A 52,582-nucleotide genomic window follows, 5' to 3' on the forward strand; every position below is an offset into this window, starting at 1 on the left:
TTTTAAAGTATTTAGCTTACAATGAGATTGGTTCAACATTAGATACACTTCTTTGTGATGAAATACTTAGAAATGTACTCTTGTTGAACTTTTTTTGCAAGTAAAAATTTTAATTAGCACAATACGTTTTATTATAATATAATAAAACAAATAAGTAATAAAAGGTGATTTTTATGGAAACAAAATGGTGGCAAAAATCTGTTGTTTATCAAATTTATCCTCGTAGTTTTTGTGATAGCAATAATGATGGCATTGGTGATATCAATGGTATTCGTTCTAAATTGGATTATTTGGAAAAATTGGGTATAGAAGTGATTTGGTTAAGTCCTGTATATTGTTCACCTAATGATGATAATGGCTATGATATCTCCGATTATTATGATATTTCTCCAGAATTTGGGACATTAGACGAGATGAAAGCTTTATTGAAAGAAGCTAAAGCACATAATATAAAAATAATCATGGATTTAGTGGTAAATCATACTTCAGATGAACATAAATGGTTTATAGAAGGAAAAACAAATAAAAATAGCAAATATCGTGATTATTATATTTGGCGAAAAGGTGAAAAAAATAATCCACCAAATGATTTATTATCTTGTTTTGGTGGCTCAGCATGGGAATATGATGAAGCTTCTCAAGAGTATTATTTGCATTTTTTTAGTAAGAAACAGCCAGATTTAAATTGGGAAAATAAAGATATGCGCAAAGATATTTGGCAGATGATGAATTTTTGGATTGATTTAGGTGTTGGTGGTTTTAGAATGGACGTCATCGATATGATTGGCAAAGTTCCAGATTTAAAAATCAAAGAGAATGGACCTAAATTACATGAATATATTCAAGAAATGCATAGAGAAACTTTGCAAGACAAAGATTTATTGACTGTAGGTGAATGTTGGGGAGCAAATCCGCAGATAGCACAGTTATTTTCCAGTCCAGATAGACATGAATTAAGTATGGTATTTCAATTTGAACATATTATGCTTGACCAAGAAGGCTCGGATAAATGGAATTTGAAAAAGCTTGATTTAATTGAGTTGAAAAAAGTATTTACTAAGTGGCAAAAAGAATTAAATGGCAAAGGTTGGAATAGTTTATTTTGGAATAATCATGATTTACCAAGAATTGTATCTCGTTGGGGTAATGACAAAGAATATCGCGTGCAGTCTGCGAAAATGTTGGCGATATTACTTCATGGTATGCAGGGAACACCATATATTTATCAAGGCGAAGAAATCGGCATGACTAATATTGAGTTTAATGATTTAGCTGATTTTGCCGATATTGAATCTGTGAATGCATATAAAGAAAGAATGACCAATAATATACCTAAAGAAGAAATATTAAAATCTTTGCGTGCCAAAGCTAGAGATAATGCAAGAACTCCTATGCAGTGGAATAGTGATGTATATGCTGGTTTTAGCAAGGCTAAACCATGGTATAGAGTAAATCGTAATTATGTAGATATAAATGTAGAAAAAGCTTTAGCTGATAAGAATTCAATTTTTTATTGTTATCAAAAATTGATTAAGATGCGTAAAGAAAATCCTATTATGATTTATGGTGAATATGATTTATTATTAGCCGAAGATAAAAATATTTTTGCTTATACAAGAAAATATAAAGACGAAACTTGGCTTATAGTATGTAATTTTTATGATAAAGAAGTTGATTTTAACTTAGAAGGCACAGGAAAAATCTTAATTAGTAATTATGAAGATACAATAACAGATTTGACAAAAGGTCATTTAAGACCATATGAAGCTGTAATTTATCAGTGGCAGAAATAATAAAAAAGCATAGTTTAATCGTTTTGATTAGACTATGCTTTCTTTTTGTATATTTTTAAGTTGTTGGTAAGTCAGAGGTACAATGAGCACATTTAGTGGCTTCATGAGGAATTTCAGATTTACAAAATGGGCAGATTTTTGTTTTTGGCGGTTCTTTAGGAATAGGAATTAATTTGTTTAGCTGTCTAATTAAACAAAAGACTACGAAAGCCAAAATTAAAAATTGGAGAAAATCTGTTAAAAAGGCACCATAAGCAAAAACTGCACCAGCTTTTTTAGCTGTTTCAAGGTCAGCACCTTTTTCAGCAAGTATGAAAGTCGCTTTACTGAGTGGCAGATACATATTGTTGAAATCAATACCACCAGTAAAAATACTGATTATAGGCATGATTAAATTTTTTACAATGGAATTTACAAGCCCTGTAAAAGCAGTACCAATAATCATACCAACTGCCAAATCAAGCATATTGCCTTTAAAAGCAAATTTTTTAAATTCAATAAAGAAATTTTTCATAACGACAAGAACCTTTCTGAATATAATGTATATAATTATAACTTATAAAGTATAACTTATAAAGATAAATAATAAGAAGATAAAAAGTCATTTTTTAACAAATATTGTGCATTATTTTATCTATAAAATATAAATACAAATAAGTATAATAAATACATATTTTTAAGAATGGTGATGACTTTTTGTGAAAAATAAAGTAATGGAAAATTTTATAGATAATAATTATAATTGTTGTTAAGCTATTGTTTGTGCTTATTGTGAAGAATTAGGCTTCTCAGAAGATGTAGCATTTAAATTAACAGAAGGATTTGGTTCTGGCATGGGAGGATTAAGAGATACTTGTGGAGCTGTTACAGGCATGTTTTTAGTAATAAGTCTAGCTAATAGTGCAGGTGATAAAAATTCTCCATTGAAAAGTAAACAAGATACATATAATAAATTTCAGGAAGTAGCAAAATTATTTAAAGAAAAATGTGGTTCAATATATTGTAGAGATTTGAAAAATATGGAGAAGAATAAAATTTTATCTTGTGAAGATTGTGTACAAGTAGCAGATGAAATTTTAAAGAAACACTATTTTAAATAAAATAATATTTTATTCAATAAAAAAGCTAAGTCCTCAAATAAGGACTTAGCTATATTTTTTATCTTATTTCCATTCGGCAAAATCTAATCAATTTTGTTTAGAGATTATTATCTGTTGTATTTGTGATGTTTTTGATTATTTGATGCATCCATATTATCCTGCTTGTATTAGCTAATGTTATCAGTTTTTTATTGGTGTTGATAACACTCGCTCTGAAACTGAGGATAATAGTAATATATAATTTTTATGATTCCTTTCCAAATCACACAATGATGTTATTTCTTTTTATTATTAATTTTTTCTAATTCAATATCTCCTATTGTTTGGCGAGATGTCCAGTATGTTCCCACTAAACGATTTTTGTCATTTGTTAGTAGTCGACAAGTCCCATATTGTATTGGATTCTCTTTGCTATACTTACTTTTAGGATTAGTGATATAGGTATAATAAAGAACATATTCTTCATTTTCTTTCACAAGATTACCCACAATAGTATTACTTGTTATTTCATTTGTTGTAATTTGAACTTTTATTGAAAACAAAGTCTGTTTTATTTTTACCAATGTATCCTTTTTTGAGGCTGCACCGTTAAAATTGTACTTTATTATGCCTTTATATACTCCCATCAATTTGGGTGTTTTTTCCAAAGGATTGTATTTCCAAATAAAGGTGCAATATAATCCCATAAGGATTATTGTGATATAAATAACCTTTCCTGCTGCACCAATAAAGTCATAAAGCGAATTAAAACCCCATAACAAATAACGAATTGCAAACAAGATTAACGCAACCCATAAACTCATTGTTAAAAATTTCGATATTTTGTTATCCAATATTGTTACTCCTTGATATCATATTCATAAAAATCATATAAATCATTTATAAATTTTTGATATGCACTCTTTGTGGCAATATCAGGGAAAAGAGGTTTTATTCCATTTGCCTCTGTATAATCATCAAATTTCCAAAAATCATTCTTAAAAAAAGAAATGACCTCGTCAAATGTATATCTTAATATATTTGAATACTTTGTATAAGCAGATACATCCACATTCCAAAGCAATGATTCTAGTCCAAAAGATGATATTTTTGAAGAAACTGCATAACCATTTTCCTCCATATCTTCTCGCATACTCTTAATGATTCGAACGCACTTCTTGAAATTATATTTTGTCACTTTATTCTTTGCTATACCTAATTTGATGTGTTGTTCAGGATAATTGATTATTCTGCCACCACTATCAGGTCTAATTTCAATACCACCAATATAATTATTAGAATCATTTATATAGTCATTGGAGTAATCTCTATACCTATATGCAGGCACAATATCTGCATCAACGCGATATGTATTTCCAATGACTTTAATGCATTTGTCGTGGCGTTTCACACCTTGGTAGCCAAAATGCTGTTTCAACGCTTTTTCAACTTCGTCTTTCAATTCAGAAGCAGAAAATGTTCCATCCGTAAAACCATAGTTGCTATCAGTCGCACCTGCTCTATATTTTGCAATAAATGTTGATTCAAGAATAACTGCTACATCAACATCACTTTCTGTTGGAATATTTGTTTTATTTGCATACGATCCTTGAACAAGTAAGGTGATTTTTTTGCCTGTGTACTGTTGACGCAAATCAAGAGCATATGAATAAGATTCTGTCATATAAGAACGGATATCTTTCCCGTCATCAGTATAGTTAAGTTTTTTCATTGCATCTCGAACCATACGAATCGCATTTTTACATTTTTCATTTTCTGACTGACTAATGGGAGATGCCATTTTACTTATTTGCTTTTCTGTGTATTTCAAATCAAATCCTCCATAATTATTTTGCAAATTCCCTATAATGAAAACAGCAAAGAAGCTCTACTTTCTTGGTCCCAAAAACTTGTCTCCATTCAAATGAATCATATGGTCTGGCATATCCGCAATCCAAACCTCTGTTTCCCAAGCAAGTGTTTCAGAAAACTTTTTAAAAGTTTTAAAGTCAAGAAATGCAGTTACATAAATTCTACCGGCTGTAACGCCTTCTGTCATTTCTTCAATCTCTTTAATTCTCTTAGGTTCCATCGGCCCGACAGAAGTAACAGACTCGATAAAATAAAGCCAATTCTTTTTTTCAGAGTAAAGGACAACATCTGGCATTTTATCGTGAAGTGTAATGGCAAATCCCAATTCTTGAAGCCTTTTTATATTTTTAACTAAATCTTTTTCTGTGGTATCTCCTACATAAAGGCACTCAGTATTAGGTGCAAATCGAGGTGCAAATTCCTCAATAATAGCCTTTTGTAGTTGATTATGCTTCCCAGGCGAAAAAGTAAAATTCTCTCCATTAATCCGCACAGGCATTTTTCTCATTGTACGCTTAGATGCATACAGATCAATCAGTGTTTCGTGAGATTGTAAAAATTTCTGTTTTTTTACTTCCCAATGCTCTGTTTCATAATAGCGAATAAGCGAGAGCATTTCATCGGTCAGACGATAGCGATAATTCGGGCTATTGGTGGCTTTTCCATTATCCTCAATAAATGCAGCATTCCTAAAATGGTGCATAGCTTGCTTTCGAAAAGTCTCTCGGCTATTTTCTGCATAGGCAACGCCATAGTTTTCCTTCGTATATGCTATGACATCGTGAATGCGAATCCAACCATTTACAGCACTTGACCATTCATCATCTTCTTTTATATCTGCCATAGCCAAAAGAACATAACAGCACAAATTCGACTGCTGCTTAACTGGCACTTGCAATTCTTTTAGTATCTCTCTTGCTTCCTCAATTTTGCTCATAAATGAAACTCCTTAAAATTTGATTGCATCCCGCTTCTGTCATATCACAGGATTTAATCAGCGTTTTGCCCATTAGTTCTATGCTTTCCAAAGGCGGTATAGGCATAGAATTAATTTCTGTTGAATTGACTTGAGTTGAACCGTTTAAGACTCTGTAGTAGCAATCATAAAAGGTTGAATTAAACAATACATATAGTCCATAAACAATACATTCCGATAGTTCTTTTATCCCGCCAATAAAATTGATTTTATTTTGGGTGCTGATTTTCGAATAACCAGGATATTTCCTTGCAAGATATACACCACATTGCAATCGCCGATGTTCTTCTTTTGTAGTAAATCTTTTTACAAAAAGATAATTTACATTCGGTTGTAACAGACTTGCTTGATTAGTAACGATATATTCGTGTTCTTTGCCAATAGGAAATATTACTTTTCCGTTTTGTATATGCTGTGAATAGAACAACGGTACTGCCTGATCTTCTGGCGCATTGCGCAAAACTTCTCTGTTTCTAAAATCAACAGTCAAGCCCGTTTTCATTTTTAATCCAATGCTCGGTAATGTATTTGTCCACCTATTCAGCAGTTCGAGTGTCTCTAACTCTTGTTTATTCGTAACCAAATAAACATACTTATTTTCTCCTGAAATAACAGTGTTGTACACTGCTTCAAAAGTTGTTTTATTTGAAAAATCCTTGTTACTCTGTGTTGTTGTGATAACAATATTCTCTGGAATGGTCGTTGTTTTTCTGACTTTTATAATCATAGTTTCCTGCAATACACTTTCGTTTTCGAATACTTTATCACGACTAACAAACAAGTGGATATGTTCTAAAACACCTTCTTTCAAGAATTTCTGGCGAAATTTTTTGAAATATGCTCCTGAAGTCCAAGAGCGAGGAATGATATATACTAATTCGCCATTTAGACATAAATTAAACATTCCCATAGCTGCAAAAAGGAAATACAGATTGGGAGCACCATAACAAACATCAGGCATTGCTTTAGCCTCTGGAGCGTCTTTTGCTATCTTCATATAAGGCGGATTACCGATCACTATATCGTATTTTAAAGGATCGGGTCTAGCACCAAGCATTTCATTATACTCTAACATTTGACTCAAAATATAGTTATCTTCTCGTATTTCATAGTCAACTCTTAATGTAGAATGCTGGCAAACCCACTGAAGATTTGCTCTCAACAACTCAATGATTTGAGGATCATTTTCATAACATACTAAGTGTATATATCGTAGCTGCGGTGTCTTTTGTAATTTTTCAATTATCGCAACAGACAATATTCCAGAGCCAGCTCCGGCGTCAAGAATATGAAGATGCTCTTTATCTACAGGAATTTTAAATAACTCGGCCATAAATACAGCAGTTTCTTTGCTTGTAAAAAACTGTCCGTATTTTTTTCGTTGAGACTTCGGCATCTGTTCAATATATTTCTTCGTAGTTTGAAGAACAAAATCAAGCAGGCTCATTTTCTATAAACTCCATTACATCACCAATATCACAACTTAACACAGAACATATTTTACATAAACTTTCCAGTGACACAAATTCATTGCGGCTCATTTTAGCAAGGACATTAAAGCTAATCCCTGCCGCATTCTTCAAGTCCGTTCGATTCATTTTCTTATCAATAAGCAGTTTCCATAGTTTATCATAGCTAACAGTCATTTCATTACTCCCTTCATAAGGATGAACATATTATAGAATAATTTAAATGAAAATTCAAGTTTTACTCATGTGTTCATGAGTAATTCTCAGGAAAAATTAAATAACACAATAGCGGGATGATAAGTCACCATCCCGCTATTGTGTTATTTATAGATTAGTTTTGCATTTACAATTTCCATCGCTTTGTTGCGGATGTTATTCATCTTGCCAACCCATATTTCATCTGATTTCCTGCCTTTAACTGTTTGGATATGCTCTCACACTTTTTCATCTGTTTTACCAGACGAAGAAACATATTTTTAGATTGCTTATCAATACCCGCAAGATATAACTGTTCAGCTTGCCGCTTGTGAGCAGATTGATGTAAAGCACCTTATGATTATGGTGCTGTTTGAGATAGCGCAGGTGTCTCTGTCCCCATACTTTAATAGGAATGTTTCCTTTCTAGGTTGGTAAGGACAGGTAAGGGAGCTTATAATCTCCTTGTCATAAATAAGTGCTGCCCATTTCTTTAAAAATCATTTTTGTCATTTCATTTTCATACCTTTCGTAATTTTTATTATTAGAGCTAGAATTGGTTCATAATAAATATTTTTTTGCTTTTGAATTTTTCAAAAATATCGCTGATAAACTCCTTGACCTTTTAGAGGCAATCTTTAACGCCTTAAGGTATGGTTTGCACTTTTCAGTCAGTTCTCGCTGAGTAGTTCTTAATTTTGAAACCTTGTTTTGCAGTGATCAGATTTGACGGGGTAGACTTCTATTTTCCTCTCTCAACCGCTGTACTTCAGATTTTGTTGAGTAACTGTGCTTTGTCAGCTTTTCATAGTCCTCAGATAATACCGTGTATTTTCCTATGAAAGACTTTTTGACAGAGATGTCAATTTCTGAAAAGGTCATAAACGCTTTGCGATTATCGTTATATCGGACTTTTGTTCAGCGACAATATTCTGTTCAATATCCACCAGTCTTTTTTTGTCCTGCTGAGTTTTATATACAAGAGAAGTTAGATTTTATGCTGTAATCCTTCTTTTGCCACAGTCAAAGCACTTAATCCTACTTATTCATATATTCGTAAAACTTATTCTGTAAAATATTGTACGAAGCACGATAGACGGGTTTTCCTTTACTATTTAGTACAGGATTTCTGCTTCTATCCAACGCTTTTTCTAATTTCTATTTATTTGAGTGGCTAACTTGATGGATCACTTCTTTCACAGTTTCTACTAGCGTCGGATCTTTACAGTACTTTTCGGTCATAGCGATATTCAGTTTATCAATGTGCATAACTGCGGAAATAATATTGTCTTTCCCATATAACTTTTCTGTAAAATGGAACGGTTCTTCATAGAAACGACAAGCAAAATTATAATCGTCGTTCCTCTTGAAGTAGTCGGTATTCACATCTAATATCATCTCATTAAAGACTATTGCGTCTGGTTTCAATTCTTTTAAGGACACTGTCCTATCCACAGATGTCTAGATGTTCGTTGTAAGTTAGCTTGCCACAGTCTTGAAAATGAATATTCAGTGGTGTTTTCGGGATAGGCTAACATTCATATTTTCATAGCTTTCATTTTTTCGTTGCAGTTACGCACTTTTTCAAAGTGCATGACTCACTATGACATTTTCAACTTAACGGATACACTAGCACAAATGCTTGATGTTGCTAACATTGATAGTCAGATCGGTCTTATGCACACCTTATTCATCCTTGAAGAAGTTTATGGGCTGACCGTCAGAGAAGAAAACGGAGAAGTTTGCCTGAAAATCAACAAAGACAAGGACAAAGAAGCTGTCTGCTAGTGAAATTAGCAAGGACGATTATGACCGCTGGCCGAAATGCGATACTACGCAGCTTTGGGCAAAAGTCTCTTCGCAGGAATTCAGCGATACGCTGGTGAAGACGTTTCAGGATAAGTTCAAAAAAGATGAATAAGAACGACAAAAAGCCTTTAGCTACGAGTTATTACCCATAGCTAAAGGCTTTCTAATATTGATTTCTTTTACCATGCAAGCTACCTTTTGTTATTCTATAACTTATAAACCACAGGATTACAAGAATAATAGCTCTTGTATGGCTGTTATTAAACTGTTGTCAAAAGACTTCTTAAATCGCCGTAAACCCGTATAAAATCTGGGGTTGTTGAGTTAGTTGTATTATTCCCATTCAATTGTAGCTGGTGGTTTAGAAGTTATATCATAAACTATTCTGTTTACACCAGGTACTTCGTTTACAATTCTACGAGAAACTGTATCTAATACTTCATATGGAATTCTTGCCCATTCAGAAGTCATAGCATCGCTACTTGTAACAGCACGAAGTGCTACAGTGTGGCAATAAGTACGGCTATCACCCATAACACCTACAGAACGGATGTTTGGAAGACAAGCGAAATACTGCCAAATTTTTTCGGAAAGACCAGCTTTAGCTACTTCTTCACGGAAGATAGCATCTGCTTCACGAACAACAGCGAGTTTATCTTCAGTTACTTCGCCAAGAACGCGGATAGCAAGACCAGGACCTGGGAATGGTTGACGCCATACGAGGTCATGAGGAATGCCGAGTTCTTCACCTACTGCACGAACTTCATCTTTGAAGAGTTCGCGAAGTGGTTCGATAAGGTCGAATTGAATATCTTCAGGAAGACCGCCAACGTTGTGATGGCTCTTAATTGTTGCAGAAGTTTTTGTACCACTTTCAACAATATCTGGATAGATTGTACCTTGAACAAGGAAATCAATTTTGCCGAGTTTATTAGCTTCAGCTTCAAATACACGAATGAATTCTTCACCAATGATTTTACGTTTTCTTTCAGGATCAGAAACGCCAGCTAATTTACCTAAGAAACGGTCTTTAGCATCAACACGGATAAGGTTCATATCGAATTGTTTACGGAAGATAGTTTCTACTTGATCGCCTTCGTCTTTACGGAGTAAACCGTGGTCAACGAATACGCAAGTTAATTGTTTGCCTACAGCTTTGTGAACTAAAACAGCAGCAACAGAAGAATCAACACCGCCACTTAAAGCGCATAATACTTTTTTGTCGCCAACGATTTGTTTGATTTCTACAATTTTGCTTTGAGCAAAAGAACTCATAGTCCAATCGCCTTTTAAGCCACAGATTTTGAATAAGAAGTTTTTCATCATCTGCTGACCAAATGGAGTATGTTCAACTTCTGGGTGGAATTGTACACCATATAATTTACGACTGTCATCGCACATAGCAGCAACAGGAGTATGCTTAGTATGAGCAATAGCTTTGAAACCTTCTGGAACTTTTTCTACATAGTCGCGATGGCTCATCCAGCAAATTTCATCAGCATTGATACCATCGAATAAAACGCTAGTAGTATCAAGAGTGATGTCCATTTTACCATATTCGCCAGCTTCAGCATGAGCTACGCTACCACCGAGATTATGAGCTGTGAACTGATGACCATAGCAAATACCAAGTACAGGGATACCAAGTTCAAAGATTTTTGGATCAGCCTGTGGTGTATTGTCAGCGTAAACACTGCTAGGACCACCAGTGAAAATAATAGCTTGTGGATTTTTAGCTTTAATTTTTTCTACTGTATAATCATAAGGAACAATTTCACAGTAAACACCGCATTCTCTAACACGACGTGCAATTAATTGGTTATATTGACCGCCAAAGTCAATAACAAGAACCATTTCATGAATTGTGCTCAATTTTTTACCTCCTAATAATAAAAAACGCTCTCTTTACAAAAATAGTTTACTATACAGTAGTTTTTCTGTAAAGAGAGCTTTTATATTTGTTGCTATTTATTAAGCGAAATTTAATTTAAAATTAAGCTTTACCGTCGCAACCAAGAACTTCTTTAATTTTGTGAGAAACGATTGCTTTGATGTTAGTTCTACCGTCAGCAACATATTGACGTGGGTCAAAATGATCAGGATGATCGTTGAAGTGTTTACGAATACCTGCAGTCATTGCAAGACGAAGGTCGGAGTCAATGTTGATTTTGCAAACAGCCATGGAAGCAGCTTTGCGAAGTTGGTCTTCAGGAACACCAACAGCATCTGGCATATGACCGCCATTTTCATTGATAATTTTAACGAAATCTTGAGGAACGGAAGAAGCACCATGTAAAACGATTGGGAAGTTAGGAAGACGTTTAGCAACTTCTTCAAGAATGTCGAAACGAAGTGGAGGTGGTACTAAAATGCCTTGTTCATTTCTTGTGCATTGGTCAGGAGTGAATTTGTAAGCACCATGGCTAGTTCCGATAGCGATAGCTAAGGAGTCAACACCTGTTTCTTTAACGAATTCTTCAACTTCGTTAGGATCAGTGTAATGAGCTTCATGAGCAGCTACTTTAACATCATCTTCGATACCAGCTAACTGACCAAGTTCTGCTTCTACTACTACGCCATGAGCGTGAGCATATTCAACAACTTCTTTTGTTTTTTCAATATTTTCTTTGAAGCTGTAGTGGGAACCGTCGAACATAACGGAAGTGAAACCGCCATCAATACAAGATTTGCAAGTTTCGAAATCTGCACCATGGTCGAGGTGTAAAGCGATTGGAAGACCAGTGTCTTCAATAGCAGCCTGTACAAGATGTACAAGGTATTGATGTTTAGCATATTTTCTAGCACCAGCGGAGCACTGAAGAATTAAAGGAGCGTTTAATTCTTTAGCAGCTTCAGTGATACCCTGAACGATTTCCATATTATTTACGTTGAATGCACCAATAGCATAATGGCCTTCATACGCTTTTTTAAACATTTCTTTTGTTGTTACTAATGGCATTAAAAAAACCTCCATAGACAAAATTTAAATTTCAAGACTATTATAGCATAAAATTTGTTTATTTGTATATCAAAATCTGAAAATTATTTAATTCAGACAATTCTTGCAATCTATAAATATTTTTTATAATAAATTTCGGCATTTATAGTTAAATCCGTTATGATATAATTTTAAAATAAATATAATTTTTATTTGAGTAGGTGAGCATATGAATATTGAAAAATTGTCTATAAAACAGATAAAAGATTTAATGGTTAAAGAGTGTAATGACGAATTATTGACAGCGATAAAAAATGATGCCCGTAAAGGTGTACAAAGTATATATAAAAGTTATCAACGAGAAATGAAAGAACGTCAGCGAGTGGCTAATTTATATACTTTTGAAAATGGATGTAGAGCTAATGGTTATAAATTAATCGCTGGCGTAGATGAAGTGGGTAGAGGACCGCTTGCAGGGCCTGTAGTAGTAGCTAGTGTTATTTTGCCGGAGAATTTTTTTATTGAGAAAATAAATGATTCCAAGAAATTATCCGAGGCAACACGTGAAAAAATTTATGATATCATCATGGAAAATGCGATAGCTGTAAATAGAGCGATTATCGATGAAAAAACTATAGATAGAGTAAATATTTATCAAGCTGCAATGAATGGTATGTATGAAGCTATTTATGGATTAAATCCTAAACCTGATGCGGTGTTGATTGACGCTATGCCTTTAAAAAGTTTGGATATCTATCATCAATCAATAATCAAAGGTGATGCAAAATCTGCTTCGATTGCAGCAGCTTCCATTGTCGCTAAAGTGGAAAGAGATAGAATGATGAATGAATTTGATAAGATTTATCCACAATATGGCTTTGCTAAAAATAAAGGGTATGGAACAAGTGAACATTTAGAAGCTTTAAGAAAGTATGGACCATGTGAAATTCATCGAAAATCATTTGAGCCAATAAAATCAATGGTGATGCAGAAATAAGGTATTTGTATGAAAAATATGGGCTTATGGGGAGAAAATAAGGCTGTAGAGTTTTTAAAGGCAAAAAATTATACAATATTGGCGAGAAATTATCATAGTAGATTTGGTGAAATAGATATTATAGCAAGAAAGCAAAATACAATTATTTTTGTTGAAGTAAAGACTAGAAAAAATACTGCATTTGGATTTCCTGCTGAATTTGTGGATTATCAAAAACAACAAAAAATCATGAAAACGGCTCAATTATATATAAATGATAATTTTAATGCAGAATTTGATTATAGATTTGATATAATAGAGGTATTTCACTATGATGATAATAAGGTGAAATTTAATCATTTGAAAGGAGCATTTGAGCTTTGAAAACAAAGGGTTTTGAGCGAAAAAGACGTATTATTGTTGGTGTATCAGGGGCAAGTGGTGCGATTTATGCCTATAGATTGATACAAGTCCTTGCTGATAGTGGAATTGAAGTACATTTTGTGGCTTCAAAAGCAGGGCTTGAAGTATTAGAGTATGAATGTGGCTTAACTATGGTTCAATTGACACAAATGGTTCATAAGATTTATGATGTAAATCGAATTGATAGTGCAATAGCAAGTGGTTCTTTTCCTTGTGAATCAATGGTTATTGTACCTTGTTCCATGAAGACTTTAGGGTCTTTAGCAAATGGCATTGCTGGAAACTTACTCACTAGAGCAGCTGACGTAACTTTAAAAGAAGGTCGTAAGCTCGTTTTAGTAACAAGAGAAACACCAGTACATGCTATTCATTTAGAAAATATGTTGAAATTATCACATGCAGGAGCAAGAATAGTGCCAGCATGTCCAGGCTTTTATCATCGACCAAAAACTATTGAAGAATTAGTTGATATGTTAGTGGGTAAAATTTGCGATGCTTTAAATGTGGATAATGATTTATTTGAACGTTGGACAGGACCTGATGAGATTTAGAGTTTTATTGGGGATAATTTATTAATAGATTAACTATATAAAAGTAAAACTTAGAAAAGTAAAATTGATAAATCACCCCAAATTTTATGGGGTGATTTTATGTTTGCTAAGACTTATGGAGCGACAACATTAGGCATAGATGGTGTACTTATAGAAGTTGAAGCCGATGTAGCAAATGGTTTACCAAAATTTGAAATAGTTGGTTTGGCTGATGTGGCAGTAAAGGAAGCAAAAGAGAGAGTTCGTCCTGCTATTAGAAATACAAATGTCAATTTAGTGCCGAAAAAGGTGACTATAAACTTAGCTCCTGCTGATTTGCGAAAAAATGGTTCATCTTTGGATTTGCCGATAGCAATAGCTCTTTTAGAAGCATATGGATTTTTACCTAAAGATTGTTGCAGTGATAGTTTATTAGCTGCTGAATTATCGTTAGATGGTCAAGTAAAAACTATAACAGGTATTTTATCTATGGCTATTTTATGTAGAGATTTGCATTTAAAAAGATTTTTGGTAGCAAAAGGAAATGAACAAGAAGCTTTATTGGTAGATGGTATTGAAGTATATGCAATAGAGAATTTATCTGAACTGATAGATTTTTTGCAAGGCAGAAAAAAATTAAAACCGGCAAAAAGAGAAAATAAAATATCACAAAATATAAAATTTAATGAAGATTTTGCTGATGTACAAGGGCAGTTTTTGGCTAAAAAGGCTTTAGAAATAGCGGCAGCAGGTGGACATAACGTTTTGATGGTGGGAGCACCAGGAACAGGGAAGACAATGCTTGCCAAGCGTTTAGCAACAATTTTACCGCAAATGACATATCAAGAGGCTTTAGAAGTAACTAAGATTTATAGTATAGCTGGATTGTTATCAAGAGATAGTGGATTGGTAACGAAAAGACCTTTTCGCAGTCCACATCATACAATTTCTAGTGCTGGTATCATTGGTGGCGGTACTATACCAAAACCAGGAGAAGTAACATTAAGTCATAATGGTGTTTTGTTCTTAGATGAATTACCAGAATTTAGTAAAGCTAGTTTAGAGGCATTAAGACAACCATTAGAAGATGGAGAAGTCATGATAACAAGGGTAAATGCTTCTTTAAAATTTCCGTCACGAATGATATTAGTGGCTTCAATGAACCCCTGCCCTTGTGGTTATAAATATGATAATACACGCAATTGTACTTGTAGTGATTATGAAATAAAACGCTATACAAAGAAAATATCAGGGCCATTGCTCGATAGAATTGATATACAAATTCAAGTGCCACGAGTGGAATATAAAGACTTTGTAACAGATAAAAAAGCAGAATCTTCAGAGCAGATACGTCAACGCGTTGAACAAGCAAGGCAGATACAATTAAAAAGATTTGCTCAAGCTAAAATAGTTTGTAATGCTCAAATGTCACATGCTATGATAAAATCATATTGTAAATTAACAGCTAAGGCACAAGATATGTTAGGTCTTGTTTTTGAACAGATGAGATTGAGTGCTAGAGCTTACGATAGGATTATTAAAGTGGCACAGACTATAGCTGATTTAGATAATAGTGAATATATAGAAGATAAACATATAGCAGAAGCCGTTCAATATCGTAATAACTTTAATTTACAAGAAAAAATTTAAAATTAAAGTAAAGGAAGCGAAATTATGGTATTTACAGGAAAAACAAAAAATTTAGGAGTAATTGGTTATCCTATAAAACATTCATTATCACCAGTTATTCAAAATACAGCTATACAAGAAGCCGGTATTGATTATGCATATATTGCTATGCCGATAGCTCCAGAGGATTTAGAAAAAGCAGTAACAGGGTTAAAAGCATTAAATTTTACTGGATTTAATGTAACTATTCCGCATAAAGTAAATATCATGCAGTATTTAGATAAAATAGATGAGATGGCAAAATTAATAGGAGCTGTAAATACTGTACATATAAAAGATGGTAAATTATATGGATATAATACAGATGCTATTGGTTTTATTAATCCATTACTAAAGGAAAATGTGGAAATAAAAGATAAAACAGCTGTGATTTTAGGAGCTGGTGGAGCTTGTAGAGCAGTTGTTTGTGGCTTGATTAAACAAGAAATAAAAAATATCATCTTAGCAGTTAGAAATCCAGCAAAAGCACAATTATTAGCAAATGATTTTAAAGATTTAGTTGATATAAAAGTGTGCGATTGGCATAGTGAAGAATTTAAACAATATTTAGCTCAAGCTGATTTATTAGTAAATACTACTCCGTTAGGAATGGAGGGAAATATCGATAGTAAACCACCTGTTGATTGGGAAAGTGTAAAAAAATCTGCGTTTGTTTATGATATTGTATATATCCCTGTTGAAACAAAATTTTTACAAGAAGCCAAAGAATATGGGCATAAAATATTAAACGGTGAAAGAATGTTAGCTGAACAAGGAGCAGCAGCACTTCATTTATGGACTGATAAAGATATAAATGTAAATATCATGGTGAAAACGTTACATGATTATTTGAATAAAAATAAATAAAGGTTTGTTTAGACCGCTATGAACATAGATGTATGGGTGAGATTGAGATGAGGCCTGTACATCTATTTTTATTTTAGAAACGAAGATGAAGTAAATGGAAATAGAAAAGGATTTGGAGCAATTATCATTAAAAATAATGAGAAATTTGCAATTACAGGGCAAACATAATATATTGCAAGGTTATCGTAATAAATTACCTGTAGCAGATTTTATAGATTGTTTGCTAGAAAATGCCTATAAACTGCAAGCTAGTGATATTCATTTAGAGCCACAGGAAAAATATTTGCAAATTCGCTTGAGAATAGATGGTAAATTAGTATTGATATATAAAGCTTCAAACCAAATTAGCAATTTTTTGATATCGTATTTGAAATTAATAAGCAATCTAGATATAGCAGAAAAGCGTTTGCCACAAGATGGAAAATTTATTTTTTCTGCTCAAAATATAGATATCAGGATATCTACTATACCTGTACTTTTTGGTGAAAAAGTGGTTTTGCGATTATTGGGGAATAAAGAAAATCTGTTGAATTTAAATCAAATGGGATTTTCTAAAATGAATTTAAAATATTTTAAAGATATGATAAGTGCTTCAAGTGGTCTTATTGTGATAACAGGTCCTGTAAATTCTGGAAAGTCTACTTTACTTTATGCTAGTTTAAATTATTTAAATAGATTAGATACTAATATTATTACAATTGAAGATCCTGTAGAGTTAAATCTAGAAGGTATAAATCAAATGCAGGTAAATCAAAAAGCAGGCATGGATTATGCGGTGGCATTGAGAGCTTCACTTAGACAAGACCCTGATATTGTAATGATAGGAGAAATAAGAGATGAAATGGTAGCTAAGCAAGCGATAACTACGGCATTGACGGGTCATTTAGTATTAACTACTTTGCATACTAAAAATGCTTTGGGTGTACCAGCTAGATTAATAGATTTAGGAGTCAGTCCTGTGATGCTTAGCATTGCTTTATTAGGTATGACCTCACAGCGATTAGTGAGAAAGATTTGCCCTAAATGTAAAATTAGTTATAAACCAAGTGAAAATTCTTTAGAAGCATTGCTTTTAGGAAAAGATTTTTATTTAGGTATGGATTTATATAAGGGAGAGGGGTGTAAATATTGTAATTATACAGGTTTTTTAGGTCAAATAGCTTTGCAAGAGATTTTAAGACCTACAGAAAAAATGAGATATTTAATCAGTAGAGATGATGTTGATGTGAATTTAAAACGAGAGGCGAGGTTAACAGATTTTAAATCTTTATTAGATGATGGAAAGATGAAAGTTTTACAGGGCATAACTACAGCTCAGGAAGTATGGAAAACTTTAAATGGAGTATATCAAATAAATGAAGTTCCTAGAAATTTTACAAAAAGCGATAGTGTGTAAGTGGTCAGATATTCATTTAACTACTGATAAAAATATATATTATCGCCAAAATAATAAGTTAAATATTTGGGAAGATGAATTTTTTACAAGAGAAGATTTTAGGGAAGTGATAGAAAATACATTAAATGAAACACAGAAAATCTTATTTAGGCAAAATAAAGTGATAGATTATGCTTATGAATTTAATAATAGAAGGTTTAGGATAAATATCTATATGATTTATAAAGGCTATGGTATGGCTATTAGATTGATAAATGATAATGTAAAACCTATAGAGAATTTTTATCAGCAAAAAGTCTTGCGAGATATTTTGCATAATGATAATGGTTTAATATTGATTTGTGGTGCTACAGGAACAGGAAAATCAACGACTTTAGCTTCTATGATAGAGTATATAAATCAAAATAAATCTAAGCATATCATAACTTTAGAAGAGCCTATAGAATATGTATTTACTAATAAGAAATCATTAATTCATCAAAGAGAATACCATGTAGATTTTGAAAATTTCAGTGAAGCTATAAAGATGGCAATGCGACAAGATCCAGATGTGATAATGGTGGGAGAAATAAGAGATACAGAAACGATGAAAGCTTGTTTAAATGCTGCTGAAACAGGTCATCTAGTTTTAGGAACATTACATGCTTCTTCGGTGATAGAAGCGATAATACGCATGGAAAGTTTTTTTAATCAAGAACAGATAGAAGCTATTAGTATGCAGATTGCAAGTTCGTTAAATAGTATTATCATTCAAAAATTAATTCCAACAATAGATGAGAATTTAGTTTGTTGTATGGATATTTTATTGGCAACTACAGCAGTAAAAAATTTAATTAGTAAAAATCAGTTATCACAGTTGATTTCGCAAATGCAATTAAATAGACAAAATGGTATGCAGTTTATACAAGATGATATAGAAAAATTAGTTAAAGCTAAATTAATAGATGAAAAAATAGCAAAGAAGTATATAGGTTAAGATGATGACTAAATTTTTTTATATAGCAAGAGATTATCAACAAGGCAATTTAATAAAGGGCTCTTTAGTGGCAAATAATAAATTGGAGGTGATTGATTATTTAAGGCGAGAACAATATTTGATAATAGCTATACACAATAATGATATCTATAGTATAAAAGAATATATAAAAAGCATAGGAAAAGATGAAAAAATTACTAATAAACAAGTGATTTTACTTTGCCAGCAATTGTCAATTATTTTAGAGTCAGGAATAGATATTATAGAGGCTTTAAAAATAGTTAAGAATAATTTACGTGATAAAAATATAAAAAATTTTATAGAAAAAACAATTATAGGTTTGAATGAAGGTGAAAATTTATCTGCTATTTGGCAAAAAAATTTTAATTTACCTGCGTATTTAATAAGTTCAATAAATATAGCAGAACATACAGGTCTATTAGCAGAATCTTTGAAAGACACAGGAGTTTTTTTAGCCAAAGAATATGAATTAAAACAAAAATTAAGGCAAATATGTATTTATCCAGTTTTTTTATTGTGCGTTTTAGCAATAGTAATTATGTTGATGATTTTTTTAGTCATTCCAGCATTTGCAGATATTTTTCAACGTATGCATATTGATTTACCTTATTTAACAGCAACTATTTTATCTATAGGTTTAAATATAAAGGCTCATTTTATAAAATTATGCGTATCGTTATTGATAATTTTTATAGCTATTATTTTGGTAGGGCAAAAAGATAAATTAAGATTAATTTTTTTGCAGTATATATTAAAAGTGCCTGTATTTGGTGATTTCTTGCGAAAGTTTTATTTAGTAAATATAGTTAATCAGCTAATTTTTTTATTGGGAAGTGGTATTAGTATAGATGAAGCTTTAAATATTATGTTAAATAGCAATCACAATATATTAGTACAAGATAATTTAAAAACGGTGCAAAATTTAGTAAAGCAAGGTTTTTCATTAGCTGATGCTTTTGCTAAAGTTTCGTTGAGCGTAAATATTTTACAAGAATTCATAGATATTGGTGAAAAAACAGGTATGTTAAAAGATATATTGTCTTATTTAATTAGTTTTTGGGAAAAAGAATTAGATAATACAATAAAGATATGTTTGCAACTATTAGAGCCGATATTGATGATAAGTGTGGGCTTTATTGTGGGAGTATTTATTATAGCTATTATTATGCCTTTATTTGATTTGGTAAATAATATTGGTTTATAAATTTTTAGTTATTATGAGAAAGAATGATAAAAATGATGAATAAAATTGAACAACTAAAACTAAGTGAAGATGGTTTTACTTTGATTGAAATGATGATTGTTGTAGCAATTATTGCTATTTTGACAGCAATAGCCCTACCGAAATTTAATGAATCTTTAGCAATGGCAAATACATCTAGAGTACAAGCTGATTTACAATCTTTAGATACAGCAATAGCAATGTATAAAGTTCAAAATAATAGAGCACCACAGGATATAAGTGATTTAGATGAATATATTGATGTAGAAAATATAAAGGCACCTACTGGAGATGTATATGTAAATGGCGTTTTGACTTCTAATGAAACAGGAGAAAATTATAGTCTAAATTCAGATAAAACAAATGCTACTTTTATGGGAAAGACTAGAATGGAATTTGGTAAAAATACTAGTGAATAATATTCATAATTAGAGATAAATATAAAAGAGATAAGTAATAAAATGGAAGCAAGTTTTATTTATGATTTGATTGTTTGTATGTATTTAGGCAAAATTGCTTGGGTAGATTTTAAGACTTTGAAGATAAAAAATAAGAGTTTATTATATCTAGGGTTAATATTAGTTGTTCGATTAATGATTTTTAACATAGATTTAGAAAAAATAATCTATGCATTATTAATCAATTTAATTATCTTTTGTGTGATATATTTTTACCCTAAGCAATTAATGGGTGCAGGAGATTTGAAATTAGCTTTAGTTTTAGCCTTATGGTGTAATTATCCTCAATGTATAGTGGCGATATATGTAAGTTTTATTTTTGGCGGAATAGTGGCTATTTATTTTTATTTAAGGAACATAAATAAAGTGAGTAAAAAAGAAAAGATATCTTTTGCACCGATGCTTATTTTAGGAAATATTATAGCTTTTTTTGAAGCTGATGATATTTTAAATTTGTGGCTTAGTTTTATAGGTTAATTGCAAATGTGGTATGTAGAATTAATTATAATGACAGGGATTATAGCATTGTTTACACAGAGTGTGATATTTGTTGATTTTGCCAGTGAAGAACAGAAGGTCAATAATGAAGCAATTAATTTAGTCAGTATATTGATGAATGTGCAGGAGCGTTCAAGAAATTATCATTATATGAAAGATAGTGATTTTAGACCACATTGTTATATTTATAGAGATAAATATATATTGAAATTAAATGAAAATACGGCACAAAGGATTTATTATTTGCCTGATGATATAAAAATAGATTTTGATGATAATGCTAATTTTTATGTTTTTCGCCAAAATAGTTTATACAACAGTTGGCCAAATAAAACGATAAAAATTTATAGTGGAAATACAGCAAAATATATTGTGATAAATCGTGTGGGTAGGATACGTATAATAAATTCTTATGAGGACTCATCATGAATATGTGGCAAAATTTAAATAAAGATGAAAATGGATTTTTGCATATAGAATTATTGATTTTGATGGCTATATTATCTAGTGTAGCAATGATATATATTTGTATGGGAATATTGAGAAATCAACAGTTAAACAATGGTTATAGAATGACAGCGATATATTTAGCACAAGGATATTTAAATCTCATGGAAGAACAAAAAGCAAATATTATTCCCAATCAAATAGAATGCAATGGTATGAAATATATGATAAAACAAAAAGAAAATTTTCAAGGTGATATAGATGAAATCAGTATTGAAATAAGCTGGCATTATCATGATCAAGAAGAGATGGAATATCAAGAAAGAGAAATTAAAAGAGAAGCTATTAAATGAACAACAAGGCTTTATTGTAGGTAATGCATTGATAATTTTACCGTTAATTTTTAGTTTAATAATTGCTATTTTAGTCATAGTGCAAGCCATTAGCAGTAGTATCTTTAACTATATTGACAATTGGATATTGCAAGAACAGACGAAAAATATTTTGGAGAATATGGCAACAGAAATTACTTATGCTGATGAAATCATAGACCAGATAGATTTTGCGCATAAAGAAACTTTAATTATTGCGACAAAAAGAAGGGCTACAGCTAATTCTGATGATATGGAAAAATATATCGGCTTTCGCAAAGAAGGAGCGATTATTTATCGTTGTGAAATATCCAAATTGAATAATGATATATATACTATTCGAGCTAAACAGCCATTAAATAGCGAAAATTATTTTGGTAATGACAATATAAGTTATAGTTGTCGTAAAATTAGCGATGACTTATATCAGTTAGATGTAATTGGTAAAACTTATAGAACTAATCAAGAATTTAAACTCACTACAGTGGTTTTACAGCGAAATGCAAAAACAATGGATAATATAGAGCCTTAATTGAAGAAAAATGAGGTTTTAATCATGGACAAAGAAGATGGTATGATAAGTATTTCTATGCTGATTGTTTTGAGTTTAATGGCTGTTTTTTCTTTGTATATTTATAGATTAAGTCTTACAGAAAATGATAGTTTAGAAATATTAAAAATGAATATGCAGACTAAAAATTATACAATAAGTGAAAGTTTAAATTTAATTGATATATATAAATACGATAAAGAAAAATGGCAAGATGATTGCATGAAGGCACAAGGTAAAGATGAATTTGATAAAGCTATTATAGTAGATGAAAAGACAGTAACAGATAAACAGATGAAAAAATCTGTGCAGATAAAAGCATATTTAATGCAGACATATAATCAAGACATATACAAATTAATTGTAGAAAGTAGTTTAGAAGATATCACAAATCCAAATTGTATTTATTTACAAAAGAAAGATGATGATTGCATTGTACAGCGTTGGGAACGTTAAAAGAGAGTTAAAGAAAATAGGAAGAAAATTATATATAAGAGATTTTGCTAAGTTTATATTTGCTTATATAGAAGAAGATAAACTTTCTTTGCTGACAGTGCAGAAAATAACTGATGATAGATGGCAAATCATTCATTTTTATGCGGAAAAAATTCAGAAAAATAATGAAGATATTAATTTTTATCAAGAGATTTTATATAGATTTTATAAGGAACAAGAACGAGAAAATATAAAATATTTAGTGATAAATTTTGCTGAGCAAAAACATCAGATTTTACATTATAGTTTTCCTCGTATGCCTTTGTCGGAAATAAAAAAAGCCTTGTATTGGGAGTTACAGGAAGATATAAAGTTAGAAGAGTATTATTATACATATACACTAGAAGATGTAAAAGAAAATTATAATTTAAAAGTGAATTTAATCAATAAGAATTTAGTGGATTTATGGCAACAATTGGCAAAAGAACAAAATATTAATTTATATAGTGTGTTTTGTCAAAATGATATAAAAATAGATGTGATAGCAGAAGATGAATATATAAAAAGGTATAGAGTAGAAAAACGAAGCGATATTTTTAATTGTGAGCTACAAATAGATAGAGAATTATTGGCTGAAATAGAAGATTTTGACGTGATAAGTAAAATTTTAGTATGCTTTTTACAGCGACAATATCAAGAATTTTTGCCTAAAAGACAACAGTTGAGTTATTTAAATTGGCAAAATATATATTTATTGTTGATAACTATTTTATTATCTTGTAGTTGTTGTTTAGGTGGTTATATAATTACAAAATATTATCAAGCTGAAAGACAGGAACAAAATATAAAAGAAGAAATAACTTTAGTACAAAATGATATAGATGATATAGAGCAGTTAAAACAACAAGAAGCTTTAATTAAAGATAAACAAAAGTTAGTACAGAATTTAGAAGAAAAATCAGTGAATATATATGCTATTTTAATTAATTTAGGTGCAAATACAGTAGATGATGTGGCTTTAACTGATTTGAAGATAAAAGATGGAGAAATTTTTCTAAAGGGACGAGCGAGAAATTATCAAAGTATAGCTGTATATAAAGAGAAATTATCAGAAATAAGATTTTTCCAAACGAGTGAAATTGGAGAGATAAAGATTAATACGGAAGATAATTTATTGGATTTTACGATGAAGATAGTGATGAGGTAAAATGAAATATAAAGATTATAAACATTTAATTATTTGCATAAGTATCATTAGTCTATGGATAATGATACTATTTTTTTTAGGAAATATAGTGAGTTCTAAAATAGATATATTAAATACTGAAAAAAATCAACAACAAGAAGAATTGGTAAGTTATTATGATTTTATGGCAAAAAATAAAAATATAGATAGTTATAGAGAAAAGATAAATTTTAATTTAAACTTATTGGCAGAAAAAATACCGCAAGAGATAGATGAAGAAAAGTTTTTATTGCAGTTGAATGATATGGCAAAATATTCATCAGTGAATATCATAAAAATGATGCCTAAAAATAAGAGTACGCAAGATAATTTAAAGCAGGAAGAAATAGAACTTGTATTGCAAGGTGATTATTTTGCTATAGTTGATTTTTTACATCAATTGAATTTAAATAGTAGATTGGTAAGTATACAAGATAGCAATATTTTTATACAAAATAATACGATAAATGCGAAATTAACTTTACAAATTTATGCGAATAATTAATAATAGATAAAGATAAATAAAATCTGTTATAATTAAATAGAATATTTTTATATTTAAATTTTATACTTAATATAGATGGGAGTAGTAATCTATATGTTGATACAGCTAGAAGGTCTTATAAAAACTATAGGCATATTAGATGTCTTTGATATTTTAATTGTGGCATTTATTTTATATCGAGTGTATAAAATGTTAGAAAATACACGAGCGATAACCTTGACAAGAGGTTTATTGATATTATTACTTTTAGCGATTATTACTAGTTGGCTTGAATTGCATGTTATAAACTGGTTATTACAAAAGATTGTTACTTTATTATTTGTAGCATTGCCAATTGTATTTCAACCAGAATTGCGACGTGCTTTAGAGCATATAGGTGAAGGTGGATTTTTCAAACGTTCAATGTTGTTGAACTATGAAGAAGCTTGTTCGTTAGTATCAGAATTGGATAAGGCTGTTACAAAATTATCATCTACAAAAACAGGAGCATTGATTGTACTTGAGCGCAATATGGGTTTAAATGATATTTGTGCAAGTGGAATAAAAATCGATGGGATTGTTAGTGCTGAATTTTTATTAAATGTATTTATCCCAAACACTCCATTACACGATGGAGCAGCCATTATACGCGGTAATCGTTTGATTGCGGCAGGTTGTTTATTGCCGCTTACTGATGATAGGTCATTGAGTACAGAGCTTGGAACTCGCCATCGTGCAGCTATAGGTTTATCAGAACAATGTGATGCTGTAGTTGTTATTGTCAGTGAGGAGACAGGAACAATTTCTGTGGCTGAAGCAGGTAGAATATATCGTCATTTAGATTCTGAACAGTTAAAACAATATTTGATGCCAATATTTTCACCAAGAAAGACAACCTTAAAAGAAGCTGTCTTGAAATGGAGGCAAAAAAAATGATAAGTTTTTTTAGAAAAAATCTTCCAGAAAAATGTTTAGCACTTATAGTTGCCATAGGTTGCTGGATTTTTGTAATGAATGACCAAAATCCGCAGATTGAAAATACTTATACAGTGCCAATTGGAATAGTTAATGCACCAGAAGGATATCAAATATCCAAAGATGTTGAAGAAGTAAAATTGAAAGTGCGTGCACCACGTTCGCTATTTTCAAATGTAGAAACATCTAGCTTTAGAGCTTATGTAGATTTAAATGGTGTGGAAAATGGAATTCATGATTTACAGATACAGACAGTTTTACCTAGTGGTTTTGAATTGATTTCAGCAGGTCCAACAAAAGTATCTATAAATGTTGATAAAATTGAGCAAAAAGAAGTACCTGTTCGCTTGAATTTATCTGGTATTCCAGGTGATGACAAAGTGGTAGCAAGTGTAGAACAGTCTTTACAGAATATAACAATTGAAGGTCCTGTTAGCATTTTAAATAAAGTAACAGCGGCAGTAGGTTATATTGGTGTAAATGGAAATAATGAAAACTTTAGTGTAACAGTGCCACTTATTGCAGTTAATGACAAAGATAAAGAAGTGGAAGGCGTTAAGCTATTACCTAAAACAGTAGATGTTTCCATTATTTTGGCTAAAGGTTTAAACAAAAAAATTATCGATATAAAACCGACATTGATGTCTGATTTGCCAATGGGTTATATCTTAAAATCAGTGAAGGTAGAGCCTGAAAAAATAGAAGTTAGTGGTAATCCTGATATTATTGGCAATATGACTTATTTATCCACAGAAAATATATCTTTGGCAAATGTTACAAAATCGACTAAACAAACAGTTAATTTAATTGTGCCAGAAGATATAAATGTTCCTAATCAGGAAGTAACTGTATGGATAGAAATAGAAACAAAAGAAAATAAAACTGATAATAAAACAAATAAATAAAGTTAAAATAAGATAAAGTAGGTTTGTTAAATGATAAGAATTAAAAATTTTAATGTACCATTTAATGACCAATCTCCAATAAATGATTTAGTTGCAAAACGATTAAAGTTACCACCTCAACATATTGATGAGGTGGTAATTGTTCGTAAGGGGATTGATGCTAGAAGGTATAAAGGAGCTCCTATTTATTTTGTGTATATATTAGATGTGAAAGTTAATATTGCAGAAAATAAAGTTTTAGCTAGATTAAAAAAAGACAAGAATATAGAAATTGTAACTACAAAAAAAGCAGATAAAATTAATTGTCAAAAAAGTAAAATATCTAGACCGATAATAATTGGTTTTGGTCCTGCGGGAATGTTTTCGGCGTTAGTTTTGGCTAAAAATGGATATCGACCACTTATTTTTGAACGTGGAAGTGATGTGGATACTAGACATCAAGATATTGAAAAATTTTGGCAAGGTGGACAATTAAAAGAAAATTCGAATGTACAATTTGGCGAAGGTGGAGCAGGAACTTTTTCTGATGGCAAATTAACAACTCGTATCAATGATAATAAGATTACAGATGTGTTAGAAGCTTTTGTAGAAGCTGGAGCACCACCAGAAATAAAATATTTGCATAAACCACATATCGGTACAGATATTTTGCGCATTATTGTAAAAAATATTCGTGAAAAAATAAAAGCTTTAGGCGGAGAAATTTTCTTTAATTCACAAGTTACAGATTTTATAATAAAAGATGATAAAATCTGTGGAGTTGAAATCAACCATAAAGAAAAATTCACAGCAAGTGATGTATTTTTAGGTATTGGTCATAGTGCAAGAGATACGTATGAATTGTTATATTCTAAGGGAATATCCATGGAAGCGAAACCTTTTGCAATTGGTGTCCGTATAGAACATCCGCAAGATTTAATTGATAAAGCTCAATATGGTGAAGATTATAAAAGTGAATTATTGCCAGTAGCAGATTATTCATTGACTTATAATAATCGCCAAAAAGGTAGAAGTGTATATTCTTTTTGTATGTGCCCAGGTGGTCAAGTAGTAGCTGCCGCTTCAGAGTTAGGCAGAGTCGTTGTAAATGGTATGAGTAATTATAAACGTAATTCTGGTATTGCAAATAGTGCTCTGCTCGTCAATGTAACGCCAGATGATTTTGGTCATAATGTCTTAGATGGCATTGCTTTTCAACGTCATTATGAAGAAATGGCATATATTTGTGGCGGTAGAAATTATCATGCACCAGTGCAAACGGTTGGCGATTTCTTAAAAGATAAAGTAAGTGATGATAATTTTTTAGTAGAACCAACGTATAAACCGGGAGTAAAGATTTGCAATTTACGCGAATGTTTACCAGATTTTACAACGCAGATGTTGGCTGAAGCATTACCTAATTTTGATAAGAAAATTCCAGGTTTTGCAGGTGAACATGTGGTGATGACTGGGGTAGAAATGCGTTCTTCTGCACCATGTAGAATTATCCGTAACAGACAAACATATATGTCTGAAAATGTAAAAGGGTTATATCCTATAGGCGAAGGTGCTGGATACGCTGGTGGTATAATGAGTGCTGCTGTTGACGGCGTAAATGCAGCTTATGCTTATATAGAAAATATTATAGAATAATTGAGAGGGGTTTATTTTATGGCTAGAATGTTTGGAACTGATGGTGTTAGAGGTAAGGCAAATGTTGAATTAACACCAGAATTAGCTTATAAGTTAGGACGTGCTGCTGCTATTTATTTTACAAAGAAAGATGGAGAAGCTTGCACAATCTATATTGGTAGAGATACTCGCTTATCTGGTCCAATGTATGAAGCAGCTTTATCTGCAGGGATTTGTTCTGCTGGTGGTAATGTAGTATTAACAGGTATAATGCCAACTCCAGCTGTAGCTTATTTAGCTCGCAAACATAAAGCTGATGCAGGTATTGTAATTTCTGCTTCTCACAATCCATTCCATGATAATGGTATTAAATTCTTTGGTGGCGATGGTTATAAATTACCAGATGCCGTAGAAGATGAAATCGAAGCATTAGTACATGAAATTGAAAATAATGATAATTTATATCGTCCAACAGATGATAAAATTGGTAATGTAGTTTATCGTCATGATTTATTAGATGAATATGTATCTTTTGTAACTAAAACTACTGATATCGAATTAGAAGGTATGAAAATTGTTTTAGACTGCGCAAATGGTGCAGCTTATGAAGCTATGCCAAAAATTTTACGTCGTTTAGGTGCAGATGTAATCGTAATTCACGATAAACCAAACGGTATCAATATCAACGATAATTGCGGTTCAACACATTTAGAATCTTTGATGGAAGCTGTAAAAGAACATAAAGCAGATATTGGTATTGCTCATGATGGTGATGCTGATAGATGTTTATGCATTGATGAAAATGGTGAATTCATCGATGGCGACCATATGATTGCAGCTTGTGCTATTTATATGATGGGCAAAGGCAAATTAAAAGATAATACTGTAGTTACTACAGTTATGGCAAATATCGGTTTCCATAAAGCTATTAAAGAAAATGGTGGCCGTACAGAAATCACAGCTGTAGGTGATAGATATGTATTAGAAAATATGCTTGCTAATGGCTATAACTTAGGTGGAGAACAATCTGGTCATATTATCTTCACAGATTTTTCTACCACTGGTGATGGCCCTGTTACAGCACTTCAAGTATTATCTTATTTAAAACGTACAAGACATAAAGCTTCTGCAATTACAAAAATCATGACAAGTTATCCACAGCTTTTAGTAAATGTAAAAGTAGCTACTAAAGATGGTTGGGAAGATAATGAAGCTATAAAAGCTTCTATCGAAGAAGGCAAACAACAATTAGGTGAAAATGGTCGTATTTTAGTACGTCCATCTGGTACAGAGCCATTAATTCGTGTAATGGCTGAAGGCCCTGACCAAAAAGAATTGGAAGAAATCTGCTATAAAATTGCTGATGTAGTAAAAGTTCAGCAAGGATAAATAGAAAAATATATTTATTTTATTTTTATTGACAAAATCATAAGTTATAATTAAAATATGAGCATGCACAAAGATGAAATAATTTTGTGCATGCTTTTTTGATATAGTTCTGTATATAAAGATAATAAAAGGGTTTATATAAACTTTAGCGCTGGCTCTGTTTTATATTTATGCAATAGAGTACGAGGAAGAAGTCGTCGAAAATATCAGCGGATGCTTCTCGGCTTAATCTAGTCGATAGTAGCTGGCAAACCTTTTAAGTGATTAAAAGGACAATACAGCAAAAGATTTATACAGAAAATATATCTTCAAAAATTTAATAATTTAATTTTAGGAGGCATATTTTTATGTGCGGTATTGTAGGTTATGTTGGTGAAAAACAGGCAGCTAATTTTTTAATTGATGGATTAACAAAATTAGAATATAGAGGATATGACTCTGCTGGTATTGCTGTTTTTGATGGTGAAAAAATTAATGTGGCAAAATCTGTTGGTCGCTTAGCGGCATTAAAAGAAAAAATCAAAAATAATACTCCTGAAGGTGTAATGGGTATTGGTCATACTAGATGGGCAACTCATGGACGTCCATCTGATGTGAATTCTCATCCACATACAGATTGTTCTGGCAAATTCGCTATTGTACACAATGGTATTATCGAAAATTTTATGTCTTTAAAAGAAGAATTAATAGCTAAAGGACATAAATTTGTTTCTGAAACAGATACTGAAGTTGTAGCTCATTTAATCGAAGATGTTTATGAAGGCGATTTTGTAGAGGCTGTAAATAAAGTATTGAATAGAATTGAAGGTTCTTATTCTCTTGCTTTCATGTGCCAAGATTATCCAGATACACTTATTTGTACTAAAAAAGATAATCCACTAGTAATCGGTTTAGGTGAAGGTGAAAACTTTATAGCTTCTGATATCCCTGCTATTATTGCTTATACTCGTCGTACTTATATCATGAATGATGGCGAAATTGCAGTAGTTAAAAAAGATAGCATTTGGGTAACAGATAGAAAAGGTAATCCTATTACTAAAAAAGTATTTGAAGTAAATTGGAATGCTGAAGCTGCTGAAAAAGGCGGATATGAACATTTCATGTTAAAAGAAATTCATGAACAGCCAAAAGCAGTAAGAGATACAATTTCTCCACGTATCAATAAAGAAAATACACAAGTTGTTTTAGATGAATTAAAATGGACTAAAGAATATGTAGAAAACTTTAATAAAATCTATATTGTAGCTTGTGGTACAGCTTATCATGCTGGTCTTGTGGGTAAATATTACATTGAAAAATTAGCTCGTATACCAGTAGAAATTGATATTGCTTCTGAATTTAGATATCGTGATCCAATTATTGATGAACACACACTTACAATTGTTATCAGTCAGTCTGGTGAAACAAGTGATACACTTGCAGCACTTAAAGAATCCAAACGTCTTGGTGCAAAAACTTTAGCTATTACAAACGTAGTAGGTTCTTCTATTGCTCGTGAAGCTGATCAGGTAATGTACACATGGGCTGGCCCAGAAATCGCTGTAGCTTCTACAAAAGCATATACAACTCAGCTTGTAACAATGTTCTTATTTGCTATGTATGTTTCTGGCTTAAAAGGTACTATTACAACTGAAAGAACTCATGAACTTTTAACACAGCTTCGTTTACTTCCAGATGAAATAAATCGTACTTTAGAAGATGTAGAACCAATCAAAACTTTTGCTAAAAATTATGCATTTAACAATGATGTATTCTATATTGGTCGTTCTTTAGACTATAATGTAGCACTTGAAGGTTCTTTAAAATTAAAAGAAATTTCCTATATTCACGCTGAAGCATATGCAGCTGGTGAATTAAAACATGGAACACTTGCATTGATTGAATCTGGTGTGCCTGTTATTGCTCTTGCAACTCAAAAAAGTGTATATGAAAAAACTTTAAGCAATATTAAAGAAGTAAAAGCTCGTGATGCAGTTATGATTGGTATTGCGGCTGAAGATGATAATGAACTTGAAAAATATGTAGACCATGTAATTAAAGTTCCAGCTACAGATGAATTATTAATTCCACTTTTAACTGTAGTACCTTTACAATTACTTGCTTATTATGCAGCAATTACTCGTGGTTGTGATGTAGATAAACCTCGTAATCTTGCTAAATCTGTAACAGTAGAATAAAAAAGTCTAAAACGGCTGTAGAATTTGCAGCCGTTTTTATTAATTTTGTTTAATAGTAGTTGACAAATAAGAAAAATAATACTATTATCTAGAAAATACTTTTATTACATTTTATTTTGCGTTATACTAGTACTATAAAAAATAAGGAAAGAGGTATTGTCGTGGCATATTATTTTAAAGAAGCATCTCATACTTTTGGGGAATATTTATTAGTTCCAGGTTATTCTTCTGAAAAATGCATTCCTGCAAATGTTTCTCTTGAAACTCCACTTGTAAAATTCAGAAAAGGTGAAGAACCAAAAATAAAGCTTAATGTTCCAATGACTTCCGCTATCATGCAGGCTGTATCTAATGATACAATGGCTATTGCACTTGCAAAAGAAGGCGGTATTTCCTTTATTTACGGTTCTCAAAGCATTGAAGACCAAGCCGCAATGGTTAGTCGTGTAAAAAATTATAAATCTGGTTTTGTAAGTAGTGATTCTAATATTATGCCTTCTACTACTTTAGGCGAAGTATTAGCATTAAAAGCTAAAACTGGACATTCTACAATGGCTGTTACTGAAGATGGTACACCAACAGGAAAATTAGTAGGTATTGTTACTAGCCGTGATTATCGTGTTAGTCGTATGAGCATGGATACAAAAGTTGAAACTTTCATGACTCCATTTAACAAATTAATCTATGCTGATGCAGATACTACTACATTGTCTATGGCAAATGACCTCATTTGGCAACATAAATTAAATATGTTACCTCTTGTTGATAAAAATCAACGTTTACGCTACATGGTATTTAGAAAAGACTATACAGATAACAAAGAACATGCATTAGAACTTACAGATAACAATAAACGTTATTTAGTAGGTGCTGGTATCAACACTCGTGATTATGCAGAACGCGTTCCTGCACTTTTAAAAGCTGGTGCTGATGTACTTTGTATCGACTCTTCTGAAGGTTTTTCTGAATGGCAAAGAATAACATTAAAATATATTCATGAAAACTTCGGCGAAGATGTAAAAGTTGGTGCTGGTAACGTAGTAGATAGAGAGGGTTTCCGTTTCTTAGCTGAAGCAGGTGCTGACTTCGTAAAAGTTGGTATCGGTGGTGGTTCTATCTGTATCACTCGTGAAACAAAAGGTATTGGTCGTGGACAGGCTACAGCTTTAATTGATGTAGTTGAAGCTCGTGATGAATATTATAAAGAAACAGGTATTTATATTCCTGTATGTTCTGATGGTGGTATTGTACATGACTATCATATGACTCTTGCATTAGCTATGGGTGCAGATTTCCTCATGCTCGGACGTTATTTCTCCCGCTTTGATGAAAGCCCAACAAATAAAGTTCGTATCAATGGTACTTACTTAAAAGAATATTGGGGTGAAGGTTCTAATCGTGCTCGTAACTGGCAACGTTATGACCTCGGTGGAGATAAAAAATTATCCTTCGAAGAAGGCGTTGATTCCTACGTTCCATATGCAGGACCATTACATGATAACGTTATGTTAACTCTTAGTAAAATGCGTTCTACAATGTGCAACTGTGGTGCATTAAACATCAAAGAATTCCAAGACAAAGCAAAACTTACTTTAGTTTCCGCAACAAGTATTGTTGAAGGCGGTTCTCATGATGTTATTCTTAAAGATAAATTCAGAGGTAATGATTGATTTTAATTAAATTTAAATGATATTATTGCAGTAAATAAAAAAGATTGCATTAGAAAATTTTCTAGTGCAATCTTTTTGTTTTATATAGTTGTTTTAACTACATATATTGATTAATTCTTTTGTATATTCTTCTTGGGGATTTTTTAGAATTTCTGAGGTTAAGCCTCGTTCAATGATTTTTCCTTGATACATAATCAATATTTTATTACATAATTTTTGGACTAAAGCTAAATCATGAGAGATAAAAATAATGCTTAAATCTAGTTCTTGGCGAAGTTTTAATAGTAAATTCAAGATTTCCATTTGCGTTATCGTATCTAATGCAGATGTTATTTCATCACAGATTAGAACTTGAGGTTTAATAGAAATAGCCCTAGCTATAGCACAACGCTGACATTGACCACCACTTATTTGATGAGGATATTTATTTTTTATTTCCAAGGGTAAAGCTACTTTAGTTAATAAATCATCTAAAATTTGTTTTGCTTGAGCTTTGTTTGTACCAATATTGAGGAGTGGCTCAATAATACTATCGCCTAGACGTTGACGCGGATTAAATGATTCTTGAGGTAATTGAAAGACCATTTGTACTTGGAGATAAAATTGTTTCAATTCTTGTCTAGAATATTGATGGATATTTTTATCTTTAAATAATACTTCTCCTGTAGTTGGCGTTTCAAGTCTTATTAAAATATTGGCTAATGTAGATTTGCCACAGCCACTTTCGCCGACAATGGCAAGGCTATCACCTTTTTTCAAGGTGAAGTTTATATTATCTAAAGCTTTAAAGTCATGGTCATTTTTTAGATAGTTTTTAGTCAAATTGATGACTTTTAAAATTTCTTGCATGAAAGCACCTCTTTAGGTGTTTATTTTTTTAGTGTGATAACGGCTTGTAATAATTTTTTAGTGTAATCTTCTTGCGGATTGGCTAAAAGAATTTTTGTGGGATTTTGTTCAATTATTTTGCCTTGGTGCATGATGATGATTTTATCTGCTATTTTAGCTAAAACTTTTAAATTGTGAGATACGAATAAAATGCTCGTATTTAATTTTTGTTTCATCAATAATAATTCTTGCAAAACTTTAGCTTGGGACATGACGTCTAAAGCAGAAGTAGGCTCATCAGCAATTAATAATTGAGGTTTTAACATCATTGTTAAGGCGATATTAATGCGTTGGTTCATGCCACCAGATAACATAAAGGGATAGGCATTTAAAATATTTTTGCCGTCATTTAAACCTATTTTGGTAAAAATATCTAATGTTTGAGAGATGATTTCATCAGATGTGATTTTTTGATGTGCAGATATGGTTTCAATGAATTGACTTTTAATAGTGCGGACAGGGCAAAAAAACGTTTGCGGATTTTGTGAAATAAAGGCGATTTCTTTACCATAGATATGAGTTAATTGTTTTGTTTTTAAGTCATATAAATTTTTATCTTGCCAATGGATTTCACCTTGAATATTAAAATCTTGTGGCAATAGATGTAAAATGCTATTTAATAAAGTAGTTTTTCCAGAGCCAGAACCGCCAGCAATTCCAATTATTTCAGCAGTATTTAATTTTAGATTGATGTTATTTAAGATATTTTGTTTATTATGGGAAATAGTTAAATCTCGAATAGTTAATAAGGACATGATTGACCTACCTATTTATTATTTAAAATCTAAATCGGCAGTGATTTCATAATAATCACTAGGATGAGCTACAAAATTTATGACCTTGGACTTAGAGACAAAAGACATTTTTAAATGAGAAGCGAAGATAAAGCCATAATCATTTAATAAAATCTGTTGCATCTGCACTGCTAAGTCAGCTCGTTTTTGACTATCGAATTCATTATGCAATTTTTGAGCTAAGATTTCTAATTTATCGTTATAATATTTACCACGATTTTTGGCTGAATTTTGGAGACAATGTGTAGTGAAGAAATATTCTGGATCGCCAGTCGGTGCAGTTACAAAGGCACTGGCATAAATATCCCAGTTTCCATTAGCTAAAAATTCTTGTTGATTGATAGTATTATTGATTTTTAAGTCAATGCCGATAGTTTTTAGATTGGCTTGAGCGATTTCTGCAAGCAAGGGCAATTCTTGGCGACCAGGATAAGTCAGCCAACGAAGTATGAGTTTTTGTCCATTTTTATCAACATAGCCATCACCGTCATTATCTACCCAGCCAGCTTGAGCTAATAGTTCTTTAGCTTCTGTTGGATTGTAATTTACAGTTTGTAATTTATCGCCACCAAAGGTGAAATTATCTGGGAAAGCACCAATGGCTATAGAGCCATTATCTTGGAGTAGATTATGCGTAAAACCTTGTTTATCTAAACTCATAGCTATAGCTTTGCGAACATTATAATCTTGAAGTATAGGATTGTTATAGTTTATTTGGGCAAAAAAACAGCGAGAAGTAGCTATTGAACTCACATGATAATCAGGATTATTTTGGAATAAATCTAAATTAGCATAAGGAAGACCTTGAACAGCATCAAATTCTCCAGTTTGCAATGCCATAGTGAGCGTATCGCCATCTACTACTTCAGTTATAATTACTTTATCCATGGCTACATTGCCGTTCCAGTAATTAGGATTTTTTACGAGTTCAATTTGTTTATCTGATACTTTAGTCGCGATAAAAGGACCAGTACCAGCTACATTATTATCAGCAGTAATGCCATATTGCATATCGATAATGGCACCATAAGGATCGCTGAGATAATTTAAAAGAGCAGGTACTTTTTCTTGTGATTTAATGATGACATCTTGACCATCAGCTGTGATTGAGGCAATTTTTAAATCAAAAGGAGCTCTGTCATGATTTTTGATTAAATCTTCTAGACATTCTTTGACAGCTTGACCATCTAAGGCTCTACCACTAGAAAATTTAATATTATCTTTTAAAGTGATTTTTACAGTATAATCATCTAATTGTTCATAACTTTTAGCCAGCCATGGTTCAAGTTGCATTTTATCATTAAATTTAAATAAAGTTTCGCCAACACCATAGCGAACTGCTGACCAGCCGGAATAATCATGGTGGGGGTTTAGACCAGTATTGCCCATTTCAATACCATAGGCAGTAGTGCCGAAATGAAATACTTTTTCTGTGGAAGAAGTAGTGTTATCGGAAGTACAACCTGTTAAATAAAAACTTATTAAAAATAAACATAATGCTAGGACTTTAGAAAAAGACATGAAAACCTCCTATTTTATTTTAGGATAATTGTTTAGGATCTAGTTTCTCATTGAGTACATCAGCAAATAGATTAAATAGTAATACTGTGAGAAAAATAGCAGCAGCAGGAGCTAAAATCATCCATGGAGCAATTTGTAAAAAAATACGACCACTGCTCATCATGGCACCCCATTCTGCTGATGGAGGCATAGCACCTAAGCCTAAAAAAGATAGACCAGCAATTTCCATAATCATAGTGCCGATATTTAAAGTGGCCGTAGTGAGTAAAATGGGGAATATATTGGGTAAAATATGTTTGTAGATAATTTTGAAATCACTAGAACCATTGATAATGCTTGCTTTGATAAATAGAGAATTTTTTAAAACTAAAGTTTGACTGCGAGCAAGTAGGGCAAATTTGGGCCAGGAAATCAATGAAAGTGCCAGTATGGCATTAAAAATACTACCACCTAAAATGCCAACTAAAGCGATAGCAAAGATAATTCCCGGAAAAGCAAGAAAAATATCTGTGATTCGCATTAAAAGATTGTCTAAGTTTTTGCCAAAATAGCCACAGATAACACCGATTAAAGAACCGAAAACACTTGATATAATGACGAGAAATAATGAAGAAAAAATAGTCGTTTGAGCACCGATTAAGATGCGAGAAAAGATATCGCGACCATATTTATCTGTACCGAGTAAGTGTATGGTATTAGGTGCTTGTAGTGTATTAGCTAAATTTTGTTCATAAGGATCAAACGGTACAATATATGGTGCTAGGATAGTGATGAATAGTAAAATGCAAATAGCAAAAGTTAATAAATAAAATTTTAAATTAGTATTCATATTAAGCTTTCCATTGTTGTTTTATTCTAGGATCTAAATAATGATATAAGATATCTGCAATCAGATTGATAAACATATAGATAAGAGAGAGATAAAATACATATGCTAAAACGATAGGATAATCGAGAAGATTGATAGCATCAATAGCCAATTTGCCGATACCGTCCCAGCGGAAAATAGTTTCAATGATGGCACTGCCACCCAAAAGTGAACCAATAGATAGACAGATAAGCGTTAAAAGTGGAAGTGTAATCATTTTTAAAATACTGTGAATTAAAATTGTAGATAATTTTAAACCACGAGCTTTAGCACAGCGTACGTAATCTTGATGAAGTTGCTCAATGACTACAATGCGGATTTGGCGGATATACTTTGCACTCATAGGCAGGGCAAGTGCTATGGAAGGCAAAATAAGACCGATAAAATTATTATCAATTAAAACAGGAATTAATTTTAATTGTACGGAGAAAATATAAATTAAAATTAGAGCCACTACAAATCCAGGTAAGGAATTGCCGATAAAGCTAAATAGGCGAATAATATAATCAATTATTTTATTTTGTTTAATCGCTGATAAAATACCAAGTGGTAAAGATATCAATAAAGTCAATAAAATAGAGCTAAGTGTCAGATATAAAGTCTGTGGTAATTTATCAAAAAACAGAGAAGAAACATCTTTTCCGGAAAGATAAGAAGTTCCCATATTGCCAGATAATATGGATAATAGCCAATTTACATATTGAATAAATATCGGCTGGTCTAAACCTAAATCTTGGCGAATTTGTGTTTTAGTGGCTTCTGAATAAACGACTCCACGATTTAGTTCCATGATATCGACAATATCATTAGTTGAATGTAATAAAATAAAAGTGAATAAAGTAATACCTAATAAAATAGGTATTAAATAAAGTAAACGATGTAATATATATTTTTTCATGATTTTCCTATATAAAATATAAATAGAATAATAGCAAATAATTAATTTATTTTTGTGCGTAGATTAAAAATACAGGAGCAGGATTATAGAATTTATCTTGATGTTTGTAAATACGTTGACCGATATTTGTATCAGCAAATACATCTTTGAATTGAAGTTGTTTTAAAATGCGTAAATCCCAATCAGGACGTATTTTTGAAGATATTTCTAAGCTATTTTTGATTAAATCACATTCGTGCATGAGTGTAGGTTTCACTTGGCGGTGAGCATGATTTAAAGGTAGATTTTCTATTTTACTTTGATAAAATTGCTCATTGCCATAATCGGCATCAAAATTTAATAAAATTCCCTGTGGTTTTAATACGCGATACCATTCACTATAAGCTTTTTGTGGATTGGGTAAAGTCCATGTAAGATTTCTAGAGATGACGACATCAAAAGTATTATCTGCAAAATAAAGATTTTCAGCGTCCATCACTTGAAAATTGATTTTATAATCATGCTGTTGAAGTTTAGTTAAAGATTGTTTAGCTTGCTCAATCATGGAAGCTGTTAAATCAATGCCTTCTACTTCGTGATGATATTGGGCAAGTAGATTGGCAAAAAAGCCAGTGCCTGTGCCGACATCAAGGATTTTGCAAGGTTTTTGCGGTAAATATTTAGTGATTTCAGTGAGCCATAATTCAGACATATAACTATGCAATTCTTCTTGTCGTAATTGAGCAAAATTTTCACTGCGTTTTGTCCAATAATTAATAATTCTATCTTTGATTTTTGTTTCCATAAAAATTCCCCATTTTATATTGATTTAGATTATTTGATTGCTTTAATTAAAAACATTGGCGTAGAAGCATAATTTAATTTTTCTTCATTGCTCCATACTTGTTGCCAGATATCTGGAATAATATTTATCGTAGTAAAACCGATTTTGGTTAAAATTTCTCTATCCCAATCAGGTCGAGTTATACTGCTCAAAGGAACTTGTCTAGCGATATTTTCCATGGCATCAATATCGGTGCAAGTATAGTGGTCTTCCATGTGAGCTTTGGCAACCATTTTTCTATCTTCTTCGTAAGCTTGTCTTTTTTGCTCATCAAATAAATGGTTGTACCAATTAGCATCAAAATTTAAGAAAACGCCATCTTTTTTTAAGACGCGATACCATTCGCTATAAGCTTGTTGTGGATTTTCTAAATTCCATGTCAGATTGCGTGTAACGATGATATCAAATTTTTCATCAGGAAAATTTAAATTTTGAGCATCCATCTGTTGAAAGTCGATTTGTTCACTGAGTTTACCTGCATTTTGTTTAGCTTCTAAAAGCATTTGTTCAGTGTAATCAATAGCTGTGATGTCAAAACCTAATTGAGCTAAAATGATGGCAAAAAAGCCTGGTCCAGTGCCAATATCTAAGATTTTTATACTTTTATTAGCTTTAAAGGGAATGTATTGCAATAAAGTTTGTTGCCATTTATATTTTTGTTCACTATGTAATTCGCCTTGATTGACTTGAGAATATCCTTCGGCACGGTTTGTCCAATAAGTTTGTATTTCTTGTAATAATTTTGTCATAATTATCCTCACCATTGTATGATTATGTAAATTAGTATAAAACGATAAATATTTAGCTACAAGCTCTACTAGGGGATATAAATAAGCGAAAAATGAAAAAAGCTATAAAGAAGATTATTCCTTGAAAATACAGCGATAGGAAAGATTTTCTTTATAGCTTAGATTTATTTTTTAGATGTAATATGGGGAAGGGGCGGTTATCACTATCTACAGGTGAATGTTTAAAAATAGTAAAACCTTGTCGTAAATAAAATTTTAGAGCTTTAGGATTTTGTTTATTTACATCAACATATTTAATTTGATAATCTTGTATGGCTGTGGAAATCATTTTATAGCCGATACCTTGTTGAAAATAATCAGGACTTAAAAATAACATCTCTAATTTATCGTCAGCAATTCCAGCAAAACCGATAGGCGTATCATCATCTGTAAATGATACGAGTAAAATCGGAATTTGTTTTAATCCTATGACTACTTGAGGCAAAATATCTTTTATATCTTGAGGAGAAAGAAATAAATGTGTAGCATCAACTGATTTTTGCCAAATAATTGTCAACTTATGTATGAGTGTTTCATTTCGCAAAGAGTAATCTATTTCTTTTAGATACATAATGAAACTCCTTTCGCTAAGGTGATAAATATATTTTAATTTATTATAGATTATATTTGAAGGCTTTTAGAAGAATTGATATAATAAAGCATAATATTTTATTTGTAGTTTTAAAGAAAAGGACGAAGAAAATGAGAGAATTTACAAAAATAAAAATTACGCCTAAAGGAGAACGTTCTGTAAAACATGGTCATCCATGGGTTTTTGGTGATGAAGTAATTGACATTGATGGCACTTATGAAAATGGCGATTTAGTTGATGTACTTACAAATAAAGGCAAATACCTAGGTACAGGTTTTATCAATGATAATTCTAAAATTCGCATAAGAATTATTTCCACAAATGCTAATGATAAGTTTGATGAAGCATTTTGGGAACGTCGCGTGCGTTATGCTATTGATTATCGCCGTCAAGTAATGGGTGAAGACTTCAACTGCTGTCGTTTGATTTTTGGTGAAGCAGATAGTTTCCCTGGACTTACAATTGACCGTTTTGAAGATGTATTAGTAGCACAAGTTTTATCTTTAGGTATCGAAGTTCGCAAAGATGTTATTTTTAGCAAAGTAATTGAAATTATGCGTGAATATGGCGAAGAAATAAATTGCTTTTATGAACGCAATGATGTTAAAATCCGCAAACTTGAAGGCATGGAAGAATACAAAGGATTTTATAAACATCCATTATTAGATGAAAGTAAGGAACGTACAACTTTAGTCATCACTGAAAATAATATTAAATATAATGTTGATGTAGAAAACGGACAAAAAACAGGCTTTTTTTTAGACCAAAAATACAATCGTAGAGCTGTAGCTCATTTGGTAAAAGGCAGAAAAGTATTAGATTGCTTCACTCATACAGGAGCATTTGCTTTAAATGCTGCTAGTGGCGGTGCATTATCTGTAACAGCTGTGGATATTTCTCAAGAAGCAGTAGATATGACTACTAAAAATATTGAGATGAATGGGCTTGATAATGCAAAAGCGATTAAAGCTGATGTATTTAATTTATTAACAAAACTTATTGAAGAAAAAAATAAAGATTATGATTTTATCATCTTAGATCCACCAGCATTTACAAAGTCTCATGCGACTGTAACAAATGCTTATCGTGGATATAAAGATATCAATTTGCGTGCAATGAAATTATTGCCACGTGGCGGATATTTAGCAACTTGTTCTTGCTCTCATTTCATGAAAGAAGATTTATTCTTAAAAATGTTAAATGAAGCAGCAAGTGATGCCAAAGTAACACTTCGTCAGATTGAAGCACGTCAGCAATCTCCTGACCACCCAATTGTATTTGGTATCCCAGAAACTTATTATCTTAAATTCTATTTATTCCAGATCGTATAGTTAGAAGAGAGGCAAATATTTTTGATATTTGCCTCTTTACTATATAATAACTATTTAGAGGTGTAAATAATTGTATTTACGACATTTTAATGAAAATGATTATCTTGAATTGACAAAATATTATATGCCTAATTTAAAAGAAGAACAATTTAAACAGATAATAAGAGAATGGAATTTATTGAAACATAAAAATAAATTTTTTGAGATATTTGCTATTGTAGAAAATAGACAGATAGTGGGTATGATATCATTATATCAACATACTAGTACTGTAGTTAGTGAAGGAGTAGAAATTTTTAAACCATTTAGGAATAAAGGATTAGCAACTAAAAGTATACTGTTAATACAAAATATAGCTAAATTTTATGGATATAAGGTAATTACTGCTCAAGTAGCTAGAAAGAATATAGCTAGTATAAAACTTCACAAAAAGTTAGAATTTGAAATATATCATGAATTTATTTCTCTAAAAGAAAATCGGCAATTATTATTTATAAAAACCTTATAAATCAATAATGCGGATTTCATTGCCATGAGGTAGTAATAGATTATATAAATCTTCAAATTTTAAAAATACAGTGGCTGTATTTTCCATAGGATGCATACCTATTGTTTGATTTTGTAATTCACTGTCAAATATCATTAAGATATTTTTATCTTTGTTATTTAATATGGCAAGTGGTGTAACGCTACCAGGTTTTACTTCTAGCATTTGTTCCATGGCTTCTTGTTTTGCAAAACTAAGACGTTTGCTAGGAATTTTTTCACTTAATTCTTTGAGGTTGATATTTTTATGCACAAATAAAGAAACAAGATAGAAGTTTTTCTTTTTAGCATCACATAAAAATAGATTGCGAATGACCTTTTCACGATTAGGAAGATTGGATTTATCGCCTTCCTCTACAGAAAATATAGGTTCATGTTCATATTTAGTAAAAGGTATTTGTTTATCAGTAAGATATTGTAAGATTTCAGTCTTATTCAAAATAAAATCTCCTTTAATTGAATTTAGATATAAAAAAGCTGTAATAATTGAGTATTTTCTCAAATTATTACAGTTTTTTTGTCATATCGTGCCAAACTTAAAAGTTTTAGTAGGATATATAGCTTAGAACATAGAAAACATCAAATGTTACGGTTAAATAAAAAGTTATAGAATATCTATAATAAAAATAAATATTCAAAAACAATAAATGTTATGGTTAAAAATATAAACGTACTAAATATTATATCGTGTATATATTCTTTTTACAATATTGTTTAAGTAAATAAAAAAATTTACTTAACTATCTATATTTAAAACTCTATAATAAAATTAAATTGAACATAAAAAGAGGAGATAATATATTAACTTTAATTTTTGAAAAAATATTAGATATAATTATTAACATCAATGTGTATATTAATGTTAATTTCTAGTTTTTGACAATGGTAAGAGAAATAATGTTTAAAATATTTCTCTTACTTAAATTAATATATTATTGAAATATAAATTATGGAAGGAGAAATTCAATGAAGATCTATCAAATTCGCCTAAAATTATTTCTTTTAGAGGATATAGCTGCAAATAAGATTCAAGAAAAGATAACAGCTTTTATTGATTCGGGTTTTAAAGCTGATGAAGAGTGGTTAAATTTTCATGAACAGAATAGTTACAAAAATTATTGTTATGACCAATTATTTCCATTAGAAAAAGATAAACTTTATAAGAAAGAGAAAATTTATACTTTGACTATACGTACAGTTGATTTAGAATTAGCAAAGTATTTTAAATTAGTATGTGTGGATAATCATACTAAAGAAATTAAAGGATTAGTAGCTGAGATTAGAGTGTTGCCAAAGAAATTATTAGAAACAGTGTATACGCTTACGCCTATGATTATAAAAACAGAAAAAGGTTATTGGAAAGAAGCTATAAGTTTTGCAGAATTTGAGCAAAGATTAAAAGTTAATTTAATCAAAAAATGGAATGCTTATCATCAAGAAAAAATTGATGAAGATTTTGACTTATACACTGTGATAGAACTTAAAAATAAAAAGCCAGTTGCTATGGAATATAAAAGTATAAAATTATTGGGCGATAAAGTTCAAATACAAGTGGCAGATAATAAGCGTGCTCAGGATTTGTGGTATTTCGCTTTAGGTGTTGGTCTGGGGGAAATGAACGCTCGTGGCTGTGGATTTTTGAATTATCGTTGGTTATAACTTTATTTAAAAGAAAGGAGGAATTTTATGTTTGAAGAATGTTTAGAAGTATTTAAAAGAGAATTAGACTATGATAATAATCTTATCTTGGACGAATATATACCAGCAGATGGTTCTTATATAATTGTAGATGCTGAAGGTAAGATAAAAAATTATCAAGATATAAAACTTGATAAAAAAAAGAGAGGAACAAGTGAGGCTGTAGTAAAAGGTAGTTATTTTAAAGAGATATGTTTTTATGATTATCATAGTAAATTGATTTCTATGAATAAGCCAATAGATAGCAAAGTAATTCATTCTAATAATTATTTATCATTTGCAGTGAAAAAAGAAAGTATTACTTCTAAATTAACAGAAGCAATTATTGATAATTATTATGATATTTTAAAAAATCCTTTAGAAAAAAAATATAAGAAATCTAAAGAAGCAAGTAAAATTTATCAAAATTTTGAGAAAGAATATTCTCCTGTAAATATAGAAATATTGGAAAAATGTAGAAGTTGGATAAAACAGCATATCTTTTCTATTGATAAATTAGTACAAATTGATTTAGGAAAAAAAGATTATCTTAAAATTTTCTTTGAAGTTTTTGAAGTGAATGAAGAAGATAATAAGAATAGAGAGTTATTTATTCAAGAAGACAATCGTTATATTTACCCTAATATTTATAATAAAAGTGAATATATTATTAATGTAAAAAAGAAGGTATATGAGGATACGTATGGATTACCTTACTATGGTATTAATATGAATCGTAAAAAACCATTTTTAAAAATAAAAACTAGAAAAACATTTATTCCTTATTTATTAGACATGGATAAAGCATTATTGCAGAAACAGTTTTTTGAATACCTAATGAGCTTAGCGGTTAATGGTAAGAATAATATTTATATAGATATAAAAAATTATAGAATTAGAGCTTATAGCGATCAAGATGAACGTAAGGACTTTTCAGAGATTTCTTCTGGATATTATTTACGTATTCAAAAGAGTAAGGAATTAGAAATTCAGGTTCAAGATAATATAGTAGATTATCAAAATAAATTGCTTTTGAATTTTTATTATCAAGATTTTTTCAAAATGAATGTAGAAAATTATCCAGAATATACAAAAGATATAGGTATTCACTCGAAAAGAACTAGTGTAGGAAGATTAATAAATGAAATATTTTTCTCAAAGTATTTATTGACTAATTATTTTACTGATGCAAGTGATATTAGTGTAAAAGATAGTGTTTTAAAAAGAACGATTGTTATGTATCGTAATGTCATTTTTGATTGGATATATAAAGGTATTGACGATAATTTTGAATTAGCAGAAAGACGATTTGCTTTAGATTTGATAAAAAATGCATTAATTAACAATTATACTTTGCGTGCGATGACTCAATTAAATTTGCATTGGTCATTTAAGGATTATTTTACTGAATTGAAACAACAAGGAGGAGAAAAAATGGCAGAAATAGCTACTGAAATTCGAGAAAGTATAAAAGAAAGGGTTACATCAAAAGAAGAGGTAAAAATGCCTATTAATGACAAGGAATATTATTATGCTGTAGGTCAGCTAGCGGCTTATTTTATATCATTAAGTAAAGCAGGTAAGAAATCTCAATCTATGATAAATCTTGTTATTAATATTAGCGATGATAGAGTATTGAAAGAACGATTGATACAGTTATATAAAAAATATAATTATGCGATAGACCATTATAATGTTAGATTTAAAAATTTATTTGCTATGATTTTGGGTTACAAGCCAGATGCTCAAGCAGATAGACAAACTAAAGACGAAATGATTTTATTTGGCTATATGGATAGTAATAGTATATATACAAAAAAAGAAGAAAATAATTGATTTTAGGAGGATATAAAAATGGAAAATAAAACTATGAACAAGCGAGTATATGGTATTTTAGGTATTTCTTCAATTATGGGAAATTGGAATGCAGATTTTTCTGGTTATCCAAAATCTACAACTGATGGTAACGTTTTTGGCAGTGATAAAGCATTAAAGTATCCAATGAAAAAAATGTGGGATAATGAAGGCAAAAAAGTAATTTATATTAAATCTTTAAATGAAAAATTAATTCCAAGAACATTGAAGGAACGTTATATAAAAGTTTTTGAAGATGAAGATTTAAAGGATGTAAAAAAAGTTCTGACTAATTTAATGGCTGCTGTAGATATAAAGAATTTTGGTGCAACTTTTGCGGAAGCTGGCTGTAATATTGCCATTACTGGTGCAGTACAAATTGGTCAAGGCTTTAATAAATATATTGATACTAATGCAGAAGAACAAGATATTTTATCTCCATTTAAAGATGCAAAAGCAAAAGAGAAAAATGAAGTAAAAGCAAAAGCTAAAGCTAAGGCAAATAATTTATCAGAAGATGATATTGAAGTAAAAGATGCTCAAAATTCTACATTGGGTACAAAAATAACAAGTAATGAAGCACATTATTTTTATCCATTTGTAATTAATCCACTTGCTTATAAAGAATTAGTAGATTTAGATGTTACAGAAGGTTATACAGAAGAAGATTATCAAAATTTTAAGCGTACAGCACTGGTATCTGCTACGGCATTTGCAACAAATTCTAAAGTAGGTTGTGAAAATGAATTTGCTGTATTTGTAGAAACGGAAAGTGATGCTTATTTACCTAATTTATCGGAATATGTAACTTTTGCTAAATGTGAAGATAAAAATATCATAGATTTGAAGAAATTGGCAAATATATTAAAGGATATGAGTCAGCAGATTAAATCTGTAGAAATTTATTACAATCCATATACTACAGAATTAACAAATGACGATATAAAAGCTGCTAAGCATTTTAATATTATAACCTCTAAAGAGGTGTAATAAATGGAAATCTTAAAATTTAAACTTAGTGGAAAGAATGCTTTTTTTAAAAAGCCTGAAGTGAATACGTACTGTTATTTCACTTATGGCAATATTCATAGAGTGGCTTTATTAGGTATTTTAGGGGCTATCTTAGGATATAAAGGTTATAGCCAAATGCAAGATATTTTGTCTAATAAAAAGAAAAAAGGAAAATTAGAGTCATCATATCCTGAATTTTATGAGAAACTAAAAGATTTGAAGATTGCTATTTTGCCTTTAAATCCTAAAGGTATTATTTCTAAAAAAATACAGACTTTTAATAATTCTGTTGGTTATGCTTCTGAAGAACAGGGCGGAAACTTGATAGTAAAAGAACAATGGCTTGAAAATCCTAAGTGGGAAATTTGTATTTTGTTAGATTGTGAGGAAGCTAAAAAAATCAAAGAGGCTATACAAAATCATAAATGTGAATTTTATCCATATTTAGGAACAAATGATCATTTTGCAGATATTGAGTATTTAGGTGTAGAAGAAGCAAAAACTATAGAAGATGAAATGTATAGAATAGATAGTTTTGTCTTTAATAGTGATGTAGATATATTAAATTTAGAAGAAGAGGAATTAAATGACTGGAAATCTCAAGGAAAGCCTACATCTAAGGGGAATTTTAAATATGAAGAAGCTTTGCCATATAAAATAAGTAAGATAACAAATAATTATGAACTTGAAAGATTTATTTATACTGGAAATTTAGTAGAGTTGGAGGAAGATAGAAGGGTATATTATATACAAGACAAAAATAAAAAAGAAATAGAAGATAAATATATTATATTTTATTAATTTAAGTATATTTAATTGATTAATAGAAACAAGTGTTGTAAATTTTGTTAGTTAGAAGGTGATTTAGATGGACTATAAAATTCTAAATGAGTTAATAGATAATGTAGATAAGTATAAAGCACATAAAAAATCTAAAAATGAAAAAGATGAAAAGGGAGAACAAATATATGAAACTTTGCTAGAACATACAAAAAGAACAGAAAAATATTTTGATAAATTTTGGCAATCGAAAAAATGTGATGATATTTTAGATAGATTTTGTAGTGTTTTATGGCAAGACAAAATGATAAAGAAAAAAGATATAGAAGAAGCTAAAATTATATTAAAAGAAATGATAGAGGCTATTCCTATTTTTCATGATTTGGGAAAAATAAATCCTAATTTTCAAATTGAAAAAATGGGTAATAAAGAAATTATTAGAGATGAAAATTTTATAGAAACAAAACATTCTTTTATTTCAGCAATAATATATTTATCTTATTTTAGAAATAAAATAGTAAATAAAGTAAAAGGAAGAAAAATAAAAGATTTACTTAAAGAATTTATATTGTATCATGCTTATATTATAGAAAGACATCATAGTGATATAGATAAAATTGGTAAATTTGTTGGAAAGATTAATTTTAAGGCAAATCCTGATACTGAACAAGCAATTAAAGCGTTACCTATTAGTAAATTAATAGAGGCTATAACTAAAAGTAAAATATATATGAAAGATTTATCTTTAAAGAAAGGTAGTACAGATAATCTGATTGCATCATTTGAAGATAAAAAGTTTATTAATAAAAATGATAAGAGGCGTAGTGAAAAACAAGGGATATATATTTGTATCTATATAAGATGGTTATATTCTTTATTAGTAGCAAGTGATTATTATGCGACTTCGGAATTTATGAATGGTGGCTCTTTTAATGAAGTTGATGATTTAAATAATATTCAAGATTGGATAAATGTTTATGAAAATACAGATTTAATGAAAAATATTCGTAAATATCAAAATGAAAATTATCCTATGTCTACGGAGAATTTAAATAAAGCTACAAATATAAATATATTACGTAGTGAAATTTTTTGTGAAGCTGAAGAACAAATAAAAAATAATTATCAAGAAAATATGTTTTATTTAGAGGCTCCAACAGGTAGTGGTAAAAGTAATACAGCAATGAATTTAAGTTTTAAATTGATGTCTTTAAATAAAGATTTATGTAAGATTTTTTGGATTTATCCTTTTAATACCTTAGTAGAACAAAATTTAGATACATTAGAAAATATTTTTGGAAAGAAAGAGAATATTATCTCAAGAATAGCTGTAATAAATTCATTAACACCAATAAAATTAAAACATGTAGATTGTAAAGGAAATATAATATCTGAAAATGATGAACCTGATGAGAATAACGAAAAAAATGTTTATAGGCAATCTTTGTTAGACAGGCAATTTTTGAATTATCCTATGATTTTATCAACACATGTTAGTTTATTTAATACTATATTTGGAGAAAGTCAACAAAATTTATTCGGTTTTTATCAGTTAATAAATAGTGTAATAGTATTAGATGAAATTCAAAGTTATAAAAATAGTATATGGACAGAAATAATATACTTTTTAAAATCATTGTCTAATTTATTCAATATGAAAATTATTATTATGTCAGCTACATTGCCTAATTTAGATAGATTATCTCAAGGTCAATCAAAGGCAATATTTTTACTAAAGAATTCTAATAAATTTTTTAAAACAGATTGTTTCAAAAATCGTGTTCAGTTGAATTATGATTTATTAGATACTAAAGTTGATGATAAATTTAATCAATTAAAGGAACATTTAAAAGAGCATTTAGATACAGATAAAAAGATTTTAATTGAATTTATAAAAAAACGAACAGCCAATGATTTTTGGTTATATCTAGTAGAAGATGAATACTTTAGAGAAAAAAATATAAAAATTGAGTATTTATCTGGAGATGATAGTTTAGCTGAACGTAAAAGAATTTTGGATAAAATAAAGCAAACAGAAGATACTATAGTTTTAATAGCAACACAAGTTATTGAAGCTGGCGTAGATATAGATATGGATATTGGTTATAAAAATATATCTAAATTGGATAGTGAAGAACAATTTATAGGTAGAATAAATCGTTCATGCAAAAGAAAGGGAATAACATATTTTTTCCAAATTGATAATGCTAAAGATATCTATAAAAATGATATTAGAGTAGATAGTGAATTTACGTTAGAAAAAGAAAATATGAGAGAAATTCTTATTAATAAAAATTTTGGTGATTATTATAATAAAATTTTAGATGTAACTAAAAATAATAATAAAGCCTATATTAAAGATTTTTTAGGATCTATAGCTGATTTAAACTATGAATATATAGATAAACATATGAAATTGATTGATGAAGATAAAAATATAGTACAGGTTTATTTAGCTAGAAAAATTATAGATATTAATGGTGATTTGGTAGATGGTAAAGAGATTTGGAAGCAATATGTAAATTTATGGAAAATGAAATGTTCTATGGATTATGCAGAGTGGAAAGTAAAAATGTCTATAATAACAAGTAAAATGAATTATTTTATATATCAAGTTAATAAATCAAACTTAGAGCTAAAAGAATATAATGATAAAATGGGCAACATAATTTATATAGAAGATGGTGATAAATATTTTACAAAAGATAAATTTAATAGAGAGATGTTACAAGGTGTTGGAGGTATAGATTTTATTTGAAATAAAGAAGGTATCAAAGATGAATGTGAACGGAACTTTGATAAATTATTATATTCATTGTCCTAGACAATGTTATTTATTTGGAAATCGGATAAATTTAGAAGATAATAGTGAAACGGTAAATATAGGTAGAATTCTTCATGAAGAACGAGCGGATAATGAAAATACAGAAATAGCCTTAGATAATATTAAATTAGATAAATTAACTAAAGAATATTTGACAGAAGTTAAAAAATCTGATGCAGATATTGAAGCTTGTAAATGGCAATTAATATTGTATTTGAAGATATTAAAAGATAAAGGAATTGTGCGGAAAGGAAAATTAGAATTTATTGAAAAGAAAAAGACTATTAAGAAGACGATGATTTTAGAATTAACTCCAGAGATAGAAATTATGTTAAAAAAACATGTAAAAGCCATTGATGAATTACTAAAATGTGATAAAGTACCACCAGTTTTAGGTAAAAGCAGTTGTAAAAAATGTGCTTATTATGAGTATTGTTATATTTAAAATTTTTGTTCGGAGAAAGACGTGATATTATGGGTAGTACAAAGTGTATTGCATCTATAGGTGAATTGAGTCGAAAAGATAATTCTTTATGTTTTAAAAATGAGAAAAAACATGTATATATTCCTGTAGAGAATGTTAAAGAAATATACTGTTTTAATGAAGTGAGTATCAATAGTAAATTATTGGATTTTTTAGCACAGAAAAATATAATAGTTCATTTCTTTAATTATTATGGCAATTATAGTGGGACTTTTTATCCAAGAAAAAAATATATGAGCGGAAAATTGTTAGTGAAGCAAGTTAATAAATTTAAAACAGATCGTTTGACTGTAGCAAGAGCAATTGTAAAAGGAATTGGTATTAATATTTATGAAGTGTTGTATCACTATTATAAGCATGATAAAAAAGAGGTAAAAGAAGTATTAGATTGGATAAAAACACAATTTTATTCAGCTGTAAATGAAGTAAAATCTATACCAGAATTAATGGCATTTGAAGGCGATTTGTGGCTTAGATTTTATAGTACATTTAAATATTTTTTACCTGAAGATTTTATTATGAATAAACGAGTAAAAAGACCACCAGATAATCCTATAAATGCATTGATATCTTTTGGCAATACTTTATTATATACAAAGACAATATCAGCTATTTACAGAACACATTTAGATCAACGAATAAGTTTTTTGCATGAGCCTTCAGAAGGAAGATTTTCTTTAAGTTTAGATGTAAGTGAAGTTTTTAAACCTGTTATTGTATTTAAAACTATTTTTGATTTAGTGAATAATAGAAAAATAAAAGTAGAAAATCATTTTGAGAGAAAAGTAAATTATTGCATATTAAATGAAGAAGGTAGAAACATATTTTTAAAAGCTTTTCAAAATCGTATGGAAATGGTAGTGCAACATCCCAAATTAAAGAAAAAGACATCATATCATTCAATGATAAAGATAGATTGTTATAAGTTAATAAAATTTATTATAGAAGATAAAGAATTTATACCATATTCATTGAAAGCAGGGTATTGATGAATGAGTAAAAAAATAAATTATAATTATGCTTTTTTATTTTACGATGTAAATGAAAAGCGAGTGCAAAAGGTATTTAAGATATGTAAAAAATATTTATCACATTTTCAAAACTCGGTATTTAGAGGAGAGATAACACCATCAAAATTAATGAAATTAAAATTGGAACTACAAAAAGTTATAGTAGATGAAGAAGATTTTGTTTGTATTATAAAATTAATGAATGATAATGTATTTGGTGAAGATATTTTAGGTAAAAAAGATATAGAAAATGGAGAAAGTTTGATTTTATAAACTAAATTTTACCAGGCATAAAAATAAGTATATGTATATAAACCCTTATAAATACAAGAGTTATAGCAAATTTCTTTCATTAAAGAAATAAATGCATTATGCCTGGTAATTTTTACTTAGAATGTTGAAATATCAAGGTTTTTGAGCTATATTATAAAATATAAAGCCTTTAAAAACGAGGGATTAACAGTAACAAAAGTTGTTTTTGAATAGGT

At 30.2% G+C, this 52,582-nt stretch carries 55 protein-coding genes; 35 read left to right on the forward strand and 20 right to left on the reverse strand.

Going from position 1 to position 52,582, the window contains the following annotated elements; all coding sequences use genetic code 11:
• Nucleotides 1-173 precede the first annotated feature (173 nt).
• Nucleotides 174-1,793 carry a glycoside hydrolase family 13 protein gene (locus tag BMX03_RS06390; protein ID WP_022227600.1) on the forward strand — a complete coding sequence of 540 codons (1,620 nt, stop codon included), beginning with the start codon at nucleotides 174-176 and terminating at the stop codon, nucleotides 1,791-1,793.
• Between the two features lie 55 nt (nucleotides 1,794-1,848).
• On the opposite strand, the gene mscL is transcribed toward BMX03_RS06390, so the two are convergent.
• A complete protein-coding gene (gene mscL, locus BMX03_RS06395; RefSeq protein WP_008538560.1) occupies nucleotides 1,849-2,307 on the reverse strand; it encodes a large conductance mechanosensitive channel protein MscL in 459 nt (152 codons plus the stop codon).
• A 241-nt stretch (nucleotides 2,308-2,548) separates the two neighbouring features.
• Between mscL and BMX03_RS06400 the strand changes: the two genes are divergently transcribed.
• A complete protein-coding gene (locus BMX03_RS06400) occupies nucleotides 2,549-2,893 on the forward strand; it encodes a C-GCAxxG-C-C family protein (protein WP_255361431.1) in 345 nt (114 codons plus the stop codon).
• 275 nt (nucleotides 2,894-3,168) lie between these two features.
• Here BMX03_RS06400 and BMX03_RS06405 read toward each other — a convergent pair whose 3' ends face one another.
• The 8 genes from BMX03_RS06405 to BMX03_RS11530 form a co-directional block, all read right to left on the reverse strand.
• The gene (locus tag BMX03_RS06405) at nucleotides 3,169-3,726 is read right to left on the reverse strand and encodes a Cap15 family cyclic dinucleotide receptor domain-containing protein (RefSeq protein ID WP_091694425.1); all 558 of its coding nucleotides are present in this window, start codon (nucleotides 3,724-3,726) and stop codon (nucleotides 3,169-3,171) included.
• Nucleotides 3,727-3,731: 5 nt separating this feature from the next.
• Complete coding sequence (locus tag BMX03_RS06410) at nucleotides 3,732-4,703, reverse strand: nucleotidyltransferase domain-containing protein (RefSeq protein WP_091694428.1); 972 nt, start codon at nucleotides 4,701-4,703, stop codon at nucleotides 3,732-3,734.
• A gap of 57 nt (nucleotides 4,704-4,760) precedes the next feature.
• Nucleotides 4,761-5,681 carry a BsuBI/PstI family type II restriction endonuclease gene (locus tag BMX03_RS06415; protein ID WP_091694431.1) on the reverse strand — a complete coding sequence of 307 codons (921 nt, stop codon included), beginning with the start codon at nucleotides 5,679-5,681 and terminating at the stop codon, nucleotides 4,761-4,763.
• On the reverse strand, nucleotides 5,668-7,167 hold the full coding sequence (locus BMX03_RS06420) for an Eco57I restriction-modification methylase domain-containing protein (protein ID WP_091694434.1): 1,500 nt from the start codon (nucleotides 7,165-7,167) through the stop codon (nucleotides 5,668-5,670). Before BMX03_RS06420 ends, BMX03_RS06415 begins: the two co-directional genes overlap by 14 nt.
• Complete coding sequence (locus BMX03_RS06425) at nucleotides 7,154-7,366, reverse strand: helix-turn-helix domain-containing protein (RefSeq protein ID WP_091694436.1); 213 nt, start codon at nucleotides 7,364-7,366, stop codon at nucleotides 7,154-7,156. The genes BMX03_RS06420 and BMX03_RS06425 overlap by 14 nt, the downstream gene beginning before the upstream one ends.
• A gap of 199 nt (nucleotides 7,367-7,565) precedes the next feature.
• Entirely contained in the window at nucleotides 7,566-7,661 is a 96-nt protein-coding gene (locus tag BMX03_RS11525) for a hypothetical protein (RefSeq protein WP_369816097.1), read from the reverse strand.
• On the reverse strand, nucleotides 7,643-7,801 hold the full coding sequence (locus BMX03_RS11385) for a TnpV protein (protein ID WP_346016409.1): 159 nt from the start codon (nucleotides 7,799-7,801) through the stop codon (nucleotides 7,643-7,645). Before BMX03_RS11385 ends, BMX03_RS11525 begins: the two co-directional genes overlap by 19 nt.
• 741 nt (nucleotides 7,802-8,542) lie before the next feature.
• Nucleotides 8,543-8,782, reverse strand: coding sequence for a plasmid recombination protein (locus BMX03_RS11530; protein WP_369816098.1), 240 nt, complete (start codon nucleotides 8,780-8,782; stop codon nucleotides 8,543-8,545).
• 240 nt (nucleotides 8,783-9,022) lie between these two features.
• Between BMX03_RS11530 and BMX03_RS11390 the strand changes: the two genes are divergently transcribed.
• Complete coding sequence (locus BMX03_RS11390) at nucleotides 9,023-9,172, forward strand: hypothetical protein (RefSeq protein ID WP_255361427.1); 150 nt, start codon at nucleotides 9,023-9,025, stop codon at nucleotides 9,170-9,172.
• Between the two features lie 354 nt (nucleotides 9,173-9,526).
• On the opposite strand, the gene guaA is transcribed toward BMX03_RS11390, so the two are convergent.
• Together guaA and fba are read right to left on the reverse strand one after the other, a co-directional pair.
• Entirely contained in the window at nucleotides 9,527-11,047 is a 1,521-nt protein-coding gene (gene guaA, locus BMX03_RS06445) for a glutamine-hydrolyzing GMP synthase (RefSeq protein WP_091694503.1), read from the reverse strand.
• Between the two features lie 139 nt (nucleotides 11,048-11,186).
• On the reverse strand, nucleotides 11,187-12,152 hold the full coding sequence (fba, locus tag BMX03_RS06450) for a class II fructose-1,6-bisphosphate aldolase (protein WP_008538557.1): 966 nt from the start codon (nucleotides 12,150-12,152) through the stop codon (nucleotides 11,187-11,189).
• Nucleotides 12,153-12,360: 208 nt separating this feature from the next.
• Here fba and BMX03_RS06455 point away from each other — a divergent pair, with 208 nt between their 5' ends.
• The 22 genes from BMX03_RS06455 to BMX03_RS06560 all read left to right on the forward strand — a co-directional run bounded on the left by BMX03_RS06455 (nucleotide 12,361) and on the right by BMX03_RS06560 (nucleotide 33,405).
• The gene (locus BMX03_RS06455) at nucleotides 12,361-13,128 is read left to right on the forward strand and encodes a ribonuclease HII (protein WP_091694443.1); all 768 of its coding nucleotides are present in this window, start codon (nucleotides 12,361-12,363) and stop codon (nucleotides 13,126-13,128) included.
• Between the two features lie 9 nt (nucleotides 13,129-13,137).
• Nucleotides 13,138-13,491, forward strand: coding sequence for a YraN family protein (locus tag BMX03_RS06460; protein WP_022227605.1), 354 nt, complete (start codon nucleotides 13,138-13,140; stop codon nucleotides 13,489-13,491).
• Nucleotides 13,488-14,081: a UbiX family flavin prenyltransferase gene (locus BMX03_RS06465; RefSeq protein ID WP_091694446.1), complete on the forward strand. Its 594-nt coding sequence runs from the start codon at nucleotides 13,488-13,490 to the stop codon at nucleotides 14,079-14,081. The genes BMX03_RS06460 and BMX03_RS06465 overlap by 4 nt, the downstream gene beginning before the upstream one ends.
• 99 nt (nucleotides 14,082-14,180) lie before the next feature.
• Nucleotides 14,181-15,710 carry a YifB family Mg chelatase-like AAA ATPase gene (locus BMX03_RS06470; protein WP_091694449.1) on the forward strand — a complete coding sequence of 510 codons (1,530 nt, stop codon included), beginning with the start codon at nucleotides 14,181-14,183 and terminating at the stop codon, nucleotides 15,708-15,710.
• Between the two features lie 24 nt (nucleotides 15,711-15,734).
• On the forward strand, nucleotides 15,735-16,595 hold the full coding sequence (locus BMX03_RS06475; protein WP_091694451.1) for a shikimate dehydrogenase: 861 nt from the start codon (nucleotides 15,735-15,737) through the stop codon (nucleotides 16,593-16,595).
• A gap of 136 nt (nucleotides 16,596-16,731) precedes the next feature.
• Nucleotides 16,732-17,991, forward strand: coding sequence for a GspE/PulE family protein (locus tag BMX03_RS06480; protein ID WP_255361428.1), 1,260 nt, complete (start codon nucleotides 16,732-16,734; stop codon nucleotides 17,989-17,991).
• Nucleotides 17,951-18,967: a type IV pilus twitching motility protein PilT gene (locus tag BMX03_RS06485; RefSeq protein WP_091694454.1), complete on the forward strand. Its 1,017-nt coding sequence runs from the start codon at nucleotides 17,951-17,953 to the stop codon at nucleotides 18,965-18,967. The genes BMX03_RS06480 and BMX03_RS06485 overlap by 41 nt, the downstream gene beginning before the upstream one ends.
• 1 nt (nucleotide 18,968) lies before the next feature.
• The gene (locus BMX03_RS06490) at nucleotides 18,969-20,192 is read left to right on the forward strand and encodes a type II secretion system F family protein (RefSeq protein WP_091694457.1); all 1,224 of its coding nucleotides are present in this window, start codon (nucleotides 18,969-18,971) and stop codon (nucleotides 20,190-20,192) included.
• Nucleotides 20,193-20,224: 32 nt separating this feature from the next.
• Nucleotides 20,225-20,629: a prepilin-type N-terminal cleavage/methylation domain-containing protein gene (locus BMX03_RS06495; protein WP_177159365.1), complete on the forward strand. Its 405-nt coding sequence runs from the start codon at nucleotides 20,225-20,227 to the stop codon at nucleotides 20,627-20,629.
• Nucleotides 20,630-20,671: 42 nt separating this feature from the next.
• Entirely contained in the window at nucleotides 20,672-21,145 is a 474-nt protein-coding gene (locus BMX03_RS06500; protein WP_008538546.1) for a prepilin peptidase, read from the forward strand.
• Nucleotides 21,146-21,193: 48 nt separating this feature from the next.
• Nucleotides 21,194-21,595, forward strand: coding sequence for a hypothetical protein (locus BMX03_RS06505; RefSeq protein ID WP_225091896.1), 402 nt, complete (start codon nucleotides 21,194-21,196; stop codon nucleotides 21,593-21,595).
• Nucleotides 21,592-21,966: a hypothetical protein gene (locus BMX03_RS06510; protein WP_022227613.1), complete on the forward strand. Its 375-nt coding sequence runs from the start codon at nucleotides 21,592-21,594 to the stop codon at nucleotides 21,964-21,966. Before BMX03_RS06505 ends, BMX03_RS06510 begins: the two co-directional genes overlap by 4 nt.
• Nucleotides 21,908-22,516: a hypothetical protein gene (locus BMX03_RS06515; protein ID WP_091694463.1), complete on the forward strand. Its 609-nt coding sequence runs from the start codon at nucleotides 21,908-21,910 to the stop codon at nucleotides 22,514-22,516. The genes BMX03_RS06510 and BMX03_RS06515 overlap by 59 nt, the downstream gene beginning before the upstream one ends.
• A 24-nt stretch (nucleotides 22,517-22,540) precedes the next feature.
• Nucleotides 22,541-22,990: a hypothetical protein gene (locus BMX03_RS06520; RefSeq protein ID WP_091694466.1), complete on the forward strand. Its 450-nt coding sequence runs from the start codon at nucleotides 22,541-22,543 to the stop codon at nucleotides 22,988-22,990.
• A 97-nt stretch (nucleotides 22,991-23,087) separates the two neighbouring features.
• The gene (locus BMX03_RS06525; RefSeq protein ID WP_255361429.1) at nucleotides 23,088-24,176 is read left to right on the forward strand and encodes a PilN domain-containing protein; all 1,089 of its coding nucleotides are present in this window, start codon (nucleotides 23,088-23,090) and stop codon (nucleotides 24,174-24,176) included.
• Nucleotide 24,177: 1 nt separating this feature from the next.
• Nucleotides 24,178-24,699, forward strand: coding sequence for a type 4a pilus biogenesis protein PilO (gene pilO / locus BMX03_RS06530; protein ID WP_008538540.1), 522 nt, complete (start codon nucleotides 24,178-24,180; stop codon nucleotides 24,697-24,699).
• A 93-nt stretch (nucleotides 24,700-24,792) separates the two neighbouring features.
• Nucleotides 24,793-25,614, forward strand: a complete 822-nt coding sequence (gene cdaA / locus BMX03_RS06535) for a diadenylate cyclase CdaA (protein WP_008538539.1) — start codon at nucleotides 24,793-24,795, stop codon at nucleotides 25,612-25,614.
• Entirely contained in the window at nucleotides 25,611-26,558 is a 948-nt protein-coding gene (locus BMX03_RS06540; protein ID WP_022227617.1) for a CdaR family protein, read from the forward strand. Before cdaA ends, BMX03_RS06540 begins: the two co-directional genes overlap by 4 nt.
• A 30-nt stretch (nucleotides 26,559-26,588) precedes the next feature.
• Complete coding sequence (locus tag BMX03_RS06545; protein WP_022227618.1) at nucleotides 26,589-28,190, forward strand: NAD(P)/FAD-dependent oxidoreductase; 1,602 nt, start codon at nucleotides 26,589-26,591, stop codon at nucleotides 28,188-28,190.
• 18 nt (nucleotides 28,191-28,208) lie between these two features.
• The gene (gene glmM, locus BMX03_RS06550) at nucleotides 28,209-29,558 is read left to right on the forward strand and encodes a phosphoglucosamine mutase (RefSeq protein ID WP_091694471.1); all 1,350 of its coding nucleotides are present in this window, start codon (nucleotides 28,209-28,211) and stop codon (nucleotides 29,556-29,558) included.
• A gap of 347 nt (nucleotides 29,559-29,905) precedes the next feature.
• Nucleotides 29,906-31,735: a glutamine--fructose-6-phosphate transaminase (isomerizing) gene (gene glmS / locus BMX03_RS06555; protein ID WP_008538534.1), complete on the forward strand. Its 1,830-nt coding sequence runs from the start codon at nucleotides 29,906-29,908 to the stop codon at nucleotides 31,733-31,735.
• Between the two features lie 161 nt (nucleotides 31,736-31,896).
• Nucleotides 31,897-33,405 (forward strand): IMP dehydrogenase, encoded by a 1,509-nt coding sequence (locus BMX03_RS06560; RefSeq protein ID WP_008538533.1) that lies wholly within the window; start codon nucleotides 31,897-31,899, stop codon nucleotides 33,403-33,405.
• Between the two features lie 93 nt (nucleotides 33,406-33,498).
• Here the strand turns inward: BMX03_RS06560 and BMX03_RS06565 are convergent, their stop codons facing one another.
• The 8 genes from BMX03_RS06565 to BMX03_RS06600 all read right to left on the reverse strand — a co-directional run bounded on the left by BMX03_RS06565 (nucleotide 33,499) and on the right by BMX03_RS06600 (nucleotide 40,529).
• Nucleotides 33,499-34,254 carry an ABC transporter ATP-binding protein gene (locus tag BMX03_RS06565; RefSeq protein ID WP_091694473.1) on the reverse strand — a complete coding sequence of 252 codons (756 nt, stop codon included), beginning with the start codon at nucleotides 34,252-34,254 and terminating at the stop codon, nucleotides 33,499-33,501.
• A gap of 20 nt (nucleotides 34,255-34,274) precedes the next feature.
• Entirely contained in the window at nucleotides 34,275-35,048 is a 774-nt protein-coding gene (locus BMX03_RS06570) for an ATP-binding cassette domain-containing protein (RefSeq protein ID WP_091694476.1), read from the reverse strand.
• Nucleotides 35,049-35,066: 18 nt separating this feature from the next.
• The gene (locus tag BMX03_RS06575) at nucleotides 35,067-36,608 is read right to left on the reverse strand and encodes an ABC transporter substrate-binding protein (RefSeq protein WP_022227625.1); all 1,542 of its coding nucleotides are present in this window, start codon (nucleotides 36,606-36,608) and stop codon (nucleotides 35,067-35,069) included.
• A 19-nt stretch (nucleotides 36,609-36,627) separates the two neighbouring features.
• Nucleotides 36,628-37,437 (reverse strand): ABC transporter permease, encoded by an 810-nt coding sequence (locus BMX03_RS06580; protein WP_022227626.1) that lies wholly within the window; start codon nucleotides 37,435-37,437, stop codon nucleotides 36,628-36,630.
• Between the two features lies 1 nt (nucleotide 37,438).
• Entirely contained in the window at nucleotides 37,439-38,374 is a 936-nt protein-coding gene (locus BMX03_RS06585; protein ID WP_091694479.1) for an ABC transporter permease, read from the reverse strand.
• 46 nt (nucleotides 38,375-38,420) lie between these two features.
• Nucleotides 38,421-39,158 (reverse strand): class I SAM-dependent methyltransferase, encoded by a 738-nt coding sequence (locus BMX03_RS06590; protein WP_091694482.1) that lies wholly within the window; start codon nucleotides 39,156-39,158, stop codon nucleotides 38,421-38,423.
• 29 nt (nucleotides 39,159-39,187) lie between these two features.
• Complete coding sequence (locus BMX03_RS06595) at nucleotides 39,188-39,946, reverse strand: class I SAM-dependent methyltransferase (RefSeq protein ID WP_091694484.1); 759 nt, start codon at nucleotides 39,944-39,946, stop codon at nucleotides 39,188-39,190.
• Nucleotides 39,947-40,097: 151 nt separating this feature from the next.
• Nucleotides 40,098-40,529, reverse strand: a complete 432-nt coding sequence (locus tag BMX03_RS06600) for a GNAT family N-acetyltransferase (protein WP_255361430.1) — start codon at nucleotides 40,527-40,529, stop codon at nucleotides 40,098-40,100.
• 158 nt (nucleotides 40,530-40,687) lie between these two features.
• On the opposite strand from BMX03_RS06600, the gene BMX03_RS06605 reads away from it, so the two are divergent.
• Nucleotides 40,688-41,908, forward strand: coding sequence for a class I SAM-dependent rRNA methyltransferase (locus BMX03_RS06605; protein WP_091694489.1), 1,221 nt, complete (start codon nucleotides 40,688-40,690; stop codon nucleotides 41,906-41,908).
• A gap of 70 nt (nucleotides 41,909-41,978) precedes the next feature.
• The gene (locus BMX03_RS06610; protein WP_091694491.1) at nucleotides 41,979-42,416 is read left to right on the forward strand and encodes a GNAT family N-acetyltransferase; all 438 of its coding nucleotides are present in this window, start codon (nucleotides 41,979-41,981) and stop codon (nucleotides 42,414-42,416) included.
• Here BMX03_RS06610 and BMX03_RS06615 read toward each other — a convergent pair.
• Nucleotides 42,411-42,893 (reverse strand): prolyl-tRNA synthetase associated domain-containing protein, encoded by a 483-nt coding sequence (locus BMX03_RS06615; RefSeq protein WP_091694494.1) that lies wholly within the window; start codon nucleotides 42,891-42,893, stop codon nucleotides 42,411-42,413. The genes BMX03_RS06610 and BMX03_RS06615 overlap by 6 nt on opposite strands.
• Nucleotides 42,894-43,420: 527 nt before the next feature.
• Here BMX03_RS06615 and cas6 point away from each other — a divergent pair.
• The 8 genes from cas6 (at nucleotide 43,421) to cas2 (ending at nucleotide 52,367) form a co-directional block, all read left to right on the forward strand.
• Entirely contained in the window at nucleotides 43,421-44,113 is a 693-nt protein-coding gene (gene cas6, locus BMX03_RS06620) for a CRISPR-associated endoribonuclease Cas6 (RefSeq protein WP_015562681.1), read from the forward strand.
• Between the two features lie 27 nt (nucleotides 44,114-44,140).
• On the forward strand, nucleotides 44,141-45,967 hold the full coding sequence (locus BMX03_RS06625) for a hypothetical protein (protein WP_091694497.1): 1,827 nt from the start codon (nucleotides 44,141-44,143) through the stop codon (nucleotides 45,965-45,967).
• Between the two features lie 18 nt (nucleotides 45,968-45,985).
• A complete protein-coding gene (locus tag BMX03_RS06630; protein WP_204920678.1) occupies nucleotides 45,986-46,975 on the forward strand; it encodes a type I CRISPR-associated protein Cas7 in 990 nt (329 codons plus the stop codon).
• 3 nt (nucleotides 46,976-46,978) lie between these two features.
• Nucleotides 46,979-47,797 (forward strand): type I-B CRISPR-associated protein Cas5b, encoded by an 819-nt coding sequence (gene cas5b / locus BMX03_RS06635; protein WP_091694499.1) that lies wholly within the window; start codon nucleotides 46,979-46,981, stop codon nucleotides 47,795-47,797.
• 67 nt (nucleotides 47,798-47,864) lie between these two features.
• Nucleotides 47,865-50,534, forward strand: a complete 2,670-nt coding sequence (locus BMX03_RS06640) for a CRISPR-associated helicase/endonuclease Cas3 (RefSeq protein WP_075555280.1) — start codon at nucleotides 47,865-47,867, stop codon at nucleotides 50,532-50,534.
• Nucleotides 50,535-50,553: 19 nt separating this feature from the next.
• Complete coding sequence (locus BMX03_RS06645) at nucleotides 50,554-51,045, forward strand: CRISPR-associated protein Cas4 (RefSeq protein WP_075555281.1); 492 nt, start codon at nucleotides 50,554-50,556, stop codon at nucleotides 51,043-51,045.
• A gap of 29 nt (nucleotides 51,046-51,074) precedes the next feature.
• Nucleotides 51,075-52,073: a type I-B CRISPR-associated endonuclease Cas1b gene (gene cas1b / locus BMX03_RS06650; RefSeq protein ID WP_075555493.1), complete on the forward strand. Its 999-nt coding sequence runs from the start codon at nucleotides 51,075-51,077 to the stop codon at nucleotides 52,071-52,073.
• Nucleotides 52,074-52,076: 3 nt separating this feature from the next.
• Nucleotides 52,077-52,367: a CRISPR-associated endonuclease Cas2 gene (gene cas2, locus BMX03_RS06655; RefSeq protein WP_075555282.1), complete on the forward strand. Its 291-nt coding sequence runs from the start codon at nucleotides 52,077-52,079 to the stop codon at nucleotides 52,365-52,367.
• Nucleotides 52,368-52,582: the final 215 nt, after the last annotated feature.

It is taken from the genome of Megamonas sp. Calf98-2 (assembly GCF_900110235.1).
GTDB classification, from domain to species: domain Bacteria; phylum Bacillota; class Negativicutes; order Selenomonadales; family Selenomonadaceae; genus Megamonas; species Megamonas funiformis.

Excerpts from the sequence above, each read along its gene's own strand:
- pilO (WP_008538540.1), top strand. The coding sequence starts at position 24,178 with ATGAAATATAAAGATTATAAACATTTAATTATTTGCATAAGTATCATT.
- BMX03_RS06425 (WP_091694436.1), bottom strand. The coding sequence starts at position 7,366 with ATGACTGTTAGCTATGATAAACTATGGAAACTGCTTATTGATAAGAAA.
- cas6 (WP_015562681.1), top strand. The coding sequence starts at position 43,421 with ATGAAGATCTATCAAATTCGCCTAAAATTATTTCTTTTAGAGGATATA.
- BMX03_RS06470 (WP_091694449.1), top strand. The coding sequence starts at position 14,181 with ATGTTTGCTAAGACTTATGGAGCGACAACATTAGGCATAGATGGTGTA.
- BMX03_RS06595 (WP_091694484.1), bottom strand. The coding sequence starts at position 39,946 with ATGACAAAATTATTACAAGAAATACAAACTTATTGGACAAACCGTGCC.
- BMX03_RS06460 (WP_022227605.1), top strand. The coding sequence starts at position 13,138 with ATGAAAAATATGGGCTTATGGGGAGAAAATAAGGCTGTAGAGTTTTTA.
- BMX03_RS06540 (WP_022227617.1), top strand. The coding sequence starts at position 25,611 with ATGATAAGTTTTTTTAGAAAAAATCTTCCAGAAAAATGTTTAGCACTT.
- BMX03_RS06490 (WP_091694457.1), top strand. The coding sequence starts at position 18,969 with ATGATGACTAAATTTTTTTATATAGCAAGAGATTATCAACAAGGCAAT.
- fba (WP_008538557.1), bottom strand. The coding sequence starts at position 12,152 with ATGCCATTAGTAACAACAAAAGAAATGTTTAAAAAAGCGTATGAAGGC.
- BMX03_RS06545 (WP_022227618.1), top strand. The coding sequence starts at position 26,589 with ATGATAAGAATTAAAAATTTTAATGTACCATTTAATGACCAATCTCCA.
- BMX03_RS06630 (WP_204920678.1), top strand. The coding sequence starts at position 45,986 with ATGGAAAATAAAACTATGAACAAGCGAGTATATGGTATTTTAGGTATT.
- BMX03_RS06415 (WP_091694431.1), bottom strand. The coding sequence starts at position 5,681 with ATGAGCAAAATTGAGGAAGCAAGAGAGATACTAAAAGAATTGCAAGTG.
- BMX03_RS06420 (WP_091694434.1), bottom strand. The coding sequence starts at position 7,167 with ATGAGCCTGCTTGATTTTGTTCTTCAAACTACGAAGAAATATATTGAA.
- BMX03_RS06480 (WP_255361428.1), top strand. The coding sequence starts at position 16,732 with ATGAGAAATTTGCAATTACAGGGCAAACATAATATATTGCAAGGTTAT.
- mscL (WP_008538560.1), bottom strand. The coding sequence starts at position 2,307 with ATGAAAAATTTCTTTATTGAATTTAAAAAATTTGCTTTTAAAGGCAAT.
- glmS (WP_008538534.1), top strand. The coding sequence starts at position 29,906 with ATGTGCGGTATTGTAGGTTATGTTGGTGAAAAACAGGCAGCTAATTTT.
- BMX03_RS06645 (WP_075555281.1), top strand. The coding sequence starts at position 50,554 with ATGAATGTGAACGGAACTTTGATAAATTATTATATTCATTGTCCTAGA.
- BMX03_RS06605 (WP_091694489.1), top strand. The coding sequence starts at position 40,688 with ATGAGAGAATTTACAAAAATAAAAATTACGCCTAAAGGAGAACGTTCT.
- glmM (WP_091694471.1), top strand. The coding sequence starts at position 28,209 with ATGGCTAGAATGTTTGGAACTGATGGTGTTAGAGGTAAGGCAAATGTT.
- BMX03_RS06625 (WP_091694497.1), top strand. The coding sequence starts at position 44,141 with ATGTTTGAAGAATGTTTAGAAGTATTTAAAAGAGAATTAGACTATGAT.
- BMX03_RS11525 (WP_369816097.1), bottom strand. The coding sequence starts at position 7,661 with ATGTTTCTTCGTCTGGTAAAACAGATGAAAAAGTGTGAGAGCATATCC.
- BMX03_RS06585 (WP_091694479.1), bottom strand. The coding sequence starts at position 38,374 with ATGAAAAAATATATATTACATCGTTTACTTTATTTAATACCTATTTTA.
- BMX03_RS06575 (WP_022227625.1), bottom strand. The coding sequence starts at position 36,608 with ATGTCTTTTTCTAAAGTCCTAGCATTATGTTTATTTTTAATAAGTTTT.
- guaA (WP_091694503.1), bottom strand. The coding sequence starts at position 11,047 with ATGGTTCTTGTTATTGACTTTGGCGGTCAATATAACCAATTAATTGCA.
- BMX03_RS11530 (WP_369816098.1), bottom strand. The coding sequence starts at position 8,782 with ATGATATTAGATGTGAATACCGACTACTTCAAGAGGAACGACGATTAT.
- BMX03_RS11390 (WP_255361427.1), top strand. The coding sequence starts at position 9,023 with ATGCTTGATGTTGCTAACATTGATAGTCAGATCGGTCTTATGCACACC.
- BMX03_RS06500 (WP_008538546.1), top strand. The coding sequence starts at position 20,672 with ATGGAAGCAAGTTTTATTTATGATTTGATTGTTTGTATGTATTTAGGC.
- BMX03_RS06640 (WP_075555280.1), top strand. The coding sequence starts at position 47,865 with ATGGACTATAAAATTCTAAATGAGTTAATAGATAATGTAGATAAGTAT.
- cdaA (WP_008538539.1), top strand. The coding sequence starts at position 24,793 with ATGTTGATACAGCTAGAAGGTCTTATAAAAACTATAGGCATATTAGAT.
- BMX03_RS06565 (WP_091694473.1), bottom strand. The coding sequence starts at position 34,254 with ATGCAAGAAATTTTAAAAGTCATCAATTTGACTAAAAACTATCTAAAA.
- BMX03_RS06515 (WP_091694463.1), top strand. The coding sequence starts at position 21,908 with ATGATCAAGAAGAGATGGAATATCAAGAAAGAGAAATTAAAAGAGAAG.
- BMX03_RS06510 (WP_022227613.1), top strand. The coding sequence starts at position 21,592 with ATGAATATGTGGCAAAATTTAAATAAAGATGAAAATGGATTTTTGCAT.
- BMX03_RS06475 (WP_091694451.1), top strand. The coding sequence starts at position 15,735 with ATGGTATTTACAGGAAAAACAAAAAATTTAGGAGTAATTGGTTATCCT.
- BMX03_RS06485 (WP_091694454.1), top strand. The coding sequence starts at position 17,951 with ATGAAGTTCCTAGAAATTTTACAAAAAGCGATAGTGTGTAAGTGGTCA.
- cas2 (WP_075555282.1), top strand. The coding sequence starts at position 52,077 with ATGAGTAAAAAAATAAATTATAATTATGCTTTTTTATTTTACGATGTA.
- BMX03_RS06495 (WP_177159365.1), top strand. The coding sequence starts at position 20,225 with ATGATGAATAAAATTGAACAACTAAAACTAAGTGAAGATGGTTTTACT.
- BMX03_RS06455 (WP_091694443.1), top strand. The coding sequence starts at position 12,361 with ATGAATATTGAAAAATTGTCTATAAAACAGATAAAAGATTTAATGGTT.
- BMX03_RS06520 (WP_091694466.1), top strand. The coding sequence starts at position 22,541 with ATGGACAAAGAAGATGGTATGATAAGTATTTCTATGCTGATTGTTTTG.
- BMX03_RS06570 (WP_091694476.1), bottom strand. The coding sequence starts at position 35,048 with ATGTCCTTATTAACTATTCGAGATTTAACTATTTCCCATAATAAACAA.
- BMX03_RS06580 (WP_022227626.1), bottom strand. The coding sequence starts at position 37,437 with ATGAATACTAATTTAAAATTTTATTTATTAACTTTTGCTATTTGCATT.
- cas5b (WP_091694499.1), top strand. The coding sequence starts at position 46,979 with ATGGAAATCTTAAAATTTAAACTTAGTGGAAAGAATGCTTTTTTTAAA.
- BMX03_RS06590 (WP_091694482.1), bottom strand. The coding sequence starts at position 39,158 with ATGGAAACAAAAATCAAAGATAGAATTATTAATTATTGGACAAAACGC.
- BMX03_RS06390 (WP_022227600.1), top strand. The coding sequence starts at position 174 with ATGGAAACAAAATGGTGGCAAAAATCTGTTGTTTATCAAATTTATCCT.
- cas1b (WP_075555493.1), top strand. The coding sequence starts at position 51,075 with ATGGGTAGTACAAAGTGTATTGCATCTATAGGTGAATTGAGTCGAAAA.